The 57,671-nt window shown below is 49.7% G+C and carries 53 protein-coding genes and 1 riboswitch (2 of these 54 only partly in view); of the genes, 24 read left to right on the forward strand and 29 right to left on the reverse strand.

Going from position 1 to position 57,671, the window contains the following annotated elements:
- Nucleotides 1–575: the 5' end (the start) of a phenylalanine--tRNA ligase subunit beta gene (gene pheT / locus LI114_RS00295; RefSeq protein WP_227218386.1), read on the reverse strand. It extends 1,840 nt beyond the left edge of the window; 575 of the gene's 2,415 nt are visible here — the first part of the coding sequence; it begins with the start codon at nucleotides 573–575; its stop codon lies beyond the left edge, outside the window.
- Between the two features lie 24 nt (nucleotides 576–599).
- Nucleotides 600–1,619, reverse strand: a complete 1,020-nt coding sequence (gene pheS / locus LI114_RS00300; RefSeq protein WP_227218388.1) for a phenylalanine--tRNA ligase subunit alpha — start codon at nucleotides 1,617–1,619, stop codon at nucleotides 600–602.
- A gap of 445 nt (nucleotides 1,620–2,064) precedes the next feature.
- On the opposite strand from pheS, the gene LI114_RS00305 reads away from it, so the two are divergent.
- Nucleotides 2,065–3,060: an aldo/keto reductase gene (locus LI114_RS00305; protein ID WP_227218391.1), complete on the forward strand. Its 996-nt coding sequence runs from the start codon at nucleotides 2,065–2,067 to the stop codon at nucleotides 3,058–3,060.
- Between the two features lie 47 nt (nucleotides 3,061–3,107).
- On the opposite strand, the gene LI114_RS00310 is transcribed toward LI114_RS00305, so the two are convergent.
- The 7 genes from LI114_RS00310 to LI114_RS00340 form a co-directional block, all read right to left on the reverse strand.
- A complete protein-coding gene (locus LI114_RS00310) occupies nucleotides 3,108–3,716 on the reverse strand; it encodes a folate family ECF transporter S component (protein ID WP_227218393.1) in 609 nt (202 codons plus the stop codon).
- 75 nt (nucleotides 3,717–3,791) lie between these two features.
- Nucleotides 3,792–3,893: riboswitch (THF riboswitch) on the reverse strand.
- A 42-nt stretch (nucleotides 3,894–3,935) separates the two neighbouring features.
- A complete protein-coding gene (gene pfkA / locus LI114_RS00315; RefSeq protein ID WP_227218395.1) occupies nucleotides 3,936–4,904 on the reverse strand; it encodes a 6-phosphofructokinase in 969 nt (322 codons plus the stop codon).
- A 144-nt stretch (nucleotides 4,905–5,048) separates the two neighbouring features.
- Nucleotides 5,049–6,881, reverse strand: coding sequence for a protein kinase domain-containing protein (locus LI114_RS00320; protein WP_227218397.1), 1,833 nt, complete (start codon nucleotides 6,879–6,881; stop codon nucleotides 5,049–5,051).
- 195 nt (nucleotides 6,882–7,076) lie between these two features.
- Nucleotides 7,077–7,901 carry a hypothetical protein gene (locus tag LI114_RS00325; RefSeq protein ID WP_227218398.1) on the reverse strand — a complete coding sequence of 275 codons (825 nt, stop codon included), beginning with the start codon at nucleotides 7,899–7,901 and terminating at the stop codon, nucleotides 7,077–7,079.
- 93 nt (nucleotides 7,902–7,994) lie between these two features.
- Nucleotides 7,995–10,232 (reverse strand): DNA topoisomerase (ATP-hydrolyzing) subunit A, encoded by a 2,238-nt coding sequence (locus tag LI114_RS00330; protein WP_227218400.1) that lies wholly within the window; start codon nucleotides 10,230–10,232, stop codon nucleotides 7,995–7,997.
- 25 nt (nucleotides 10,233–10,257) lie between these two features.
- Nucleotides 10,258–10,470: a hypothetical protein gene (locus tag LI114_RS00335; RefSeq protein WP_227218402.1), complete on the reverse strand. Its 213-nt coding sequence runs from the start codon at nucleotides 10,468–10,470 to the stop codon at nucleotides 10,258–10,260.
- Between the two features lie 15 nt (nucleotides 10,471–10,485).
- Nucleotides 10,486–12,489 carry a toprim domain-containing protein gene (locus LI114_RS00340; protein WP_022126994.1) on the reverse strand — a complete coding sequence of 668 codons (2,004 nt, stop codon included), beginning with the start codon at nucleotides 12,487–12,489 and terminating at the stop codon, nucleotides 10,486–10,488.
- A 233-nt stretch (nucleotides 12,490–12,722) separates the two neighbouring features.
- Here LI114_RS00340 and LI114_RS00345 point away from each other — a divergent pair, with 233 nt between their 5' ends.
- Both LI114_RS00345 and spoIVA read left to right on the forward strand, forming a co-directional pair.
- Entirely contained in the window at nucleotides 12,723–14,246 is a 1,524-nt protein-coding gene (locus LI114_RS00345) for a DUF3794 domain-containing protein (RefSeq protein ID WP_227218404.1), read from the forward strand.
- 16 nt (nucleotides 14,247–14,262) lie between these two features.
- Nucleotides 14,263–15,732, forward strand: a complete 1,470-nt coding sequence (spoIVA, locus tag LI114_RS00350; RefSeq protein ID WP_227218406.1) for a stage IV sporulation protein A — start codon at nucleotides 14,263–14,265, stop codon at nucleotides 15,730–15,732.
- A 71-nt stretch (nucleotides 15,733–15,803) separates the two neighbouring features.
- Here spoIVA and LI114_RS00355 read toward each other — a convergent pair whose 3' ends face one another.
- The 3 genes from LI114_RS00355 to LI114_RS00365 all read right to left on the reverse strand — a co-directional run bounded on the left by LI114_RS00355 (nucleotide 15,804) and on the right by LI114_RS00365 (nucleotide 19,217).
- A complete protein-coding gene (locus LI114_RS00355; RefSeq protein ID WP_227218408.1) occupies nucleotides 15,804–16,145 on the reverse strand; it encodes a P-II family nitrogen regulator in 342 nt (113 codons plus the stop codon).
- A 41-nt stretch (nucleotides 16,146–16,186) separates the two neighbouring features.
- The gene (gene prmA / locus LI114_RS00360; RefSeq protein WP_227218410.1) at nucleotides 16,187–17,155 is read right to left on the reverse strand and encodes a 50S ribosomal protein L11 methyltransferase; all 969 of its coding nucleotides are present in this window, start codon (nucleotides 17,153–17,155) and stop codon (nucleotides 16,187–16,189) included.
- A 172-nt stretch (nucleotides 17,156–17,327) separates the two neighbouring features.
- Complete coding sequence (locus tag LI114_RS00365; protein ID WP_227218412.1) at nucleotides 17,328–19,217, reverse strand: diguanylate cyclase; 1,890 nt, start codon at nucleotides 19,215–19,217, stop codon at nucleotides 17,328–17,330.
- Between the two features lie 310 nt (nucleotides 19,218–19,527).
- Between LI114_RS00365 and LI114_RS00370 the strand changes: the two genes are divergently transcribed.
- The 17 genes from LI114_RS00370 (at nucleotide 19,528) to LI114_RS00450 (ending at nucleotide 33,647) form a co-directional block, all read left to right on the forward strand.
- Nucleotides 19,528–20,940, forward strand: a complete 1,413-nt coding sequence (locus tag LI114_RS00370; protein WP_227218414.1) for an ABC transporter substrate-binding protein — start codon at nucleotides 19,528–19,530, stop codon at nucleotides 20,938–20,940.
- Nucleotides 20,941–21,084: 144 nt separating this feature from the next.
- The gene (locus LI114_RS00375) at nucleotides 21,085–21,912 is read left to right on the forward strand and encodes a sigma-E processing peptidase SpoIIGA (RefSeq protein ID WP_227218416.1); all 828 of its coding nucleotides are present in this window, start codon (nucleotides 21,085–21,087) and stop codon (nucleotides 21,910–21,912) included.
- A 16-nt stretch (nucleotides 21,913–21,928) separates the two neighbouring features.
- Nucleotides 21,929–22,645: an RNA polymerase sporulation sigma factor SigK gene (sigK, locus tag LI114_RS00380; protein WP_227218418.1), complete on the forward strand. Its 717-nt coding sequence runs from the start codon at nucleotides 21,929–21,931 to the stop codon at nucleotides 22,643–22,645.
- 173 nt (nucleotides 22,646–22,818) lie between these two features.
- Nucleotides 22,819–23,130 carry a 50S ribosomal protein L21 gene (gene rplU / locus LI114_RS00385; RefSeq protein ID WP_022128514.1) on the forward strand — a complete coding sequence of 104 codons (312 nt, stop codon included), beginning with the start codon at nucleotides 22,819–22,821 and terminating at the stop codon, nucleotides 23,128–23,130.
- Complete coding sequence (locus LI114_RS00390; RefSeq protein ID WP_022128513.1) at nucleotides 23,130–23,450, forward strand: ribosomal-processing cysteine protease Prp; 321 nt, start codon at nucleotides 23,130–23,132, stop codon at nucleotides 23,448–23,450. Before rplU ends, LI114_RS00390 begins: the two co-directional genes overlap by 1 nt.
- Before the next feature lie 34 nt (nucleotides 23,451–23,484).
- Nucleotides 23,485–23,766, forward strand: coding sequence for a 50S ribosomal protein L27 (rpmA, locus tag LI114_RS00395; RefSeq protein WP_022128512.1), 282 nt, complete (start codon nucleotides 23,485–23,487; stop codon nucleotides 23,764–23,766).
- 134 nt (nucleotides 23,767–23,900) lie between these two features.
- A complete protein-coding gene (locus tag LI114_RS00400; RefSeq protein ID WP_227218420.1) occupies nucleotides 23,901–24,653 on the forward strand; it encodes a hypothetical protein in 753 nt (250 codons plus the stop codon).
- A gap of 31 nt (nucleotides 24,654–24,684) precedes the next feature.
- Nucleotides 24,685–25,962: a GTPase ObgE gene (obgE, locus tag LI114_RS00405; protein ID WP_227218422.1), complete on the forward strand. Its 1,278-nt coding sequence runs from the start codon at nucleotides 24,685–24,687 to the stop codon at nucleotides 25,960–25,962.
- 18 nt (nucleotides 25,963–25,980) lie between these two features.
- The gene (locus tag LI114_RS00410; RefSeq protein WP_227218424.1) at nucleotides 25,981–26,391 is read left to right on the forward strand and encodes a Mini-ribonuclease 3; all 411 of its coding nucleotides are present in this window, start codon (nucleotides 25,981–25,983) and stop codon (nucleotides 26,389–26,391) included.
- A 6-nt stretch (nucleotides 26,392–26,397) separates the two neighbouring features.
- Nucleotides 26,398–27,141 (forward strand): YebC/PmpR family DNA-binding transcriptional regulator, encoded by a 744-nt coding sequence (locus LI114_RS00415; RefSeq protein WP_022128508.1) that lies wholly within the window; start codon nucleotides 26,398–26,400, stop codon nucleotides 27,139–27,141.
- Nucleotides 27,142–27,389: 248 nt separating this feature from the next.
- Entirely contained in the window at nucleotides 27,390–28,550 is a 1,161-nt protein-coding gene (locus tag LI114_RS00420; protein WP_022128507.1) for an ABC transporter substrate-binding protein, read from the forward strand.
- Nucleotides 28,551–28,723: 173 nt separating this feature from the next.
- On the forward strand, nucleotides 28,724–29,605 hold the full coding sequence (locus LI114_RS00425) for a branched-chain amino acid ABC transporter permease (RefSeq protein ID WP_227218426.1): 882 nt from the start codon (nucleotides 28,724–28,726) through the stop codon (nucleotides 29,603–29,605).
- 21 nt (nucleotides 29,606–29,626) lie between these two features.
- Entirely contained in the window at nucleotides 29,627–30,727 is a 1,101-nt protein-coding gene (locus tag LI114_RS00430) for a branched-chain amino acid ABC transporter permease (RefSeq protein ID WP_413770886.1), read from the forward strand.
- Nucleotides 30,728–30,729: 2 nt separating this feature from the next.
- Nucleotides 30,730–31,488, forward strand: coding sequence for an ABC transporter ATP-binding protein (locus LI114_RS00435; RefSeq protein WP_227218428.1), 759 nt, complete (start codon nucleotides 30,730–30,732; stop codon nucleotides 31,486–31,488).
- Nucleotides 31,489–31,502: 14 nt separating this feature from the next.
- Complete coding sequence (locus LI114_RS00440; RefSeq protein WP_227218430.1) at nucleotides 31,503–32,213, forward strand: ABC transporter ATP-binding protein; 711 nt, start codon at nucleotides 31,503–31,505, stop codon at nucleotides 32,211–32,213.
- A 13-nt stretch (nucleotides 32,214–32,226) separates the two neighbouring features.
- Nucleotides 32,227–32,841, forward strand: coding sequence for an AAA family ATPase (locus LI114_RS00445; protein ID WP_227218432.1), 615 nt, complete (start codon nucleotides 32,227–32,229; stop codon nucleotides 32,839–32,841).
- A 110-nt stretch (nucleotides 32,842–32,951) separates the two neighbouring features.
- Entirely contained in the window at nucleotides 32,952–33,647 is a 696-nt protein-coding gene (locus LI114_RS00450) for a TetR/AcrR family transcriptional regulator (protein WP_227218434.1), read from the forward strand.
- A gap of 103 nt (nucleotides 33,648–33,750) precedes the next feature.
- Here the strand turns inward: LI114_RS00450 and LI114_RS00455 are convergent, their stop codons facing one another.
- Entirely contained in the window at nucleotides 33,751–35,529 is a 1,779-nt protein-coding gene (locus LI114_RS00455; RefSeq protein WP_227218436.1) for an InlB B-repeat-containing protein, read from the reverse strand.
- A gap of 328 nt (nucleotides 35,530–35,857) precedes the next feature.
- Between LI114_RS00455 and LI114_RS00460 the strand changes: the two genes are divergently transcribed.
- The 3 genes from LI114_RS00460 (at nucleotide 35,858) to LI114_RS00470 (ending at nucleotide 40,245) form a co-directional block, all read left to right on the forward strand.
- Entirely contained in the window at nucleotides 35,858–36,244 is a 387-nt protein-coding gene (locus LI114_RS00460; protein WP_022128499.1) for a metal-dependent transcriptional regulator, read from the forward strand.
- Nucleotides 36,245–36,578: 334 nt separating this feature from the next.
- Nucleotides 36,579–37,874 (forward strand): phosphopyruvate hydratase, encoded by a 1,296-nt coding sequence (eno, locus tag LI114_RS00465; RefSeq protein WP_227218438.1) that lies wholly within the window; start codon nucleotides 36,579–36,581, stop codon nucleotides 37,872–37,874.
- 196 nt (nucleotides 37,875–38,070) lie between these two features.
- Nucleotides 38,071–40,245: a cell wall-binding protein gene (locus LI114_RS00470; protein ID WP_227218440.1), complete on the forward strand. Its 2,175-nt coding sequence runs from the start codon at nucleotides 38,071–38,073 to the stop codon at nucleotides 40,243–40,245.
- A 66-nt stretch (nucleotides 40,246–40,311) separates the two neighbouring features.
- On the opposite strand, the gene mgtE is transcribed toward LI114_RS00470, so the two are convergent.
- From mgtE to LI114_RS00535, 13 genes are all read right to left on the reverse strand, one after another.
- The gene (mgtE, locus tag LI114_RS00475) at nucleotides 40,312–41,685 is read right to left on the reverse strand and encodes a magnesium transporter (RefSeq protein WP_022128496.1); all 1,374 of its coding nucleotides are present in this window, start codon (nucleotides 41,683–41,685) and stop codon (nucleotides 40,312–40,314) included.
- Nucleotides 41,686–41,721: 36 nt separating this feature from the next.
- Nucleotides 41,722–42,198, reverse strand: a complete 477-nt coding sequence (gene ybaK / locus LI114_RS00480) for a Cys-tRNA(Pro) deacylase (protein WP_022128495.1) — start codon at nucleotides 42,196–42,198, stop codon at nucleotides 41,722–41,724.
- Between the two features lie 5 nt (nucleotides 42,199–42,203).
- Nucleotides 42,204–43,325, reverse strand: coding sequence for a DUF4317 domain-containing protein (locus LI114_RS00485; protein WP_227218442.1), 1,122 nt, complete (start codon nucleotides 43,323–43,325; stop codon nucleotides 42,204–42,206).
- 180 nt (nucleotides 43,326–43,505) lie between these two features.
- On the reverse strand, nucleotides 43,506–44,903 hold the full coding sequence (locus LI114_RS00490) for an oxaloacetate decarboxylase subunit alpha (protein ID WP_227218444.1): 1,398 nt from the start codon (nucleotides 44,901–44,903) through the stop codon (nucleotides 43,506–43,508).
- A 45-nt stretch (nucleotides 44,904–44,948) separates the two neighbouring features.
- Nucleotides 44,949–45,311 carry an acetyl-CoA carboxylase biotin carboxyl carrier protein subunit gene (locus LI114_RS00495; protein WP_227218445.1) on the reverse strand — a complete coding sequence of 121 codons (363 nt, stop codon included), beginning with the start codon at nucleotides 45,309–45,311 and terminating at the stop codon, nucleotides 44,949–44,951.
- 39 nt (nucleotides 45,312–45,350) lie between these two features.
- Nucleotides 45,351–46,733, reverse strand: coding sequence for a carboxyl transferase domain-containing protein (locus LI114_RS00500; RefSeq protein WP_227218447.1), 1,383 nt, complete (start codon nucleotides 46,731–46,733; stop codon nucleotides 45,351–45,353).
- A 217-nt stretch (nucleotides 46,734–46,950) separates the two neighbouring features.
- Entirely contained in the window at nucleotides 46,951–47,682 is a 732-nt protein-coding gene (locus LI114_RS00505) for a pseudouridine synthase (RefSeq protein ID WP_227218449.1), read from the reverse strand.
- A gap of 64 nt (nucleotides 47,683–47,746) precedes the next feature.
- Complete coding sequence (locus LI114_RS00510; RefSeq protein WP_227218451.1) at nucleotides 47,747–48,895, reverse strand: D-alanyl-D-alanine carboxypeptidase family protein; 1,149 nt, start codon at nucleotides 48,893–48,895, stop codon at nucleotides 47,747–47,749.
- Between the two features lie 78 nt (nucleotides 48,896–48,973).
- On the reverse strand, nucleotides 48,974–49,360 hold the full coding sequence (locus LI114_RS00515; protein WP_227218453.1) for a GerW family sporulation protein: 387 nt from the start codon (nucleotides 49,358–49,360) through the stop codon (nucleotides 48,974–48,976).
- 20 nt (nucleotides 49,361–49,380) lie between these two features.
- Nucleotides 49,381–50,241 (reverse strand): DUF2953 domain-containing protein, encoded by an 861-nt coding sequence (locus LI114_RS00520; RefSeq protein WP_227218455.1) that lies wholly within the window; start codon nucleotides 50,239–50,241, stop codon nucleotides 49,381–49,383.
- 25 nt (nucleotides 50,242–50,266) lie between these two features.
- Complete coding sequence (gene scpB, locus LI114_RS00525) at nucleotides 50,267–50,830, reverse strand: SMC-Scp complex subunit ScpB (RefSeq protein ID WP_227218457.1); 564 nt, start codon at nucleotides 50,828–50,830, stop codon at nucleotides 50,267–50,269.
- Nucleotides 50,830–52,053, reverse strand: coding sequence for a segregation/condensation protein A (locus tag LI114_RS00530; RefSeq protein WP_227218765.1), 1,224 nt, complete (start codon nucleotides 52,051–52,053; stop codon nucleotides 50,830–50,832). Before LI114_RS00530 ends, scpB begins: the two co-directional genes overlap by 1 nt.
- Nucleotides 52,054–52,058: 5 nt before the next feature.
- Nucleotides 52,059–52,751, reverse strand: a complete 693-nt coding sequence (locus LI114_RS00535) for a site-2 protease family protein (protein ID WP_227218459.1) — start codon at nucleotides 52,749–52,751, stop codon at nucleotides 52,059–52,061.
- A gap of 307 nt (nucleotides 52,752–53,058) precedes the next feature.
- Here LI114_RS00535 and rpmB point away from each other — a divergent pair, with 307 nt between their 5' ends.
- A complete protein-coding gene (gene rpmB, locus LI114_RS00540; protein ID WP_022128483.1) occupies nucleotides 53,059–53,244 on the forward strand; it encodes a 50S ribosomal protein L28 in 186 nt (61 codons plus the stop codon).
- Nucleotides 53,245–53,362: 118 nt separating this feature from the next.
- Here rpmB and LI114_RS00545 read toward each other — a convergent pair whose 3' ends face one another.
- The 3 genes from LI114_RS00545 to gatA all read right to left on the reverse strand — a co-directional run.
- Nucleotides 53,363–55,888: an LTA synthase family protein gene (locus tag LI114_RS00545; protein WP_227218461.1), complete on the reverse strand. Its 2,526-nt coding sequence runs from the start codon at nucleotides 55,886–55,888 to the stop codon at nucleotides 53,363–53,365.
- Between the two features lie 239 nt (nucleotides 55,889–56,127).
- Nucleotides 56,128–57,570 (reverse strand): Asp-tRNA(Asn)/Glu-tRNA(Gln) amidotransferase subunit GatB, encoded by a 1,443-nt coding sequence (gene gatB / locus LI114_RS00550; protein ID WP_022128481.1) that lies wholly within the window; start codon nucleotides 57,568–57,570, stop codon nucleotides 56,128–56,130.
- 30 nt (nucleotides 57,571–57,600) lie between these two features.
- Nucleotides 57,601–57,671 carry the end of an Asp-tRNA(Asn)/Glu-tRNA(Gln) amidotransferase subunit GatA gene (gene gatA, locus LI114_RS00555; protein ID WP_227218463.1) on the reverse strand. Its footprint extends 1,387 nt past the window's final position, so 71 of the gene's 1,458 nt are visible here — the last part of the coding sequence; the start codon falls outside the window, past its right edge — the gene reads right to left on this strand; its stop codon occupies nucleotides 57,601–57,603.

The raw sequence follows: 57,671 nt of genomic DNA on the forward strand, positions 1-57,671 counted from the left end.
GCAGCAGCTTCTCTCGCCAGACCGATAACAGAAAGGCAGTCGGGGCGGTTAGAGGTTATCTCAAACTCTACTTTCTTATCGTTGAAGCCGATAGCTTCTCTTATATCCATGCCGACGGTCTTGTCGCAGTCGTCGCCGAGGATAAAAATGCCGTCCTCTATCGCGTAAGGGAAATCATGCAGGGTAAGCCCCAGTTCGTCGAGCGAGCAAAGCATACCGTTAGAAGCCACGCCGCGCAGCTTGCCCTTAGTTATCTTCACCTTTTTGCCCTCGTGAAGCACGGTGGACTTATGCTTAGCGGTAGGCACATAGTCGCCTACGTTTACGTTCTGCGCGCCTGTAACTATCTGGATAGGCTCAGCCTCGCCAACGTCTATCTGCGTGATGAACATATGGTCAGAATCGGGGTGGCGCTCAGTAGAAAGCACCTTGCCTACTACTACGTTAGAGAGAAAATCTCCTTCTTCGCCCCAGCACTCTACCTTAGAGCCTGAAAGGGTAATCTCATCGCAGAATTTCTTTATATCGCACTTGCAGTCAACATAATCCGCAAGCCATCTCATTGAAAGATCCATTTATATTAACCTCCGTTCGATTTATCAAAACTGCTCCAAAAATCTCATATCGTTTTCGTACAGCAGACGCATATCGTTGATATTGTATCTGCCCATCGTGATTCTTTCAAGACCGATGCCGAAAGCGAAACCGCTGTAAACTTCGGGGTCGATGCCGCAGCCCTCGAGTACCTTTGGGTGTACCATTCCCGAGCCGAGCAACTCTACATAGCCCTCCTGCTTGCACATCGAGCAGCCCTTGCCGTGGCAGTTAAAGCACATGAGATCTACCTCTGCGGAAGGCTCAGTGTATGGGAAGTGGTGCGGACGGAAGCGAAGCTGAGTGTCCTCGCCGTAAAGGCGCTTGAGCAGCATTTCAAGCGTGCCCTTGAGGTCAGCCATTGTGATGCCCTTATCTATAACAAGACCCTCTATCTGATGGAAGAGCGGCGAATGAGTAGCGTCAACTGCGTCGGAGCGATAAACTCTGCCGGGCGAGATTATGCGTATCGGCGGCTTCATCTTCTCCATAGTGCGAATCTGAACGCCGGAGGTCTGTGTTCTCAGCAGTACGTTTTCGTTGATGTAGAAAGTATCCTGCGTATCGCGCGCGGGGTGATGCTTAGGCATATTCAGCGCCTCAAAACAATAGTGGTCGGTTTCTACCTCAGGGCCTTCAACTATATCGAAGCCCATGCCGAGGAAAACTTCCTCTACCTCTGCAAGAGTAGCATTGAGGGGGTGAGCGTTGCCGAGCTTAGGGGCTTTTCCCGGCAGGGTAACGTCGAGCCTTTCTGCCTCTAGCTTCACAGCCGCAGCCTTGCTCTTTATAGCGTTCTGCGCCGATGTAACTGCCTGCTCAATGTCGGCGCGCACCTTATTGGCAAGCTGACCGATAACGGGCCTTTCTTCAGGCGAAAGCTTTCCCATCTGTTTCAGGATAGCCGTGATCTCGCCCTTTTTGCCGAGAAAACGTACTCTTATATCGTCGAGCGATTTCAGATCGGCAGCGTGCGAAAGTTCTTCTTTAGCTTTGAGTTCTATCTCTTTAAGCTGTTCTGTCATTTTCTTTTCCTCCGATTCAAATAATTTGCAAATAAAAAAAGCCTTTATCCCGCCGCAACGGGACAAGGCTTAGTAAAAGCTTGTTTATTACCACCCATATCAGCAAAAGGAAGCTGTTACTCCCCGACCCTTAACGCAGGTATACGTTTTCGCCTACTCAGATTTCAGCAAAACCGCTCGCAAGTGAAACTTCGTGCTTTTGCGCAGTTTGGACGTGCTTACAGACTATGGCACATTCTCTCTGGAAAACCGCAGCTGCAAAAGCCTACTCTTCTTGGTCACAGCGTTTTATACAAATACATTATAGCACACCGTGCGCCATTTTTCAAGCGGTTCACAGAAATTTTACACATATGCGCCGCCATTTGCCGCCGTTTCTGGCATTGAAAATCTGCGGGATATGTGCTATAATATACACAAACTTATCTGAGGAGGTATCTTATTTATGTACACACCTGACGAACATCGCTATGAAAAAATGGTATACAACCGCTGCGGAAATAGCGGATTAAAGCTGCCCGCCGTTTCGCTAGGCTTTTGGAAGAATTTTGGCCACGAGGGTTGCTACGCCAATATGCTCGAGATGGCACACACCGCTTTCGACCTCGGCATTACGCACTTCGACCTTGCCAACAATTACGGCAATCCTTTCAACGGAAGCGCTGAGGAAAACCTCGGTCGCATACTGAAAGACGGCATGATGGCTTACCGCAACGAGCTTGTTATCTCGACAAAAGCGGGTTACGAGATGTGGGACGGGCCTTACGGCGGCAGAGGCGGTTCGCGCAAATATCTTACCGCTTCGCTCGATGCCAGTTTGAAACGCATGGGACTAGATTACGTTGACATCTACTACCACCATCTTCCTGACCACGAAACGCCTGTTGAAGAAACCGCGCTTGCGCTGGACAACGCCGTGAAGCAGGGCAAGGCGCTGTATGTCGGCATATCGAACTACAATTCGGCGCAGGCGGCTGAGATAACGGCGATCTTCCGCGAGCTGAAAACGCCTTTCATCATAAACCAGCCCTCCTATTCCATGCTCAACCGCTGGATAGAATCGGACGGTCTGGACAAATGGGCGCTTGAAAACGGTGTCGGCATTTCAGTCTACTCACCGCTTTATCAGGGTCTGCTGACGGACAAGTACATCATGGGCGTTCCCGCAGATTCGCGCATCGGCAAGGGCGATACATGGATAGGCGGCGAGCTTGACGAAAAAATGCACGCCAAGTTGAAAGCCCTCGGCGAGATCGCAACAGCGCGCGCCCAAAAGCTTTCGCAGATGGCGCTTTCGTGGGTGCTGAGCAACAAAGCCGTCACCACCGTGCTGATAGGCGCGAGCCGACCATCGCAAATAATCGAAAACGCGGCGTGCGTTGAAAAGCTGACTTTTACAGACAAAGAGCGCGCGGCTATTGAGGAAATACTTAGCAGATAAAAAAACCGCACATGGTGCAAAAGCGCGCCGTGTGCGGATCTTTTTATTTACGCTGTCCGTGTCTTGAAAACGCGGGTATACGCCTGACGAATAACGGGGAGCATTATCGACGACATTACAAGCTCGATGGGGAGCATTAGCACGTTTTTGATAAGACGAGGGGTCATCCAGATCTTGAAAGCTGTCCATTCTGAACCGCTCATGAACGGAAAATTGCGGTTTGTGTACGAATAATACAGCACCGAAGAAGTCAGTACCAGCTGGCAGATCACCACCACGAGCACTCGCGAAATGACAATACCCGTGATGAGCTGCTTGCCGGTCGCCTTTTTGTAAAGTATCACGCCGTAGATCATTGCCGCGATAAGCTTTACAACGAGCAGTCCGAAATTGTAATCGCGCGCCTTAAAGCCGTCGAGGAAATAGCCCATTACGTCGATACCGGTTGTCGCGATCATCGTTACAACAGGGCCGTAAAGCATCGCTACCGCCATAATTCCTAAAAACGCGAATGTGATACGCAGGTCAGCACTGATATTAATTGCGAGGTTTCGCAGCACTATCGAAAGCGCCATAAGCATACCCGTTACCGTAATGGTAGTTACCTTTTTCAGTTCGCCTGCCGAATCTGAAAACAAAGAAAAAAAGCTCTTCATAATATACCTCCTTTTATGCGAGCCAAAACAGCTTCGTGCATAATTCAAGGCTTATAAAGAGCTTTAAATTATACATTCAGCGGGATGCAAGATCTGCACCGCAAGGGTTTTACCCTTTTCGTCTGAACGACAACTCCCCGTTCGTTCAGCACTTAACGCGCAGACCTCTACTCTGTAATGATATAATCAGGCGGAACGCTTGCCGCCGTATATCCAAGATCAATATGCGGTATCGTAGAAAATATCGTACCTCTGATCGATGAAAGGCTTCTTCATTGCAAGACCTTCCTGAAGATCAATATCGTATACCTTACCGTCTTTAAGACCAATTATTCTGTTGCCGATGCCCTGCTCAAGCAGCTCTACCGCGTGGTAACCCATTTCGGTAGCGATAACTCTGTCGCGAAGTGTAGGCGAACCGCCGCGCTGAACGTGACCCAGTACGGTAACTCTCGACTCTATTCCGGTCATTTCCTGAAGAGTTCTCGAAATATTCTCGGTCTGGCCAACGCCCTCAGCTACAACGATGATGAAGTGGTGCTTGCCGCCCTTTTCGTTCTTGGTCTTCACCATCTTAGCTGCGATAGCGTCGAGGTCGTAAGGACGCTCGAGGGTGATAACAGCCTCTGCGCCAACTGCAATGGCAACGTTTACTGCTATAAAGCCGGCCTTTCTTCCCATTACTTCTACTACCGAGCAGCGGTCGTGCGACTGGGTAGTGTCGCGCAGCTTGTCGATCATCTCTACCGCAGTGTTCATAGCGGTATCGTAACCGATAGTATATTCTGTGCACTGAATATCGTTATCAATAGTGCCGGGGATGCCTACGCAGGGGATCCCTACGGAAGAAAGATCTCCCGCGCCTCTGAACGAACCGTCGCCGCCGATAACGACGAGTCCCTCAAGACCCAGTTCTTCGCAGGCAGCTTTGCCCTTAAGTACGCCGTCCATATTTCTGAATTCGGGACAGCGGGCTGTATACAGGCAGGTACCGCCTCTCTGGATAATTCCCGAAACGCTTCTTGCAGTCATTTCTTCAAATTCACGATTCAGAAGTCCTACATATCCTCTCTGGATACCAACAACTTCCATGCCCTTAGAAAGTGCTGCGCGAGTTACTGCTCTTACCGCGGCGTTCATTCCAGGAGCGTCGCCTCCGCTGGTCAATACACCGATCTTCTTAGCCATATCTGTTCCTCCAAATCAATATTGCCTTATAAACATAAATATCTCAGCAAAGAAATACTTTATTACTATAATACCACAAACAAATGTTAGTGTCAAGCGTTTTAATAAAAATTTCAAACGTTTTCGACACACTTGTGTCAGCTTTTACCAAGTATATTCATCCGAATAGCTTTCGTCGGTATACGAGCTGTCATCGTCGGTATACGACCAGTCTGAATAGCTGTTATCGTCCTCAGAATCTACCGAAGAGAGATCCTGCAGCCCGCTGGATATGTAAACGGTAAGCACCTGACCGTCCTTGACGTTGATATTGTAGCCGGGATCGATGCTGGTGCGTATTACCATGCCGACGGTAACATATGCCGAACTTTCCTCTACCGTTTCGTACTTTATGTTCATTTCGCTGAGTATGTCGAGATACTGCTTTTTGGTATATCCCGCAAACTCGGGCACAGCCACAGTTTCAGGACCTAAGCAGACTTTCAGCACCAGCTTGTTCTTTCTCGCCGGGTCGTATTCCGTACCTGCGGGAATGCTTTGCTCGGTGATTATGCCTTTATCCTCTTCATCAGAGTAGAAAGTTTTGGTGCGTATGGTGAAATCATCGCCAAGCTCACGCTCTACGGTATCAATACGCATACCTTTCAGTTCGGGCATGATAGCGCCAGTGCCGTATTCCGACTCTTCCTTAGACTCGTCCTGCGCAATGGTTACAGCCTGCGACTCGGCAATAAGTATCTCGCTGTCGTCATCATCAGCAACGGTCATCACTGCTGAATTTTTGTTATCAGACGAATCGTCCTGCGGCGAGAACACCTGATACAGCAGAACCAGACCCACTATAAGGATCATTCCGAGCAGCACGAAGCCTGCAACAGCCACCGCAGTAGACGTTTTGCGCTTCTTTTCAGCCTCTTCCGCTTCCCTTTCCTGACGGCGCAGATCTTCCTGTGGTCTGCGCTGCGGTTTTATAACGGGTATAGTCTGTGTCGCGCCTTTAACGTGCGATGAGGATTGCTGTACGTTCTCAAAAAGCTCGCTCACAAGGTCAGTAATGGTCTGTATCCTGTCCGCTCCCCTTACCGCCATAGCGTGCGAAAGCACGTTTGATACATGGCGCGGTATGTGCGGATTTATTCTCGAAGCGGGGATCATCGTATCATTGTGCATACGGTTATTAGCGTCAGGCGGTACATAGCCCGTGAGTATGCGGTAAATAACAGCCGCTATCGAGTAAACGTCGGTCCATGTGCCCTGCCACTCCAACGAAGTATACTGCTCGGGCGCGGTGTATCCCGAGTAAAATTCGGGCGAGAGCGCGCTGTTTGAAGTGCGTATCGAGCTTATGGAAAAGCCCGTGAGCTTCAGCCTGCCGTCAGTAGTGACGATTATATTTTCGGGCGATATGCCGCGGTGGATTATTCCGGCGTTGTGGATAATGCTGAGCGTAGTAAAAAGCGGTACAAAGAGCTTTTTCACCTGCTGCCACTGCAAATATCCGCGGTTCGACTGCAAAAACTTTTTCAGCGAAACGCCCTCTACATACTCGAGTATAACATAGCAGGTATTGTTTTCAGAAAACATATCCTTAGCTGTGCAAATGCTCGCTAAGTTTCTCATACGGGTGAGAGTACGATTCATATCCTGAAATTCCGACATATAAGTCTTGTACTTGGCAAGGCAGTCGGTATTTATTATTATGTTGTTGCTTCTCATCTCGCGCTCGCAGAGGGTGTCGGGCATATATTCCCTAACCACCGCTTTGGTCTTTGCCACCATATCGTAGCATATATATGAAGCGCCCTCGCCATTGTACGTGAGCATTTTACCTACTATATATCTGTCGTTAAGAACAGTATGCGGAGCAAGATAAGACTGTAAATGAGGAATATCGTCAGTATAGGTGCAGTAATGGCAGACGCCGTCGCTGTCAAGCTCGTTCATGCAGCCCATACAAAGCTTTGCGCTAGGTTCCATCTTTATCCTCCTTAGTTGATTTTGCAAAAGCGCCGCACAGCAAAAACACACAGCACTCCACTTTTTATGATACCAATTTGGCGCAGTAAAGTCAACACTTTATCAAAAATTGTAGAAAAAGAGCAACTATTTGTATTATTTCTGTAATACAAAAAGCAAATATTAGAATTGTTCCGAGCCTTCTGCGCATGCGTTTTACATATTATCCGGATATACAAGCTCGGTAGTCGAATACTTGAACTTGCCATCTTCGTTAAAAACTACGCGCAGCACAGCCGCCTGTTCGTCGCCGTTATCAAGCTTGTAATAATACTTGTAAGTGTACGTCACTCTGCCTGACTGTGAATAGCATATGCTGTAAGGATCTATATCTATATAATTCATGACCTTAGCCTGCTTAGCGTTTTCGTCGAACGAATCAAGAACTATAAGCTCTTTATGCTTCACGCCGCGAATGTCCTTATGCACCACGCTGAAATCAGTATAGGTAACATCGGTAACGAAATCAGCTGAGCTCATTTTTAGGAATACAGCCCATTCTGGGTACTCCACGCCCCACACGCTTGTAGATTTATCGCTTTCAAGCACATAATCAAAGGCCACAGCGCTGTTCACGCCGCTGTATTTCGATTCGTCGAGGAAGTGCATATCCGTCTTGCTCTCTATGGTAGAAAGCCCGCTTCCGATATACTCTGCGGCGCTCTCGGCATACTTTTCGCCTTTAGAGCCCGCCAGCGAAACAGCCACCGCCACGATAATAATGACGATAAGCACTCCACAAATAATCAGCGCCGCTATTTTAAGCCCGCTTCCGCTCTTTTTTCTTTCAGCGTCGGGCGGAGGCGGCATGGGCGGCTTTTTTCTCATGAAAAATCCGCGCTTGACTTTCTCTCCGCTGTCGGCGGCTTTAGCGCGCACCTTTTTAGGCTTCTTCTCGGGGCGCTGCTTTATCTTCACCCCGCAGTAGGGGCATTCGTAATCATATTCTGAAACAGTTTTTCTGCATTTTGGGCATTCCATAATGTTAATACCTCCGCTGCGCTGTTAACTCTTTGCGCATTTTCGATATAATTATATCACACTATACGCTATTTGTCAAATTCTGCTGTTGTATCAGAGCGAAAGCTGGTCGGGGTCGGGCAGGTCTTTCGCAAGACCGCCGGTCGCGGGGATAGATTTGCAGCGGTATTTTTTCAGAGCCTCTGCCGTTTCGGGCGTAAGTATCTGCGCTTTTTCTACTACCGCTTTTGCCTTTAGCGTCATTACTGAAACGCCTACCGTAGTCTTTGATACCTTTGGCAGCAGCAGCGCAGTATCAAATATTACAGCGCGGTTATTTGAAGAGCGCAGCATCATTTCTTTGTTATCGTCTATAAAGATCGCTGCGACTATCTTGTCTTTCAGACTGAAAGCGCCTGTCAGCTTTTTGCGGTTAGTCTTGGTTTCATAAGCGTTCAGCGGAACTTTCGCCACCTTGCCGTTTTCGTAGACAAAAAGCATATAGCCGCTGTAATCTATGGTATTTACCATAGTTACTATATCCTCGCCCTCGTCGAAAGAGAGCTTAGCAGGGATATAGTCGCCCATAGCGCTGGCTTTAGTTTCGGTAAAAGCACTTACCTTAGTTTTATAACAATTGGCTGAAGTGGTGAAGAAAAGCAGCTCTGAGCGGTTGTTTACATCTATCTGCTGAGAGATAAAGTCGCCCTCTTTTACTTTCTGCTCGCTCGCCATACGCAGCGAATTGGGAAGTATCTTCTTGAAATAGCCGCTGTCTGAAAGGAAAACTGTGCAGCTAAAATCGGGTATATCGTCCTCTACGTCAGCTTCCACGATGTCGGTCTTATAGTAGAAGCCGGTTCTGCGTGGCTGACCGTATTTTTTTATCACGTTTTTCAGCTCGGAAGATATTATAGACTTTATCTTCTTTTCGCTGTTAGCTGTTTCTTTAAGGTCGGCTATCTCGCTTTTCAGCTCTTCTATATCTTTAGTGCGCTTTAAGATATACTCGCGGTTCAGATGGCGCAGTTTTATCTCGGCAACGTACTCCGCCTGAATTTCGTCTATCGAGAAGCCTACCATAAGGTTGGGCACTACGTCGCTTTCCTCTTCCGTTTCGCGGACTATGCGGACAGCTTTGTCTATATCGAGCAGTATCTTTTCCAGACCCTCTAACAGGTGCAGCTTTTCGCTTTTCTTGTTGAGGTCGAAAACAGTTCTGCGGCGCACGCACTCGGTACGGAACTTTATCCACTCGTTCAGTATCTCGTAAACTCCCATTACCTTCGGGTAGCCGTGCACGAGTATATTGAAGTTGCAGGAATAGGTATCTTCCAGCGGGGTCATGCGGTAAAGCTTCTGCATGGTCTTATCAGGGTCTGTGCCCTTTTTGAGGTCTATCGTTATGGTAAGGCCATCGAGGTCGGTATCGTCGCGAACGTAAGAAACTTCGCGGAGCTTGCCCGCCTTTACCTGCGCGATTATCTTTTCTATTATAGCCTCTACCGTAGTGGTAGCGGGTATCTGCTTTACTATAAGGCTGTTCGCCTTTTTATCGTACTCATATGGTGCGCGAAGTTTTATAGAACCTCTGCCCGTGCGGTAGACCTGCTCCAGCGTTTCTTCATCGTAAAGCATAAGCGCACCGCCCGAGAAGTCGGGGCCTTTAAGGGTATCGAGAGCGTTATGCTCGGGATCTTTCATCAGCGCTATGGTAGTTTCGCATATCTCGGCAAGGTTGAAAGAGCAGACCGACGACGCCATAGATACGCCTATACCAACATTTGCATTTACGAGTATAGACGGGAAAGTTGCGGGGAGCAGTGTAGGCTCTAACATCTCGTTATCGTAGTTCGGCACAAAATCTACCGTGTCTTTATCTATATCAGAAAAAAGCTCGGCGCAGATGAGCGCAAGCTTAGCTTCGGTATAACGCGAAGCCGCGCAGGACATATCGCGCGAATAGGCTTTACCGAAGTTGCCCTTTGAATCAACATAGGGGTGGAGCAGCGTTTCATTTCCGCGTGCAAGGCGCACCATCGTATCATAAATAGCCGCGTCGCCGTGAGGGTTGAGCTTCATTGTCTGGCCTACTATATTAGCCGACTTTGTACGCGAGCCTGTGAGCAGACCCATCTTGTACATAGTATACAGCAGTTTGCGGTGAGAGGGCTTGAAGCCGTCGATCTCGGGGAAAGCGCGCGAAACTATAACGCTCATAGCGTATGGCATATAGTTTTTCTCCAGCGTATCGGTTATCTTTTCCTCTACGACCGTGCCTGCGCCTGCTATATATGCGTCGGGTATCTTTCTTATCTTTTTATTTTCCTGCGGCTTTGATCTCTTAGCCATTTTGTCAAATACACTTCCTTTAAAATTAACCTGTTATAAGCTTTACAGCGGCGGCGGCAGTAATCAGCAGCACCGTAAGCACATACGAAACTATCATTTTATTTCTATATTTTACCATCATAGCCTTAGGGTCTTTATCGTCCGCAGTATCGGAAAAGCAACGGAATATAGCTACGGTAAGGTACACCGAGTAGATAAGTCCTATCGCCGCCAGTATCAGCAGAATGTATACAGCCATATTTTTGCACGCTCCTTATGAAATATCAGCCATATCGAGGTAATCATGGCCGTACTGCGAGATATGCTCTTTTCTTCCCTGAAGATTATCGCCCAGCAGCATATCAAAAACGTAAGCCGTCTGCTCAATATCGGTAGGATTTACCTTGATAAGGCGGCGGGTCGCGGGATTCATGGTGGTAAGGCTCATCATATCCGGCTCGTTTTCGCCAAGTCCTTTTGAGCGCTGGAGGGTATATTTATTATCGCCAATCATTTTGAGTATCTCGGTCTTTTCGTTTTCGTCGTAAGCGAAGTAGGTCTTTTCCTTGCCTTTTTCCTTAGCCGTGATCTCAAAAAGCGGAGATTCGGCTATATAGACGTAGCCCTCGTTGATAAGAGTAGGGGTGAGTCGGTAAAGCATGGTAAGGACTAGGGTGCGTATCTGGAAGCCGTCGTAATCGGCATCGGTACAGATGATTATTTTATTCCACCGCAGACCGTTTATATTGAAATTCGAGATCTCTTTATTCGACTTCGAGCTTACCTCTACGCCGCAGCCGAGAACTTTTATCAGGTCGGTGATTATCTCGTTTTTAAAGATCTTAGCGTAATCGGCTTTAAGGCAATTGAGTATCTTACCGCGAATAGGTATAACTGCCTGGAACTCAGAGTCGCGCGCCTGCTTTACCGAACCCAGCGCCGAGTCGCCCTCCACTATATACAGCTCGCGGATACTTACGTCCTTAGAGCGGCAGTCATTGAACTTCTGCACCTGATTTGAAAGATCGATATTGGCGGTGAGAGTCTTTTTCAGATTTAGGCGGGATACCTCTGCCTTTTCGCGGCTGCGTTTATTTATGAGCACCTGCTCGCATATTTTAGCGGCTTCGTCGGGCTTTTCCATAAAGTATATCTCCAGCTGCTGCTTTAGGAACTCATTCATGCAGTCTTTGATGAACTTATTGGTGATAGCCTTTTTGGTCTGATTAGCGTAAGAAGTGACGGTAGAGAAGGAGCTGGAAACCAGCACTAAACATTCTTCTACATCGGCAAAGCTTATCGGCTTTTCGTTTTTGTTATACTTATTATTTGATTTTAGATAATTATTTATTGAATAGGTGAAAGCCAGCTTTACAGCCTCTTCGGGCGAGCCGCCGTGCTCAAGAAAGCTGGAGTTATGGAAATACTCGGTAAGCTTCACGAGATTGGAGAATGTGAAAGCTACCGAAAGCTTTACCTTGTAATCTTCTTTATCGGCGCGGTCGCGGCCAACGCGTTCGCCCGAGAAATACTGAACTGAGGTAAGGGCTTTATCCTCAGAGATCTCGGCGACGTAATCGGATATGCCGTTTACATAGAGAAAACTCTGCTCGGCAAAATCGCCGTCTGACTGCTGAACGCGGAAGATGAACTCTACGTTAGGGTTTACCACCGCCTGCTTTTTCAGCATATCTACAAAGAACTCGTTTTCTATCTTAGTTTCGGTAAAAACGTCGAGGTCGGGCTTCCAGCGCTGGATAGTGCCTGTGCGCTTGCCCTTATACGGCTTTTTCTTCAAGCCGCCGATATTTTCGCCCTTTTCAAAATGGAGCTGATACTCAAAGCCGTCGCGGTAAACGGTAACGTCCATATATTCGCTGGCGTACTGAGTAGCGCAAGCGCCAAGGCCGTTCAGACCGAGTGAAAACTCATAATTATCGCCGCTGTTATTATTATACTTGCCGCCGGCATAAAGCTCGCAGTAAACAAGCTCCCAGTTATAGCGCTGCTGAGCTTGATTAAAATCTACGGGACAGCCTCTGCCGAAGTCCTCTACCTGATAGCTGTTGTCATTAAATTTCGTCAGGATAATTTTATTGCCGTTGCCGTCGCGCGCTTCGTCTATCGAGTTTGAAAGTATCTCAAAGACCGAGTGTTTGCAGCCCTCAAGCCCATCAGAGCCGAAGATAACGGCGGGGCGCTTTCTTACTCTGTCAGCGCCCTCGAGCAGCTCTATCGACTCGTTATTATATTCTTTCTTGCCTGTATTCTTTGGCATTTCGTTCACTCTTTCTTTATTTGTTATAAGTCAGTTTTTTAAACAATTACTTTTATTATAACATATCACGATACGATTTGTAAATACCCGAATTCTTAAATTTTTTATCAACTGATATGCAAAGCCGCTGAGATACGCGTATATTTGTACAAGCGAGCGCATATATTCTCAACAAGGCAATACGCCGAAAGGCGCTGTACAAATAATACGAGAAAAAATGGAGGAATCGACCTATGGACTTCAAGCTGAACAGAGAAGAGCTGACCTGCTCTGTACCCGTGATAAAGACTGAGGTAACGCAGGCGGCTGAGCAGGACTTTATACTTCCCGACTACTGCCCCGATATTTTCCGAGTGCTGAAATGCTGCATAATACCGGGCGTGACGTCAGCGGGCATAAACGGAGGAAAGCTGACATTCGAGCTTTCCGTAACGATAAGAGTGATATACCGCACGGCGGAGGGCGGCGGGGTGCACTGCGTGGAGGAATGCCGCGATTTTTCAAAGACGGTAGACCTGCCCGCAGACGCCGTGAACCCCTCTGTGAAGATAGAGCCTGCGGTGGAATACGTCAACTGCCGCGTAGTAAGCCAGCGCAGGCTGGACGTTCGCGGAAGCGTTATCTGCCGCGTATGCGTAACGGGCGAGAAGAAATTCGAGGCGGTATGCGGCGCTTACGGCGGCGGGGTACAGACGAAAAAAGTATCAGCAGTATTCCCCGCAAGGCGGCTGACATCGGCTAAGCGGATAACCGTTATCGAAGAGATGGAGCTGCCCGCGGGCAAGCCGCCTTTCGGCAGCGTGGTGCGGTGCGACGTGAACGTCAAAAAGGGCGAGCAGAAGATGATACCCGGCAAGCTGATAACAAAAGGCGAAGCGGAAGTGAGTCTGCTGTATCTGCCAAGGGACGGCGGCGGCAAACCTCCCGAAGCCATGAGATTCAGCATACCTTTCAGCCAGATAATCGACATAGAGGGGCTGGACGAGAGCTTTACCGCAGATGTAGATATGACCGCGCCGAAATGCGTTATAATGCCGAAAGCGGAAGACCCCGCCGCGCTGGAGTGCGAGCTGATAATGCTTGTAAACATATCCGCGACGAGGTACGAGAGCAGCGAATTTGCTACCGACGCGTACTCGACTATGTACGAGTGCGAATGTGAGCCGCTGGAGATCTTGCCGCCCGCCGAGAGCGAGAAGATAAGCGCGGGTGTAGAGCTGAACTGCACGCTTGCCTGCTCTGAGGGCGAGATAGCGCAGGTATACGATATGTGGTGCGAGAACGCGGCGGCGGCTGTACGGCGCGACGAAGATAAAGGCTGCTCGGTGCTTTACGGCAAGGCGCTGTTTTGTATACTGGGAAAACTGAGCGACGGCAGCGCGGCTTACGCCGAGAAAGAGTGCGCATTCGAGCAGGACATAGACATCAGCGGCGAAGCGGGAGCGGTAACGATAAAGACAGAGAGCAGCTCGTACACGATAAGCAACGAGGGGGTAGAGGCGAAAGCGGCGCTGAAAGCGGAGATAACTGCGCAGCGCGGCGGAGAACTGAGGCTGCTGAAAAGCATAACTCTGCTGACCGACAAACCGAAAGCGCGCGACAAAAACTGCGCTGTGAAGATATGCTACGCCGACCCCGAGGGCGACCTTTGGGAGATAGCGAAAAAATACTCCACCAGCGCGGAAGCGATAGCGGAGGAAAACAGCGCAGAGCCTGCCGACGGGCGCAGGATACTGATAATACCAATGAAAAACTGACGGAGGAGCAGACTATATGAACGATATTTACAACGACATCGCTGTGCGCACGGGCGGAAGCATATACATAGGCGTGGTAGGCCCTGTGCGGACGGGAAAATCGACATTCATCAAGCACTTTATGGAGCGGCTGGTGATACCGAACATCGAGAGCGACTACCGCCGCGAGAGGGCGAGCGACGAACTGCCGCAGTCCTCGGGCGGGCGCACTATAATGACCACCGAGCCGAAATTCATACCCGAAGAAGCAGTGCGCGTGAACCTCGGCACGGCAAGCTTTGACCTGCGCATGATAGACTGCGTGGGGTACGTTATACCCAGCGCGCAGGGATATTTTGAAGACGAAGCGCCGCGAATGGTGATGACGCCGTGGTTCGACGCTGAAGTGCCTTTCAACATGGCGGCGGAGGTCGGAACGCGAAAAGTCATCGCCGAGCACTCTACCATCGGGATAGTAGTGACCACGGACGGCAGCATTACCGATCTGCCGAGAGATGAGTACGAAGAGTGCGAAGAGCGCGTAATATCGGAACTGCGCGAGGCAGGAAAACCATTCGTAGTGCTCTACAACTGCCTGAACCCTATATCACCCGAGGCTAAGACGGCGGCGGCTAAGCTTTCAGAAAAGTACAAAGCCTGCGTTATACCGCTGAGCTGCGAGCAGCTGGACGACGATATGATAGAGCGGATACTTACGGAAGTGCTGTACGCATTCCCGATACAGGAGATAAGTGTGGAAGCGCCCAGCTGGCTCAATTCGCTCGACAAAGGGCACTGGCTGCGCAGCGAGATATACAGCGCTATACGCGGTGCGGCGGGCGCGGTGCACACGCTGAAAGACGCGGAAGCCTTTGCGAAAGAGCTTGCAAAGTGCGAATACATCAGCGCGGCGGCGGTGCGCGAAACAGACCTTTCATGCGGCAAAGCGGCTGTTGCGGCGACTATCTCAGGCGACCTATTCATCAAGATAATCGGCGAAGCGGCGGGCATACCGCTGGAGAACGAGGGCGAGCTGATACCGAAAATAACCGAGTTGGTGCGTATACGCGAGAAATATTCGCGGCTGGCGGGCGCGCTGGAGGAAGCGGAGCGCACGGGCTACGGCGTAGTGATGCCGACGATGGCAGACCTTACACTGGAAGAGCCGGAGATAATCAAACAGGGCGGCAAGTACGGCATACGTCTGCGGGCGGCGGCTTCTTCGATACACCTGATGAAGACGCAGATAAAGACGGAAGTCGCGCCGATAGTAGGCTCTGAGAAGCAGTCGGAAGAGCTGGTGATGTCGCTGATGGCGGATTTCGACAGCTCGCCCGAAAAAATATGGGAATCGAACATATTCGGAAAATCGCTGCACGAACTGGTGAGCGAGGGGCTGAACGCAAAGCTTGCGAAACTGCCGGCGGACGCGCGCATGAAGCTCTGCGAAACGCTTTCGCGCATGATAAACGAAGGCTGCTCTGGGCTTATCTGCCTTATACTCTGATAAATACGGCAAACAAAAAACGTCTGCGGCGAAAAATTCGCTCACAGGCGTTTTGCTTTTTTATGTAGTGGTCAAGAAATACCGTCTACGAACGAAACGGGCAGACCGAACATGATACCTGCGTTAGGCTTTGAGAGGTCGCCTGTAACGCCGGTGATAGCCTTTCTGACATCATCTACCTGCTCGTCTTTTACGATAACGAAGATAGTTTTTGATTTATGAGAATCGTCATCGCCCGAGAGTATGCCGCGGAGTAGCTGCACCATTGCGAGATTATTGCTCATACGCGTGATGGAGCTTGCCATACCTACCGAGTCGATAGCCGTACCGCCGCGAATGCCCGCTTCGGCAAGGGCGCTCATTATGCTGTCTACCAGCTCTGTTTGTTTGATAACTAAGAAAATTGCCTGCATAGTATCTTTCCTTTCTGTATAAAATATTTTAATAATGCACGTTATTTACGGACAAAGTAAGCCGCGTTCCAGTCCTCACTGTTGGCGGATTTTACAAGCTCGAAGCCGCAGGAAGATATAGTGCTGAGCACCTCTTCGCGGCGGGCGTCGATTATGCCCGAAACTATCAGCTTGCCTTTAGCCTTTAAGAAGCCTGCGAAAAAGCCGCTCATGGCTATGAGCACATCGGCGACGATATTAGCGCAGACTATATCGTACCCGCCGCCTATCTTTTCGCGCAGCTTTTCATCAGAAGTTATATCGCCGCAGAAAGCCGTATAGCGCTCGGGAGAGATGCCGTTTTTCTGAGCGTTTTCGGCGGCAATGCGAACGCTGTTGTCGTCTATATCTACAGCGCAGGCGGACTCTGCGCCGAGCAGCAGCGCGCCTATCGAGAGAATACCGCTGCCGCAGCCGAGGTCAAGCAGTTTTTCGCCCTGCGCGAGGTTTTCTTCTATAAGCTCTAAACAAAGGCGGGTGGTATTATGCTGACCCGTACCGAAAGAAGAAGCCGGGTCGATCTCTAAGATCCTGCGCTTTTCAGCCGGGTCTGCCGCCTCCCACGAAGGCTTTATCAGCAGCTTTTCGCCGATAGTGATAGGCTTGAAATACTGCTTCCAGTTATTAGCCCAATCTTCCTCGCGGATATTAGACATATCGTACTCCAGCCTGCCGTAAGCGCCGTCGGTATCGCGCGATTTGAGAGCAGCCAGCGCGGACTTCACCGCCGCGAAAAGCTCTGCGCCCTCGGCATCGCTGCGGATATATACCGTAACGGTAGTTTCGCAGTTTTTAAGACCCATAAGGTCATCGTCGATATAATCCCAATTGCCGGTCTTATTTTCGAGGAAGTCCTCAAAATCCTGAGCGTCTTTGATAACGAAGCCGGTAATGCCGAGATCCATAAGTATACCTGTAACGCTGTCGATACCCGCAGTAGTCGTATATATGTTTATTTCAGCCCATTCCATAGTTTGTCATTCCTTTTTTGTATGGTTATTTATCTATTATAGCACATTTTTAATGATTTGTAAAGTATATTTCACAAAGATTTCACCAAAATACCTAAATCGTCGCAAAACAAAAAAAACCGCACACCTTGCGAAATGCGAAAGTGTGCGGTAAACAGCGATAAAAAATGCGTTATCCCTCAGCGAATCTAAAGCCTTTGATAAGCTTATTTTTCTTCTTATGCTTATACATTTTAGAGTCAGCACGTTTTACTACTTCTTTGAAAGTGTTTACGATCTCTTCGGGGGCCGACTCCTCTACACCAACGCTGGCGTTTATGTGGTAAGGCTTATTGGCGGCGTAGCTGGCTTCGTTTATCTTATCTGAAAAACGTTTTTCAAGCTCAGCAGGGGTGATATCTGCAACTAGCAGAGCCATAAATTCATCGCCGCCGAAACGTGCGCAAACGCCCATATCACTGACTGTATCTTCAAGCACATACGCCACAGTATAGATAGCAAAATCGCCCTCGTTATGACCGAAAGAATCGTTTATGAACTTCAGCCCATCGAGGTCGGCGGAGAGAAGCAGAAGCTTTTTATTTTCTTTTTCTGCGCGCATTATGACCGCGGGTATCTCTCGATCAAAGCCGCGGCGATTGAGCAGGTTTGTGAGCGGGTCGCGGATATACATATCATTCAGCGCTTTAACTACCTCGTTGAGCTTAGCGGCGTTTTCTATACTGGAAAGCAGCATATTCAGGTGCACCACGAAATCCGCAAGGCGGTCGAAAGCGAGGAAGCTGAGCGTAAGGCGGCTTATCATGACATAACCGTAAACTCTGTCCTGACAATGCAGGGGCACAAAAACGAAATTCGAGCAGTTTTTGAAAATGCTGACGGGGTAGATCTCTTGGCTGTCTACCTCGGCGAAAGGCGTGAAATACTCAAGGTTTTCGGGGTCAAGGTACGCCGCGAGAACGCGACCGGGGTAATCTTTTTTGCTGTAACCGAAAAATTCGGGATAGATATAGATAGCGACACCGCAGTAGAGTATAGACTTTACATATTTTCCTATACCGGGAAGAACAGCTTGAAGCTCATCGCCGGTATTATTATAAAGCAACATGTGATCCATGCTCGTCTTGAACTCTTCACGCTGACCTATCATATCATAAAGCTGCAATGTGATCTTACCGGAAATCCTGGCAGAGTTATCTATACAGCCGCAGGACTGACCGAGCACTATATCGAAGCCGAATATCTTATCGCAGGGCTGCGGTACAGAGCCTTCAAGCCGTATTATCTCATCTATCATATACTCAGCCGATTTTTCAAAATCATACTTAGCGGTAAGTATAGACGGACAGTTTTTTACTGCGCGTTCGATGCCATCGAAGCCGCTTACGATAATATCCTCCGGTACAGCAACGCCGTTTTCCTCAAGCGCGGTGCAGGCAGCTATCGCCATAGAGTCATTTGCGCAGACTATCGCATCGGGCAAAACGCCGCCGCAGTCTTTAAGAATATCCTTCACAGCCTGCATGGCGGGAGAATCCCAAAACTCGCCGTAGTATATTTTATTTTGATCGAAAGCTATGCCGTGCTTTTCGAGCGAGCGGCGGTAAGCATCTTCGCGGTCCTGCGAAAAACTGTTATTGCGCTGGCCGCTTATCATGTAAACATTTTTAGCGCCGTGCTGCTCGACTATATGATCGGTTATCTTTTCAAATGCCGTATCGTAATCAAAGCCGATATAGTAAGCGCCCTTCACCTTTTTATCTATCGCAAAGGCAGGTATGCCGTGAGCGTCGGCGAAATCAACAAGGTCTTTTACAAGCGCTTCGTCTTTGATAAGCTCGCTGTAAATTATCATAGCGCAGAGGTCAGCCTCATACGACAGGTGGAAAATGCTTTTTTCGCCCTCATCGTAGCTGTTGCCGTTATACAGGTCGGTATAGGAACTGAAGCACATAGTATCATAGCCGTTTTCCGCAGCTCTTACGCTTATGCTGTTAAGATGATTATGATAGCCTACTTTATGGATATTTGGTATAAAAATGCCTATGCGCTTTTTCAACATCTGCCGCCTCCCTTTTATATCGAAATTCTAATTCTATATTATTAAATTGGTCAAGTCGCCATTTTCAAATACATATACAGTATAGCATACAGAAAATAAAAAATCAATGATTTTCAAGAATCAAAAAATATTTTTGTGAAAAAAACATAAAAACCTTGGCACGATTTATACAACTTAGATATTTAAATTGTGTATAATGTAAAAAAATATAGCAAATTTTTATTTAATGTTATGATTGACAATCGGCGTGCAGACATGATAGAATTAAGATATATCAGCATATTCAAATATCTAATATGGAGGAGAAAATATGATACAGGCACGCAAGCTTGCCGCGCTTTCAGCCGCGGTGATGTTAACGTTTACAGCCGCAGGCTGCGGCGGCGGAAAAAGCGACAGCTCTTCAAAGTATGAGGACAAGGTAAAGGTAGCGGAGACCGCGACCGACGGCATATCCGACATACCCGATGAGGCTGACAAGGAGCTGGAGTGGCTCTCTTACTTCGACATAAACCCGACCTCTGCGGCGCAGGAGAAGCGCGTAGACCTGACGCTTTTTGAGCGCAAGGGCGGCAAGATAAAATATTCGCAGTGCGCATCTACCACGAAGTACGACCAGCTTGCGAACCGACTTCTCTCAAACGACCCGCCCGACATCTTCTGGTTTGAGCAGAAGATGACTTTTCCCTGCTACTGCGTAAAGGGAATGTTCCAGCCGGTAGACAGCATAGTTGACTTTGATGACGATATGTGGAAGGACATGAAGGGGCTTGCCGACCAGTTTACGCTGAAAGACGAGCACTACGTTGCGCCGATAAACCTCAACGTGCTTTCATCTATGGTATATGACAAGGACGTTATGGAGGCCAACACGCTGGACGACCCTTACGAGCTTTACATGGACGGCAGCTGGACATGGGATACTTGGTACGACATGATGGACGAATACTGCTCAAACGCCGAGGGCGACGAGATACGCTACGGCATAAACGGCTGGTTCGCGCCATTCATATTTCAGTCTACGGGCAAGACGCTGATAACATACGACAGCGAGAAGGACGAATATGTATCGAATATAACCGACCCCGACTTCGACCGCGCCTCTTCCCTGCTGTACGAGGTACAGAAAAACGGTTTCTACAACGCCGACTGGTACGGCTCGGCAAACGACGCTTTCAAGAAAAACGTACTCTTCTACGCTATGGGCAACTGGGCTATAAACCCGAGAGAGGGCGACAACTGGGGCGTAGTGCCCATGCCGCGCGACCCTAACAGCGACACTTACTACACCACCATCGGCATAACGGCGTATATGTGGGTAAAAGGCTCGACAAAGAGCGACGCTGTGAAGTGCTGGTACGAATGTGCGCGCTACGCGAACACCGACCCAGACGCTATGGAAGCAGGCAAAGAAAAATTCTTCGTGACCTCGCCGTACTGGACGGAAGAGATGTACGAAATGGCGAACGAAGAGCCGTTGAGCGACAAGTACGTCAAGGTGGTAGACCCCGGCTACGGAATATCCACACTGCTCTCTAACGACGACGCGGCTACCAACGCCACAAAGGAAGCTGTAATACCGTATATGTACACATCGGTAATGAAAACGGACGACGACGGAGTACAGTTCACATGGACAAAGCTGCGCGAAACATATTCGGGAACGATAGATTCCGAGCTGAAAGACTTTAATAAAGAGTACCATAAATTCATATCAAAGTAAGAAGACATACCTTTATATAATATATGCGAAATGAAAGAGCTGAGCGATAAAAACTCGGCTCTTTTTTATTATGCGGAAGCGTTCGCTTTCGACCTATTGCGCCGCGGGAGGGGGGTATAATTAAAGCAGAAAGGCGGTGCGGGAATGAAGATATACATAGACGTGCTTGTGATAACGAACGCGCTCATCAGTCTGATATATTTGCAGTGCATAAGCAGGATAGTGCACCAGAAGATACCTGCGCTGCGGGAAGCCGCCGCCTGCGCTTTCGGCGGGGCGGGGTCGCTCATCGCGATGATACATACAAACAGCTTCGGCGGGGCGCTGGGGGTGACGCTCGGGAAGCTTGCGGTTATCTCGGCGGTGATAATAGCGGCTTACCTGCCCGAAAACTTTTCGGCGTTTATAAAGCGGCTGTTTTTATACGGGCTTATGGAGGTGATATTCGGCGGGTGCTGCTTTATGCTGATAAACCTAACGCACAGCAGGATAATGTATATGAGAAATTACGTCATGTACTTCGACATATCGCTGCTGGACATAGGGATATGCTCGGCTATGCTGTACGTTATGATAGTGATATACGAAACAGTACAGCGGCGGAAAGCGGCGGCGCACAAAAAATACCGCGCGCGGTACACACTCGGCAGATACGAGATAACGCTGCCCGCCATCGCGGACACGGGCAACTGCCTGAGCGACAGCTTTACGGGGCAGCCGGTAGTGATATTCCGCTCAGACGATATGTACAGGCAGTACGAGCTTGACATACCCGAAAGAATGAGCTTTTACGGCTTTCACCCTATACCGTACAATACAGTCGGCGGCGAGGGACTGGTATACGTCACGAGCAAGGGCGAGGTCACTATAAGCTGCGGAAAAAGCATGAAGCGGGTGCTCTGCTGCGTAGGGATAATCGCGAGCGGCGAGCGCAGCCAATGCGCTGTATTCAACCCATGTTTACTTACCTGAAAGGAGAAGAGCGAGAATGACTAAACTCACAAAAAAGCTGGCGGCGCTGATAGCGAAGATATTCCGCGATGAGGGCGTGCGCGAGGAGGTGCTATACATCGGCGGAGCGGAACAGCTGCCGCCGCCGCTGACGCGCGAGGAGGAGCAGGCGACTTTTGAGCTGATGAAAACGAACGAAACGGAGGCGCGGGAGAAACTGATAGTGCACAATCTGCGGCTGGTAGTATACATATCGAAAAAATTCGAGTCGCCGTCAGCGGGGCTGGAAGACCTTATATCTATCGGAACGATCGGGCTGATAAAGGCGGTAAGGACTTTCTGTCCCGAGAAAAACATAAAGCTGGCGACGTACGCTTCGCGGTGCATAGAGAACGAGATACTGATGTACCTGCGAAAAGCTTCGCAGCAGCGCAACGAGATCTCGATAGACGAGCCGCTGAACACCGACTGGGACGGCAACGAGCTGCTGCTGTCAGACATAATAAGCTCAGACGAGGAATCGGCGGCGGACAAGCTGAAACAGCGGTGCGAACGTGAGGCGCTGATGGCGGAGATAGAGAAGCTTTCAGACCGCGAGCGGCAGATAATGGAGCTGCGTTTCGGGCTGAAAAACGGCAAGGAGCTGACGCAGAAAGAGGTGGCGGACAGGATAGGCATATCGCAGTCATACATATCTCGGCTGGAAAAGAAGATAATCAAGAACATAAAGAAAAATCTGGAAGCGTACTGCTGAGGACAAATGTTAAAAAAGTGTAAAATTTATTTGCGTAAAAGCAGCACGCTTGACAACGGGTGATGGGTGTGCTATAATATATAAGCCGCATGTTTTCGGTAACGGATAAGCTATGCCTATTTGAGCATACACCGAACGCAGCGAGTTTTGTATAAAGGCAGGTGTACTTAAAGATGTACGCAGTAATTGAAACAGGCGGAAAGCAGTATCAGGTAAAGGCAGGCGACGAGATCTTCATCGAAAAGCTCGACGTAAACGCTGATGATACCATCACTTTCGACAAGGTTCTCGCAGTAGGCGGAGATAACGGCATAAAGGCCGGCGCTCCTTACGTTGACGGCGCTACCGTTACCGCAAAGGTAATTAAAAACGGCAAGGCTAAGAAGATCACCGTATTCACCTACAAGCCCAAGAAGAGCTGCAAGAGAAAGCTCGGTCACAGACAGCCCTACACCAAGGTCGCTATCGAAGCTATCAACGCATAATGATAACGGCTGAGTTTTATCGCACAAGCGATAACAAACTTATCGGCTTCAGCGTATCAGGACACGCGGGCATGGCAGATTTCGGGCAGGATATAGCCTGCGCATCTGTAAGCTCGGCTGTGATGCTGACAGCCAACACGATAACCGAGGCATTCGGCATAAAAGCCGCTGCCGAGGCTTACGAAAACGAAATTTTACTAAAGCTGAAGGAAGACCCCCGCGGCGAGGGCGACAAGCTGATACTCGGCTTGCTGACGCACCTGTATATGCTCAAAGAGGAATTCCCAAAAGCCATCAACGTAAAGATCACTGAGAAGTGACATTTGCGTATCACACTTTTTGGAGGTGTAATAAATGATCAGAGTTTCTATGCAGTTTTTCGCTCATAAGAAAGGTATGGGTTCTACCAAGAACGGCCGTGATTCTGAGTCCAAAAGACTTGGCGTGAAGAGAGCTGACGGTCAGTTCGTACTCGCAGGCAACATCCTTGTTCGTCAGAGAGGAACTCACATCCATCCGGGTGAAAACGTTGGAAGAGGTTCCGACGATACGCTGTTTGCAAAGGCTGACGGCGTTGTTAAATTTGAGAGAGTTGGCAAGGACCGCAAAAAGGTTTCTGTTTATCCTCAGGCATAAGGCAGCACCGCTCGGCGGCTGCACCCGCTGCGCGATATTGACTTAATACAAATTATACCCCGAGCCAACAAAGCTTGGGGTTTTTTTGCAGAAAAAAGACTTACAAAAGCAGATATAGACAAAAATAAAAAATTATGAAACACTTACACAATTTATGCCAATACTTTGTTAAAGACAGCGGCGCGCATTTCACATACAATATCGGAGTAGGATTTATGCGCGCGGGGCTGATAATGCTGGCGATAACGATAGTTCTGGGGCTTTTCGCGGTGGTACAGCCAAACAGAACGCTAGACTACGTTGACTCGGTAAAAGCCGAAGTGACAGACGCGAACGTCAGCGAACACACGACCCACACACGCGGACACCGCAGAACGTACCTAGTATACACGGTATCTTTCAGCGGCAGTTTTTCAAACGGCGACAAGTTCACGCACAAGCAGTATGCTGACAAAGAGCTTTACAAAATGTACAGCAGACTGGTCAAACGCGGCGAAAAGAGCTACACGCTTTACAAGTCGCGCTCGGGCGGCGGGTACTACATCACCGAAAAGAAGGGGTACGCGGCGGCTAAGGAATACCGAAAAGCCGTACCCGGCGTTACGGAGGGGCTTTCATCCATGGCGGCGGTCGGCGCGCTGATAGTAACTACGGTGCTTTTTTCCATCGGCATGAGAGAGATAAAGATCGCGATGAAATATCCGCGAACTGACGTGCCTTACGACACCACCGATCTGACGGTGAAAGACGACACCGACGAGCTGCTGAACGAATTTGACGAAGCGTACAAAGTATTCATGGAGCGCAAGAAGATGGGGCTGGACGCGAGCGCGCCGGCTGCGCCCCGACTGGCAAAGAACGACAGCAATAAGCAGAACGGCAATTGATATTACTACGAGATGAAAGGATAAATGATAAATGTTTGTAGATTCGGCAAAAATTTATATTAAAGCAGGCGACGGAGGAGATGGCTGCGTTTCCTTTCACCGCGAAAAATACGTTGCGGCGGGCGGCCCCGACGGCGGCGACGGCGGCAAGGGCGGCGACATAGTTTTCAAAGCCGACGACAACCTTTCGAACCTGATAGATTTCAGATACAAGCGCAAATTCGTTGCGGAGAGGGGCAAGGACGGCAGCGCTAAGAACTGCACGGGCAGGAACGCGCCCGACCTAGTTATAAAAGTGCCGCGCGGAACGGTCATCAAAGAAGCCGAAACGGGCAGGATACTGGCGGACATTTCGGGCGACGAACCCGTAGTGATCTGCAAAGGCGGCAAAGGCGGCAGAGGAAACTCACACTTCGCGACCTCGACAAGGCAGATACCGCGCTTTGCGAAGCCGGGCTTTCGCGGCGACGAGTACGAAGTACAGCTTGAGCTTAAACTGATAGCGGACGTAGGACTTGTCGGCTTCCCGAACGTAGGAAAATCAACGCTTATCTCGGTAGTATCGGCGGCGAAGCCTAAGATAGCGAACTACCACTTCACTACCCTGACGCCTGTACTGGGCGTGGTAAGGCTGGACGAAAACAGCAGCTTTGTAATGGCTGACATACCCGGACTTATCGAGGGCGCAAGCGAAGGCGTTGGACTGGGACACGAATTTCTCAGACACGTTGAGCGGTGCAGGCTGATAGTGCACGTTGTAGACGTTTCGGGCTGCGAGGGCAGAGATCCGATAGAGGACTTTGAAGCTATAAACCGCGAACTGGAGAATTTCTCAGAAGAGCTGGCGGAAGCGCCGCAGATAGTCGCGGCGAACAAGTGCGACATGGCGACCCCCGAGCAGATAGAGCGCTTTAAGCAATACGTCACCGAAAAGGGATACAAATTCTTCGAGATCTCGGCGGCGACGACAAAGGGCACACAGGAACTTGTGAAAGCCGTATACGAAGACCTTGTGAAGCTGCCGCCCGTGAAGCAGTTTGAGGCTCAGCCGCTGACGCAGGAAGAGTTGGACGACAAGCTGCTCTCGAAAAAAGATTTCAGCGTGACGGTTGAGGACGGCGTTTACTATGTGGAAGCCGACTGGCTTTGGGACGTGCTGCGCTCCTGCAATATGGAGGACTACTCTTCCCTGCAATATTTCCAGAGAGTACTTCGCTCGACGGGAATAATCGACAAGCTGGAAGAAATGGGCATAAACGAGGGCGACACGGTAAACATCTTCGACTTCGAGTTTGATTTTGTAGAGTAAAAACGGGAGATGAAAGCATTGACGGAACTGAACAAGACGCTTTCACACGCTGAGGCTGTACAGTATTCGCCGCTGACGCTTGCATTTTTCGGCGACAGCGTATACGAAGAGCTGGTACGCAGCGAGCTGATACTTACGGCGAATATGCCAGCGAGAAAGCTGCACACGCACGCGGTAAAGCTGGTGTGCGCCTCATATCAGGCAAGGGCGGCGCACTACCTCTGCGAAAATGCCTTTGACGAACAGGAGGAGTACATCTACAAGCGCGGGCGCAACGCGAACGGCATCAACGCGCCAAAAAGCTCTACGAACGCCGACTACCGCGCCGCCACGGGGCTGGAAGCGGTATTCGGATATTTAGCGCTCACAGGCAGGCGGCAGCGCTGCGGCGAGCTTTATGAGATCATAAGAAATAACATCAAGGAGTGAAAATAAATGTCAGGACATTCAAAATGGGCAAACATCAAGAGAAAGAAAGAGGCTAACGACGCCGTAAAGGGCAAGATCTTTACCAAGATAGGCAGAGAGATCTCGGTAGTAGTAAAGCAGGGCGGACCCGACCCCGCTAACAACGCGAAGCTCGCGAACCTCATCGCTAAGGCTAAGTCGAACAACATACCCAACGACAACATCGACAGAATAATCAAGAAGGCTGCGGGCGACGGCGACAAGAACAACTACGAAGAGATGGTATACGAGGGCTACGGCCCCGGCGGAGTAGCTGTAATAGTAGAATGCCTTACCGACAACAAGAACCGCACCGCGGGCGATGTGCGCCACTATTTCGACAAGTTCGGCGGAAACATGGGCACCAGCGGCTGCGTATCGTTCATGTTCACCAAAAAGGGCACTGTGCTGCTGGAGAACAACGGCGCGGACGAGGACAAGGTGATGGAAGACTGCTTTGAGGCAGGCGCGGACGACTTTAACGTAGAGGAAGAGATCATAGAAGTAAGCTGCCAGCCGAACGACGTTACTGCGGTAAGCGAAGCGCTGAAAGGCATGGGCTACAGCATAATGTCTGCCGAGAGCGAAATGGTACCCTCTACCTACACCACTCTTACCGACGAAAAGCAGCTCAAGATGATGGGTCTGCTGCTGGACAACCTCGAGGAAAACGACGACGTACAGAACGTTTACCACAACTGGAATATGCCCGAGGAGGAAGAAGAGGACTAATATATCCGGCACTTATAAAGCTGAAATACGGAGCACTCCCCTAATGAAATGCTCCGTTTTTTAGTATTTGCGGCGCTTTGATGTTACAGAAATATGAATTAACATTGGAAAATGCTGATTCCAACAACAAATTTGTAATAAAGGCTGACGAATTTGTGAAAAATATCGTTGACAAGAGCGCTGAAAAAGTGGTATGATATAGTTCAAATAAGAAAAACGCCAAAGGCGGTCAAAAAGGAGTAATTTATATGAAAAGCATCAAGAAAATACTTGCGCTGACGGTAGCTGCGGCGCTTTCGGTATCCTGCTTTGCGGGCTGCGGAAAGAAAGCTAAAGGCGACACGATAGTAATAGGCAGCAGCGGCCCTCTTACAGGCGACAACGCGCAGTACGGCGTGGCTGTAAAGAACGCGGCTGAGCTGGCAGTAAAAAAAGTAAACGATGACGGCGGAATAAACGGCATAAAGCTTTCGCTGGTATTCGAGGACGACGAAGCTGACCCGGGCGACAAGGCGGTAAACGCTTACAACGCGCTGAAAGACAACGGTATGCAGGTAATGATGGGCACTGTAACTACAGGCTCTTGCCTTGCGGTAATTGAAAAGACCAAGCAGGACGGAATTTTCCAGATGACGCCTTCCGCTTCGGCGCAGGACGTTATCAAAAACGACAACTGCTTCCAGGTATGCTTTACCGACCCCAACCAGGGTAAAGGTTCGGCGGACTACATCGCGGACAACAATATCGCTAAGAAGATAGCGGTAATATACGACAGCTCCGACGCTTACTCTTCGGGCATATACAATATGTTCAAGAAAGAGGCTGAAGCTAAGGGACTTGATATAGTAGCCGAGCAGTCTTTCACCAAGGACAGCAAGACCGACTTCTCCGCGCAGATAAACGCTGCCAAGAGCGCGGGCGCTGAGCTTATGTTCCTGCCGATATACTACCAGCAGGCATCGCTGATACTGACCCAGAGCAAATCTTTAGGCTTCAGCCCGAAATTCTTCGGCTGCGACGGACTTGACGGACTGCTGAACATCAAGAACTTCGACACCTCGCTGGCTGAGGGGGTAATGCTGCTGACACCTTTCGCTGCAGATGCGCAGGATCAGGAAACTCAGGACTTTGTAAAGGCTTACAAAGACGCTTACGGCGAGATACCGAACCAGTTCGCTGCCGACACCTACGACGGAATCATGGTGCTGGCAGAGCTTATGAAGAAAGAAAAGATAACCAACGAGATGGAAGCTTCTGAGATATGCGAGAAGCTGAAAAAAGCCATAACCGACCCCGACTTCTCTTACAACGGACTTACCGGCTCAAACATGAAGTGGAGCGAGGACGGCGCTGTATCGAAAGACCCGAAAGCTGTAATAATCAAGGACGGCGCTTATTCGGCACTCTAATATTATGAGTTAAAAAAATGGAACCGACAAAACAAAAAATGTCGGTTCTTTTTTTATTTTATTCATCAAATTTTGTTGCAAAAGTGAAAGAATTATGATATAATTAAGATTATAATTACTCTAGGCGGGACTGCAAAAAAACTGACCGCCTGCGGAAAGGACTGTTTTTCTAAATGGGATTTCTAAATAACCTCATAAACGGCATAAGCTTAGGAAGCATATACGCCGTTATAGCGCTGGGGTACACGCTGGTTTACGGCATAGCAAAAATGCTGAACTTCGCGCACGGCGACGTTATCATGGTGGGCGGCTACGTTATATTCATAGCTATGACGTCATTCGGGCTGAACTCATGGATCTCGATACTGCTGGCGGTCATCGCCTGCACGCTGCTGGGAATCGTGATCGAGAAGGTAGCTTACAAGCCGCTGAGGCAGGCGACCTCGCTGGCGGTACTTATCACGGCTATCGGCGTAAGCTATTTCTTACAAAACATGGCGCTGCTTATATTCGGCGAAAAGCCTGTGAACTTCACCTCGGTAGTAAATGTGCCGAGCCTAAAGCTTTTTGACGGAAAGATAGTAATATCGGGCGAAACATCGACAGCAATCGTAATTTCGATACTGATAGTAGTAGGACTTTCGCTTTTCATAAACAAGACAAAGAGCGGACGAGCGATGCTTGCGGTATCAGAAGACCGCGGCGCGGCGGAGCTTATGGGCGTAAACATAAACCGCACCATCTCGCTGACATTTGCGATAGGCTCGGGACTGGCGGCGATAGCGGGCGCACTGCTCTGCTCGGCGTACCCGACCCTGCAAAACACCACCGGCGCGATGCCCGGCATAAAGGCATTCGTAGCGGCGGTATTCGGCGGAATAGGCTCGATACCGGGCGCTATGATCGGCGGCATACTGATAGGCATTATAGAGATACTGGGCAGAGCCTACATCTCGCCGCAGCTTGCGGACGCGATAGTTTTCGCTGTACTGATACTGGTGCTCATCATCAAGCCGACGGGCATACTTGGCAAGAAGATAAACGAAAAAGTATAAATCTGAAAGGATAGATATTTTGTGAAAAACGAAAATAAAGCCGCAAAAAAGAAGCTTGCTCCACTGACAAAAAAGAGCTTCATCACATACGCTATGGTGTTGATCGCTTTTGCGGTAATGCAGATACTCTCTTCAGGCGGATACATCTCCAGTATGCTTACGGGTCTGCTGGTGCCGCTCTGCGTTTACTCGATACTGGCAGTTTCGCTCAACCTCACGGTAGGCATACTGGGCGAGCTTAGCTTAGGTCAGGCGGGATTTATGTGCGTAGGCGCTTACACGAGCGCGGTTTTCTCGCAGCTGACTTCCGAGACCATAACCCAGCCGCTGATACGCTTCCCGCTCGCTATAATCATCGGCGGAATATTCGCGGCTATATTCGGCATACTTATAGGCATACCTGTACTTCGACTCAACGGCGACTACCTTGCGATAGTTACGCTGGCGTTCGGCGAGATAATCAAGAACGTATTTGCGGCTATGTACGTCGGCTACGACTCAAAGGGCGTGCACATATCGCTGAAAAGCCTAAGCAATCTGAACCTTGAGAACGACGGCACGCTGCTGCTGAACGGCCCGCAGGGCATAAGCGGCACGCCGAACGACTCGACATTCCTCATCGGCGCGATAATGCTGATGCTGACGCTCATCATCGCCTACAACTTCATCAACTCGCGCACGGGCAGAGCTGTAATGTCGATAAGAGATAACGTGATAGCGGCGCAGTCGGTAGGACTGAACATCACTAAGTACAAGCTGATAACCTTTGCGCTGACGGCATTTATTGCGGGAACGGCAGGTGCGCTGTATTCGCACAACTTCTACACGCTTCAGGCTTCAAAATTCGACTACAACCTTTCGATACTGATACTGGTATTCGTGGTACTGGGCGGCATAGGCAACATACGCGGAAGCGTTATCGCGGCGGTGGTACTGGTACTGCTGCCCGAGATGCTGAGAGGCATAAGCAGCTACCGTATGCTGATCTACGCGGTGATACTGATAGTAATGATGATAATAACCTCGAACGAAAAATCGAAAGCATTTATAGAGGCGAACACACAGAAATTCAAAGCGCTGTTTAAGCGCGGCAAAACTGCGGAAGCAAAGGAGGCTGAGTGAAAATGGCTTTACTGGAAGTAAAAAACTTAGGCATATCATTCGGCGGACTGCGCGCAGTTGACGAATTCAACATCACGATAGAAAAGGGGCAGCTTTACGGGCTGATAGGTCCTAACGGCGCGGGCAAGACCACGGTATTCAATATGCTGACGGGCGTTTACAAGCCTACGGATGGAACTATACTGCTGGACGGCGAAAACATCACGGGCAAGAGCACGATAGAGATCAACCGCGCGGGCATAGCGAGAACTTTCCAGAACATACGACTTTTCAAAGACATGACGGTACTGGACAACGTAAAGGTGGCTCTGCACAACCATTACAAGTACAGCGTTTTGACGGGAATACTGAGGCTGCCGAAATATTTCAAGACGGAAAAGCTGATGAACGAAAAGGCTATGGAGATGCTGAAAGTTTTCGAGCTGGAGGACAAGGCGGAGCTTACCGCTTCTGGACTGCCCTACGGCGAACAGCGCAGGCTCGAGATGGCGCGTGCGCTGGCTACCGAGCCTAAGCTGCTGCTGCTGGACGAGCCTGCGGCGGGCATGAACCCGAACGAAACTGCCGAGCTTATGGACATGATACGGCTGGTAAGAGATAAATTCGGCATGACAGTACTGCTGATAGAGCACGACATGAGCCTTGTTTCGGGAATATGCGAGAAGCTGACGGTGCTGAATTTCGGTCAGATGCTCTGCGAGGGCAAGACTGAAAACGTACTGAGCGACCCCGACGTTATCAAAGCATATCTCGGCGATTAAAGGAGGCGGCAGACATGGCAATGTTAGAAGTAAAAGACCTTTATGTGAGCTACGGCATGATCGCCGCGCTGAAAGGAATATCATTTGAAGTAAACGAGGGCGAAGTAATAGCGCTCATCGGCGCGAACGGCGCGGGCAAGACCACGACGCTGCACACGCTGACGGGTCTGCTGCACGCGAAGTCAGGCTCGATAACCTTTGACGGAAAAGAGCTTACGAAAACGCCCGCGCACAAGATAGTAGAGATGGGCATAGCGCACGTTCCCGAGGGACGGCGAATTTTCCAGAACCTCACGGTGCTCGACAACCTAAAGCTAGGCGCATTCACGCGCAAGGACAAGGCGGGCATAGCGAAAGACATCGAGGAAGTATACGAGCTTTTCCCCAGACTGGCAGAGCGCAAGACGCAGATAGCGGGAACGCTTTCAGGCGGCGAGCAGCAGATGCTGGCTATGGGCAGAGCGCTGATGTCGAAGCCGAAGATAGTGGTGATGGACGAGCCCTCAATGGGACTATCGCCGCTGCTGGTATCGAAGATATTTGAGATAATCGAGATGATAAGAGAGCGCGGAACTACGGTACTGCTGGTAGAGCAGAACGCGAAAAAAGCCCTCGCGATCTCAGACCGCGCGTATGTACTGGAAACGGGCAAGATAGTGCTTTCGGGCGACGCGCACGAGCTTATGAACGACGATTCGGTAAAAAAGGCATATTTAGGGGAATAAGGAGTGAGCTAACATGGCACAGATCATTACCATTGCAAGAGAAATGGGCAGCGGCGGAAGGACCATCGGCAAAATGCTCTCAGAAGACCTCGGCATAAAATACTACGACAAAGATCTGATAAAGCTGGCGAGCGAAGACAGCGGCATAAACGAGCGCTTTTTCGGACTGGTAGACGAGAAGCTGAAAGGCTCGTTTTTGCGCAAGGGCGGCGTTTACAAAGGCGAGCTTCTCTCGCCCGACCACCGCGACTTTACCTCAGACCAAAACCTCTTTAACTTTCAGGCGAAGATAATCAAGCAGCTTGCGGACAAAGAGCCAGCAGTTATCGTCGGCAGGTGCGCGGACTTTATACTGAGCGGCAGGCGCGACGTTGTAAAAGTATTCGTGTATTCCAACATGGAAACGGCTGTGAAGAACGTGGTGGATATGTACGGCGTGAGCGAGAAGGAAGCGCAGAAGATAATCGAGCGCACCGACAAGGAGCGCAGCGAGTATTACAGGCACTACACGGGCAGGGACTGGACGAACGCCAAGAACTACAACATCTGCCTGGACACAAGCAACATGGACTATACCAAATGCATAGAGATAATAAAGAGCTACCTCAAACTGCTTGAAAAAGAGTAAAAAAAGCTTGATTTTTTAAAAAGATTGACTAAATTTGATAGATACACTTGCAAAAAAGAAAAAATCGTGATATAATATAAATGCAGTATGATTTACAAAGGGGTAGGACAATGGCAAGACGTTACAACAGCGCAGATTCTAAGAGGAGGATACTCTCAGCTTGCGTACAGCTCTTCATAAAGCAGGGTTACCACGACACTACCGTTGCTGAGATATTGAAGCAGGCTGACGTTTCGAGCAGCACTTTTCAGAACATCTTCCACGCCAAAGAGGGCGTACTGATGGATCTGCTGGAGTTTATGTATAAAAACCAATTTGATTCGGCAAAAATGATCTCGGGAGCGGGGGATTCACCGCTAAAGATATATGCGCTGGAAACGGCGATACAGCTGACGATAACCGAGCTGAATGAGAACATCCGCGACATCTATGTAGAGATATACTCGAAGCCGGACACGGCGGAGTACGTTTACCAGCACACGGCGGACGAGCTTTACAAGATATTCGGCAAGTATATGCCAGAAAACACGGTAAGCGATTTCTACGAACTGGACATAGGCTCGGCGGGAATAATGCGCGCCTACATGGCACGTCCCTGCGACAAGTATTTCACGCTGGAGAAAAAGCTGCGCAGGTTCATCACCATGAGCCTGAACGCTTACGACGTGCCGGACGAAGAGATCGCCGAAACGATAAGCTACATCGAGTCACTGGACATTCAGGCGATAGCGACGAATGTTATGAAGGAGCTTTTTCGCTCGCTGGCGATGAAATTTGATTTCACACCAGAGATCAAAACAAACTAAAAATGGCAAGATCTCGCCGAGCATTCTCAGCGGGATCTTTTTTTGCGCAAAAAGACCGACTGTGCGGCAGGCGTACAGTCGGTCGTAATTATATTTATAGGAATTATTCAGCTGCGGAGCTGGAGTCGAGATCAGTAACAGCCTCTTCTTCTGCATCGGCGTCATCAGCAGGAGTTTCATTAGGTGTGAACTCCTCACCATCATTCTCTACGATAAGCGTACCATCGGCGTCAACATAGCCCTCGGCGGTGTACTCGCTGCCCTCGCCGCTAACGGTAACGGAGTAGGAGTCGCCTGCCATTGCGCTGATCTTGACATCGGGATCGCCGTTTACGCTGAGCTTGACAACGGAAGCGAGCGACTTAACGGTGCAGGTAGACTCATCGAGGTGGAGCGAAGCGGAAAGCTCGCTGTCGTCCTTATTGACAAGAACGTAATCGCCCTCGGGGAGGTAGATAAGCTTGGAAGCAAGATCCATGTCGATAGTCTTAGCCTCAAAGATCTCATCGGTATAAGACTCGAAAACGCCGTCCTTTACAGCCGCGCAGACCACGCCGTTAGAATTATAGATCTCGGCATTCTGAGCATCGAGCGAGAGGGTGGAGTACTTCGACTTATGAGCGCGGTTCTTCCAAACTTTATAGAAGCTGCTCTGAGTAACGTAAGTCAGCTGACCGCCGTCAGAAGAACGGAGCACGCCGTAATCGCCCCATGAAGGAATACCGGAATTAAAGCTGAAGCCTGTGAAATGACCGTTGCGCGAATAGATGTCGATATAGCTCTTATCATCAGGCCAGTTGCAGTCGTAGCAGTAAACTCTGTAAGTAGTGCCTATCTTCTTAACGTCATAAGCGACGATAGCGTGACCGCTTCCGTCCTGGAAAAGGCACATTACGGTAGGCTTGCCCTTGCCGTTCTTGCAGTTTCTTACATTCTTGATGATATCAGCGTACTTGTTGATATGCTTATTAAATGTATTCTGAATACCGTTATCAAGCTGAGATATTTGCATAAGCTCGATAAACTCGCGAAGAGTCATGCCATAGGTTTTGCTGTAATCATTTATACTGAGGTCTTTCGGGAAAAGCTTCTTTTTATTAAAGCTCTGGATCTTAAAGGTAGAGGTATTGAACATGGTAGAAGTGGTGGACATACCGTAGCAGTTGCCGCCCCAGTCCTGACCATAATAGTACCAAATCCAGAAACCGTCAGTATCGCCGAACATATATTTGTAAGCGCCGACAGGAATGGTGTAATCATAGCTGTAATCAAAGCCCTCGTAAGTGTTATCGAACTTATATTTCAGCGTAGACTGAGTAGGCACGCTCCAGTGAGCGTATAAAGTGCGGTTTTTAACGGTGCTGAGAACGGTGCTGTAACCAACTCTTGTACCGCCCTTCTTCTTAGTATACCAGCCCTTGAAAACATAGCCGCTCTTCTTGGCGGTAGGCATAGAGCCTATTATCTTGCCTGCTGTGTAAGTCTTAGACTTATACGAAACGTTGCCGCCGTTGCCATTGAATTTAAGGGTGCATTTAGTAGCCTTTTTCTGCCACTTAGCGGTAAGAGTGTGCGAAACGCCGTTAGTGCATACAGTATCAGCGGTGACCTTTTTGCCGCTTGCGTTATACCAGCCGAGGAAGCTGTATCCCGAACGAGTGGCGGAAGGCAGAGTGCCGTATTTCTGACCATATGTAACTATTTTTGAGCCTGTGGAACAGTTGCCTCCGTTAGCGTCGAAGGTAACTGTTAGGCGGGTAGCGCCCATAACTATCGCGGTATTGTTGTCTGTCTGAACTGCGCCTGCGGGGAGTGCTGCTGCCGACATAGAAGCGGACATTATAATTGCAGCGGAGATCGCGGCGATCCTTTTTCTTAACATAGTTTTTCCTCCAATCAAATATGTTATCATAATTATAACACACTGTTATCACTTTGTCAAGTAAAAATTTAATGACAATTCATATTTAGGGTGCGTAAAATGCAGCTATTGCAAAAAAATGTAGAAGCATTCCGACGTGAGTATTCCGGCGTTAAAATATTCAAAAATGTGACTTAAAATATCTAAAATCAAGAAAATAACCTTTTTTACGCAAAAAACACTTGACAAATCGGGTTAGCCATGTTAAACTTATATAGAGAGTTAGTAATGCCTAACTCATAAAAAGCATAGGTTAGGAAATGCTAACTTTTATACGGAGGGAACAGAAATGCCGCTGACACAATCGCAGAAAAGATATTTATACGCAATATACACGCTGGGAATAAGCAGCACGCCGATAAAGACCACCGAGGTATCGCGCCTGCTGGGGGTAACGAAAGCCAGCACAGTAAAAATGACACAGCGACTCATCGACGAAGGGTACATCAAGAAAGCGCCCTACCGCGAGATAGAACTGACAGAATCGGGCATAAAGGCGGCGAACGAGCTTTACACGCCGAGCATCATAATCGAGAACTTTTTGCGCAGCAATCTGAAAGTTTCGGACGAGAATGCAGCGGGCGACACGGCGGCGCTGATCTCACAGCTAAGCGAAGAAACTATGGACAAATTTGTAAAATTCATACTCGATATGCAGGGTAAGCAGCAGGCGTGAACGAGCGCTTCCCTGCCCTGCGAGAAACTCCCGATTGGTAAAACGGTCGAGAGTTTTCGTTAATTGTGTATATTTTTAATGCATTTGGAAATCATAAATTGTGCAGATGTATAAAATAAGTTATCCTATACTAACTAGGATTGACAACGGCAAAAAAGCGTGATATAATGGGTATAAAGTCAGTTAGCATATGCTAACCTTAACTTGATAAGAATAAACCATTTGCACATCAGCAAATCTACACAAGACATCTGCGGCGGGAGAATGAGCCCTTTCGCCGAGCCGAAACTGAGCCCTTCGGCAAAAATGTCAGCAGAAAAGGAGTTTTGTAAACATGGATCATCAGGAAATCGTAAAAGTTATTGGAAGAGAGATACTTGACTCGCGCGGAAATCCGACGGTAGAGGCGGAAGTTACCCTCGCGGACGGAACTATCGGCAGAGGCACTGCGCCCAGTGGAGCATCTACTGGCGAATTTGAAGCGCTTGAGCTGCGCGACGGCGACAAGGCAAGATACTGCGGCAAGGGCGTAAGCAAGGCAGTTGAAAACATCAACACCGCTATCAGCGCGGCTATCTGCGGCATGGACGCTTCGGACATCTACGCGGTAGACAAGGCTATGATCGACGCGGACGGAACTAAGGACAAGTCGAACCTCGGCGCGAACGCTATACTCGCGGTATCCATCGCCTGCGCAAGAGCGGCCGCTATCTCGCAGGACGTGCCCCTTTACAGATTCCTCGGCGGAATTTCGGGCAACAGACTTCCCGTTCCTATGATGAACATTCTCAACGGCGGCGCGCACGCTGCGAACACCGTTGACGTACAGGAATTCATGATAATGCCCGTAGGCGCGCCCAGCTTTAAGGAAGCGCTGCGCTGGTGTGCAGAAGTTTTCCACGCGCTGGCTTCTCTGCTGAAATCTAAGGGACTGGCTACATCTGTCGGCGACGAGGGCGGCTTTGCACCCGACCTGGCGAGCGACGAAGAAGCTATACAGTACATCCTCGAGGCTGTAAAGAATGCGGGATACGAGCCGGGCAAGGACTTTATGATAGCTATGGACGCAGCTTCCAGCGAATGGAAGGGTGAGAAGAAGGGCGAATATGTACTGCCCAAGGCAGGCACGAAGTTCACCTCTGCCGAGCTTATCGAGCACTGGAAAAAGCTTGTTGAAAAGTACCCCATCATCTCGATCGAGGACGCTCTCGACGAAGAAGACTGGGAGGGCTGGCAGCTTCTTACTAAGGAGCTGGACGGCAAGGTACAGCTCGTTGGCGACGACCTATTTGTCACCAACACCGAGCGTCTTTCTAAGGGCATTGAGCTTGGCTGCGGCAACTCGATACTGATAAAGCTGAACCAGATCGGCTCGGTATCCGAAACGCTGGAAGCTATCAAGATGGCGCACAAGGCGGGCTACACCGCTATATCCTCACACCGCTCAGGCGAAACTGCTGACACCACCATCGCAGACCTCGCGGTAGCGCTCAACACCTGTCAGATCAAGACTGGCGCACCCAGCCGCTCTGAGAGAGTTGCAAAGTACAACCAACTCCTCAGGATCGAAGAGCAGCTTGGCGCAAGCGCGGTTTATCCCGGCATGGCAGCTTTCAACGTAAAGAGATAATAAGGCAATGCCGCGCGATATGATCTTTGCGGCACGGCGTAAACTTTAGTCAACTTCAACAAAAATTTATCATTCGGAGGAAGGTGAAATTTCAGCGAAATTTCGCCTTTTTCTCTTGCATTGGCGGGCGGATTATGATATAATATAAGATGTATAATCATAGGCAAATGCGACTAAAATGAAAGAAAGTTGATATATGAGCATTAACGGAAGTCAGAAAAAAAGACTGCTTACTCTGCGCACCGGCAAGAGCAGATTCAACGCCGCGTTTTCATCGGCGGTATGCTCGGCGGTAATAGGCGCGGGATTTGCGGGCTATTTTTACTACAACTCTACATACTCGCCCGGCTGGCACACTAAGCCCGAGGGAACGTACTACATAGTACAGTCCACAAAAGAGCGCGCCGTAGGGCTAAAGCTTATCGACAACTCCTCATACCTCTTTGACGAGAACGGCTACATACTCACGGGCTGGCAGGAGTACGACGGCAACAGGTATTACTTCGACAAATCGGGCGTAATGCAGAAAGGCATCGTGAAGATAAAAGGCGAGGAATACTACCTATCAGACGAATCCGGTATATTCAAGACGGGGCTTTGCGACTTTAACGGCGAGGAATATTACTTCAACGACCACGGTTTCCCAGACACGGGCTTCAACAACGACGGTCAGTACTACTACGACGCATCCGGCAAGCGCATAAGCGGCTGGGCTGAGATAAACGGCATACAGTACTACTTCTTCGAGTCGGGCGAAAATCAGGGACAGATAGCCAAGGGATTTACCGAGATAGACGGCAGCACCTACTACTTCGCCTCAGACGGGCACATGGTAACGGGCGTGACCACCATCGACGGAAACACATACAATTTCCAAGAGAACGGCAGCCTTTTCAAGGGCTGGGGCAACGATGGAAAATACTACATCTACGCCGACCCGCAGACGGGCGCTTACGCGGAGGGTTTCACCGAGATAGAGGGCAACACCTACTTCTTTGACGAAGACCACCACATGGTAAAGGGCTGGAAGACCATCGACGGCGAGAGGTATCACTTTACCGACCAGGGACAGATGATACGCGGCTGGTTCACGGACAACGGGCACAAATTCTACTTTACCAAAGACGGCTCGGCGGCGAGGGGCTTTATACACGTTGACGGCGAGTACTACTACTTCAACGAAAAGAACAGGCTGACATACGGCTGGAACGAGATCGGCGGAGAGCTTTACTACTTCAATGACGACGGAAAGGTACAGCAGGGCTTCCTTAACTGGAACGGCAGCTACTATTTCTTCGACCCGAAAACGCACAAGGCGGCTACGGGGCTGACGAAAACGCTCGCCTACTCCGACACATACCGCTCGGAGATAAAGCAGTTCAAGAGCGACTACGAGCTGATACAGAAGATAAATTCCGGCGCGAAAAAGCTTACTAAGAAAGAGGAAAAGCGCGCAAAGGCGCTTGAGGAAACATATCTGAAAGAAGATACCTACGAGCATTTCTTCCTCGAAGCTTACGGCAAGGTAGGCAAGAACGTATTTTACCAGCACTATTTCGACAGCGACCATTTGGTGCAGACTGGCTGGGTAACGATAGCGGGATACAAATTCTACTTCGACCCATCTTCGGGCGAAAAGGTAGTCGGTTGGCACGACATAGAGGGCAAGCGCTACTACTTCGGTCAGTTCGGCGTATGCGCTACGGGCACTATGAAAGTCAACGGCGACGAATACGAATTCGGCAGCGACGGCGCAGTACCAAGCGGCTTGACGAAAACGGCTGACGGGCTGAGATACGCCGAGGGCGAGAAGTGGGTAAAGAACGACTTCCGCACCGAGAAAAACAAGACCTACTACTTCGACGGTTCGGGCTATGCGGTAACGGGCTGGCACAACATCGACGACACGATGTGCTATTTCGGCAGCGATTCTGCACTCACAAAGGGCATACAGAAGCGCGACGACGCGATATACTACATGGGTCAAAACGGCGCGGTAAAGCGCAAGTGGGTAAACGTTCCCGACGGCACATACTACTTCAAGGACAACGGCGAAGCGGCTAAAGGCTGGAACGAGATCGACGGAATAAACTACTACTTTGGCAGCGACGGCAAGCTGAAACGCGGCTGGACGGAGATAGACGGCAACAAATACTACCTCGACAACGGCGCGCAGCTTCGCGGGCCTTTCACCGACGGCGGAACATACTACGTTATCGGCGACGTGGGCTACGTTACCGAGGGCTGGGCGACATGGAACAGCCAGCGCTACTACACCGACGCCGACGGCGTACCGCTGACGGACACTATGCAGACCATCGACGGAGTAAATTACAGCTTCGACGACAAGGGCGTTGCTACGGCGCACTAAAAAGATGTAAACAAAAACGGACGTATCTGAGAAAGACACGTCCGTTAATTTTTTGCATTTAGCGCGCTACAATGATATGTGGAAAACGAGCAGCGCGATATTGAAGAACACAAGCGTGGTGGAAGCGTCCACTATCGTGGAGATGAGCGGGGCTGCCATCAGCGCGGGGTCTAGGTGAACGGCTTTCGCCGCCATAGGGAGTATACAGCCGATAAGCTTCGACATGACTACCGCAGCGACTATCGCCAAACTTACGCAGAGCGCAAGGCGAAAAGAATCTGCCGAGGGGTCGTTGTAATACTGGATGTAGATTCGCACAAAGTTTACCGAGGCGAGTATGGCGCTAACGATAAGCGAGATGCGGAACTCTTTGAACACTACTTTAAAGAAATCGCGAAGCTGTATCTCGCCCAGGCTCATGCCGCGGATTATCATGGTAGAGGTCTGCGAGCCGCAGTTACCGCCTGTGCCCGTGAGGGTGGGTATAGAAGCGACGAGCAGCGGGATAGCCGCGAAAGCCGCTTCGTAATGATTGATTATAACGCTGGAGATAGTCGAGGAAAGCATCAGCACGAGCAGCCAGACTATACGGTTTTTCGCGTGGGTGAAAACGGAAGTCTTGAAATAGCTCTCTTCACTGGGCTGGATAGCCGCCATGTGCGCGAAGTCCTCGGTAGCCTCTTCCTGAACAACGTCCATAGCGTCATCAAACGTAACGATACCGACTATGCGGTGCTCGTTATCGACAACTGGGAGGGCTACGAAGTCGTACTTGGCGAACTTATTTGCAACGTCCTCCTGATCCTCGGTGGTTTCTACCGTGATGACATTGGTATCCATAATATCGCCGACAAGCTCGTCATCATCCGCCGTGAGGAGGTCAAGAATAGAGAGAACGCCTATCAGCTTGCGGTGCATAGAAGTTACATAAATGGTATAAACAGTTTCCTTAGCCATACCCAGACTGCGTATCTTATCCAGCGTTTCTTTCACCGTGCTGTCTTTTTTCATATAGATATACTCGGTGGTCATTATCGAGCCGGCGCTATCTTCGGGGTATTTCAAGATCATGTTTATCATGCGGCGCGATTGAGGGTCGGAGGCGCGGAGTATACGCGCAACGGCGTTCGCGGGCATTTCTTCGATAAGGTCAACTGTATCGTCGATAAAGAGATTGTCGATAACTTCCTGAAGCTCGGTATCGGTGAAAGAGTTTATCAGCAGCTCTTTCATATCGGAATCCATATAGGTGAAAACCTCAGCCGCCATATCCTTCGGCAGCAATCGGAAAAGCAGCGAAATATCGCGCGCATCGACTTCCTGATTATCGTGAAAGCCCTGAATGAGGTCGGCAATATCCGCCTCATTCAGCTGCGTGAAAAGCTCTTTTACCTTTTTAAAATCGCGGTTTTCGACTGCTTCACGAACGGTTTCGTACACAGTTTTCGACCCCCTTTCACGAGATAAGCGGCTGCGTTAGACTATAATATCGCAGTCGGAAATGGGTATCAGCGAGAAAAGGTCTTTCGGGGCGACTTCGACCTGAAAGCCTACCTTTCCGCCGCTGAAAAATATAGTATCAAAGTTCGCCGCCGTACTGTGGATAACGGTCGGGAACTGTTTTTTCATGCCGATGGGCGAGCATCCGCCGTGGATATAGCCTGTGAGCGGAAGCAGGTCTTTAGCTTTCAGCATAGAAACTGCCTTTTCGCCGACCGCTTTTGCCGCCTTTTTGAGGTCAAGCTCTTCAGCAACGGGTATCATAAAAACGTAGTGCGCACCGGACTTTGCGACGGTAACGAGCGTTTTGAAAACGCGTTCCTGCGGCTGGCCGAGCAGCGCGGCGACCTCTGTGCCTACGGTGCAGGTGTCGTCGTAGGTGTACTCGTTATAGTTTATCTTTGCGGCGTCGAGCACGCGCATGACGTTAGTTTTAACTTGCTTTTTTGCCATAAATATCAAACTCCTGCAGGCATACCGTTTACGCTGACGTCGCCGTCGAGCGCGATAACTAGGCATTTTCTGCCGCCGATGTTCTGGGTCTGCACCTTATCTACGCTGTCTTTGCCGATGTTGACGGTAATGCCCTCAAACTCGACAGTAGTCTTGCGGTCAATAAGATTTACGGCGGTAAGCGGCTTATTATCGGTAGCCGATTCAAAAACTTTCGGGATATTCTCAAGCTTATCCTGCGAAACGCCAGCTTCCCACATTATGGAAGAGAGCTTATTGGCGTCCACCTGCGCAGGCTCAGTTTCGTGGGTGTACGAATCGACGAACTCGCAGATCTTATCGTTCACGGCGGTTATCAGCGAGTAATCAAGCTCATCGCCCGCGACGTTTTCAAGTATGCGCTGGAACATCTCCTTTTCGGAATTCGCCGTCATAAGGAATTCACAGCCGAGAAAGCTTTCAATGAACGAAATATTTGGCTTTTTGAACGTTTTGGTGTAGTACATCACCGAGTTTATATCGGGCGCGCGGTCGGAAAATACGGGGTAGAGGAAGCCGTCAGTCGGCATACCAACTATGCGGTCGCTGGTCGGCTTTTTCTCTATCTTCTGATTTTCGTCGCTGAATATCAGTCCGTCGATGCGAATATCCACGGGGCAGACGGCGGTTATCAGAAAGTTATAATCCAGCTCGGCGTCGTCCTCGAGATCGTCGTTGCGGTTCTTTTTGAGCACCGAATATGTACAATGCGCCGTGAAAACAGCGAACGTAGAAATATACTCTACCTTTTCGGCGATACGGCGGATAAACTGCTCGTTCAGCTCATCGTCAAGCAGCTTACTGTCCAATAATTTGTACAGAAAAGTCTGCGCGCCGTCCTCTGCGTACTGGTCTTTAGGAAAAGCATACTCGCGAAGATTTTTGCCCAGAGTGCCCGACAGCGTTTTTTTGAGATTTATCATTATCAGCTCGGCTTCGTCGGAAGGCATTATATTATAAAGTTGGGCATCTTTGTAAACAATATTTTTTTCAGCGTCGATATAAGCGGTAAGCACCTTGCCTACCGTAAAAAAGCCGCAGTCGTCAGAAAAGTTCTTTTTTATTTCAGCAATTTCCTTTTTATTCATTTAAACGGCTCACCTCTTGTATATTATACGCGGGGCGCATGGATCTGCGCCTACACTCTACATTCTATTATATCACTTTTTCATATTTTTTTCAAGTGAAATATAAAATTTTTCGTTTAATTTACAAGGAGTATAAAAAAGCGGACCGCCTTTTAGAGCGATCCGCAGGATAATATGCTGTTATACGGGGTGAACCTTGTTCTCCGCGTCGGCATGAGCGCCGTCTACGCCGTACTTTTTGTTGCGGCGCTGCTCGAAGAACTTGGGAGCTACCTTCGGGAACATTGCGTAAGTGAGCACATCCTCTTCCTGCTCAGTCCACTCTGCGCACTCCTGCTTGAGTTTATCAAGCTCAGGCTCGAGAAGGTCGGCGGGGCGGCAGGTTATAGGCTCTTCGCCCTTGAGTATCATCTTCTGGAATTCGGGGTCGATAGGCTCGGGGGTCTTGCCGTACTCGCCCTTTACGATACCCTTAAATTCCTTGGTAACAGTCTTGTATCTTTCGCCTGTGATGACGTTGAAAACAGCCTGTGTGCCAACGATCTGCGAAGAAGGTGTAACCAGCGGGGGCGAACCTGCGTCTGCACGAACGCGCGGAACTTCTGCCAGAACCTCGTTGAGCTGGTCTTCCTTGCCTGCCTGCTTGAGCTGCGAGAGCAGGTTTGAAAGCATTCCGCCGGGAACCTGATAGATCAGTGCATTCGCGTCGGTAGCGAGCATCTTGGGGTCGAGCAGACCGTTATCAATGTATTTTTTACGCAGCTTCATGAAATACTCTCTGATCTCGCCGAGTTTCACGAGGTCAAGACCGGTATCGTACTCGGTGCCCCGGAAAGCGGCAACTACCGACTCGGTAGGAGCGTGAGAAGTACCCAGAGCAAGGGGCGACATTGCGGTATCTACCACGTCAACGCCTGCCTCGGCAGCCTTCATGATGCACATGGAAGCCAGACCTGTGGTGTAGTGAGTGTGAAGCTGTATCGGGATCTTGACTGCCTTTTTCAGCTCGGAAACGAGAGCGCCCGCCTCGTAAGGAGTGAGCAGCGCAGCCATATCCTTTATACAGATGGAGTCAGCGCCGAGCGACTCGATCTGCTTAGCATAATTTACATAATATTCGTGAGTAAAAACATCGCCGGTGGTGTATGACATAGCGATCTGGGCGTGGCCGCCCTCTTTCTTAGCCGCCTTAACAGCAGTTTCGAGATTGCGAATATCGTTCAGCGCGTCGAAGATACGGATAATGTCGATACCGTTCGCGATAGATTTCTGTACGAAATACTCAACGCAGTCGTCAGCATAGTGGCGGTAGCCGAGCATATTCTGACCGCGGAAGAGCATCTGAAGCTTAGTATTCGGCATTTCGCGTCTGATAACTCTCAGGCGCTCCCAAGGGTCTTCGTTAAGGAAGCGGATACAAGCGTCGAAAGTAGCGCCGCCCCAAACTTCTGCCGAGTAATAGCCGATCTTGTCCATTTCAGACATTATAGGGAGCATTTCGTCTAGCGACATTCTGGTAGCTATAAGCGACTGATGAGCGTCACGAAGGACGGTTTCTGTGATTTTAAGCTTTCCCATTTATATCAATCCTTTCAAGCAAAATAGTGTTTCAGCAGAGTTTTATCAGCCGATAACGCAGATAAGGGTGCCTGTTTCTACGGCTGCGCCCTTAGTGGTATTTACGCTGAGTACCTTGCCTGCGCAGGGGGAAGAAATATCGTTTTCCATCTTCATAGCCTCGAGAACTGCGAGAGCCTGTCCTGCTTCAACTGTATCGCCTACTGCGACCTTTACTTCAAGGATAGTGCCGGGCATAGGAGCGTTAACTTTGGTACCGTCTGCAACGGGAGCTACCGCGGGTGCGGGTGCAGGTGCTGCTGCGGGAGCGGGTGCTGCTGCAGCGGGCGCGGTTGCTGCGCCGCCGTCGAGCTCTTCAACTGCTACGTCGTATGCCTTGCCGTTTACTGTGATATTATATCTTTTCATTTTAAATTACCACCATTCTTTAATTTATGCCAGCGCAGATCAGAGCTGGATATTGCTGTGCTTCTTAGGCAGACGAGAAATTCTCTTGCCAGCGAGCACTTCTATCGAGTCGATAAGAACGTTTCTGAGAGCGTTTGCGGGAATAACTCCGTCAATGCAGCCCTTTGCGGCAGCCTTTACGGCGCTGCCCTCTTCGGTGCAGTACTTAGCGGCAAGCTCGGCTCTCTTAGCCTTTACGTCCTCAGCCCCCTTGAGCTCATCGTGATAGAAGAACTCGGCAGCGGTGAGAGGAGAAAGCGCTGTGATAACTGCGTCCTCGCAAGCGTAGCTGAGGTCGGCGTTAGCGCCCTTGCCTGCCAGCGCGATGAATGCGGGGCCGTAAGCCTTGCCTGTAACAACAGAGATCTTTATAGTAGTAGCCTCGGCGTAAGCGTGAACCAGCTTAGTCATAGACTTAACTGCGCCCGCAGCTTCGGTATCGGTATCGCCCGCGAAGCCTTCGGTATCAACGAGAGTGATAACGGGAACGGCGAACGAATCGCAGAATCTTACGAAGCGCGCGATTTTGGTGCAGTCGTCGGCGTTGATCTTATCTGCGGTCTTATTTACGGCAACTGCGCCAACGGTAGCGCCGCCGAGAGTAGCGAGAGCAGTGTAGGAAGCCTTGCCGAAATCAGCGTAAAGCTCCTTAACGCTGCCGCCGTCGAAAACAGCCTCAGCCTGCGCAGCGGCATCTTTGCCTGCCGCTGCGGTGGGCATATCAAATTCATACATAGGTACGGGCGAGATATTGTTCTGCGGAAGTCTTACGAGAAGCTCCTTAGCAGCCTCTACCGCGTCCTTATCGGTATCTGCAAGAATAGCAGCCGTGCCGTTTTTAACGGCGTTTTCGGAAGAAGACTTTACGCCTGCGTTAGGCGCACAGTAAAGTTCTGCGTCCTTAGCGATTATAGTAAAGTCAGCGGACTCAGCGAGCATTGCCGAAGTACCGGAACAAACGCCTGCAACTACCGCTACCTGGGGAACTACTCCCGAAAGATTGGACATCCACATGAGCAGCTCGCCGTAAGCCGCGAGAGCCTCGCAGCCATCGTTAAGATCTGCGCCGCAGGAATCATAGATACCTACCACGGGAACGCCCGTTTTTGCCGCAAGGTCATACACCTTTGCGATCTTATCAGCCTGCATTTTGTTGAGAGCGCCCTTATTTACGGAAACGTCCTGCGAAAATGCGTAGCATGGATTACCTTCAACATATCCGAATGCGGTCACTGCGCCGCAAAGTCCTTTGCCCGAAGCAGCGTATGCGTCAAGCTCGGTAAACTTCCCTTCGTCAAAAAGATATGTCAGCCTTGTTTTTGCAGCGCTGGCAGCGTTTGCGGCAGCCTTGAGCTCTGCAAGATTGGACATAGTTTCAGCCATACCATTTCCTCCTATCAAGAAAAAATAAGGCAGCTCCGCAAAGCCGCGCGGCGCGCGGACTGCCCTGCTGCACACCTCGGGAAAAGGCGCGCAGCTACATATATTTATTATAATATATTCCACCGATTTTATCAAGTGGAAAACGAAGATTACAAATATCTTTTACGTTTACATTCATGATTTTTAACATTTCATCTACATTTCAGCCCGCACGGACTTACTTTTTTGAGATGACGTTTCTCAGCGCGCGCAGCTCTTCGGGCTTGAGGTCGCGCCATGTGCCGGGCTTTAGCATACCGAGCTTTATCGGGCCTACGGCGGTGCGTTTAAGGCGGGCTACTTCAAGCCCTACCGCTTCGCACATCTTGCGTATCTGGCGGTTTCTGCCCTCGGAGATAGTCATTTGCAGCACTGTTCTGCCCGGCTGTTTATCGAGCACGAGCACGGTGCATGGCAGGGTCTTTCTGCCGTCGATAACTACGCCCTCAGAGAGCTTTACGAGCACCTCGTCGTCAACATCGGGGCGGACGGTAACGCGGTAGGTCTTTGTGACATGCTTCGAGGGGTGCATTATCTCGTTGGCGAAGTTGCCATCGTTTGTAAAAAGCAGCAGTCCCTCGGAATTTTTATCAAGTCTGCCGATAGGGTAAACGCGTGCGTCAACGCCGTCGAGCAGTTCGGTAACGCACTTGCGGTCAAGCTCGTCGCTCATGGTGGTAACGTAGCCGCGGGGCTTATTGAGCATTATGTAGCGGTAGGTCTTTTTGCGCTCGAAAACAACGCGCTCGCCGTCTATGCTCACGATGTCCTTGATCGGGTCAGCCTTATCACCGACCTTGCAGGGGCGGCCGTTGATCTTCACTCTGCCCTGCGCGATAAGCTCCTCAGCCTTCCTGCGCGAGCAAATGCCGCTGTCTGCGATTATTTTCTGCAATCTTACTTTTTCCAATTTACACACTTATCCTTTCGCAAGGCGCAAATATGTAACGGGCAAAGCCCGCCGCCTTGTCAGTTTAATCAAGCAGCTTTTCCAGCTCGCAAAAGAAGCCGTGCCAGCCGTTATCTTCTTTATCGCTCGGCGCTTGCGCAACGTCCTCGCCGGCGGTTATCGGCTCGCGCGCTATCTCACGGCCGCCGATGTAAAAGACCGCTTCGCCGACCTTTTCGCCGCATTTCACAGGCGCAAAGGCGAACTTTTTCACGCGGTATTCGCACCTGACTTTATCAGCCGCAGTATCGGGCAGAGCCATGCTTACTTGACGGCACGCCGCGGAAAATTCATCAGCCGTACCGCCCGCCGCCTTAACGGTGAAAAGCTTGCCCGAGCCTTTGAGCACGCAGGTCTGCATCTGCGCAAAAGCGGAATCGTACAGCGCGGAATGGTCGCGCCAATCATCAGGATCGTTGAGGGTAACGCAGATCAGCCGTGCGCCGTTGCGTTCACAGGCGGAAACAAAGCAACGCCGCGCCTTATCGGTAAAACCGGTCTTCACGCCGATAACGCCCTCGCATCTGCCGAGAAGCTTGTTTGAATTGGTGAGCCAGCGCAGTTCGGGCGGGTCGCCGAACTCGAGCTTGATGTATTTCTGCGAGCAGATAGCTGCGAAATCCTCATTTTCAAGCGCTGCAGCGGCAAGCTTCGCCATATCGCGCGCGGTAGAAAAATGCTCTTCGGTATCGTCGTCCAGACCCGAGGGAGTAACGAAATGCGTATCGCGCAAGCCCATCTGCTCGGCGCGGCGGTTCATCTCGTCCACGAAATTTTCGATACTGCCCATACAACGCACGGCGGCGGCGTTTGCGGCATCGTTACCGCTCGGCAGAAGCATACCGCAGACCAGCCCGCGCATGGTGACTTTATCGCCCTCGCGCAGACCCATCGAAGAACCCTCGGTCTTTATAGCCTCTGGGTCAACGGTGAACTGCTCGTCCAAATTGCCGCTTTCGAGCGCTATAAGAGCCGACATTATTTTAGTCGTGCTCGCCATCGGCAGGCGGGTATCGGCGTTTTTTTCGTAGAGAAATTCGCCGCTGACGGGGTCGTAGACCACCGCCGCCTTTGCCGAGCAGCCTCCTACCGCCCCAGCCGTGATCTGCTGCGCCGACATCACCGCCAACATACAGCTCATCACAAAAAAAACTATTCTGCGTAACATTTTCATTGCCCTGCACTTCCCTTTCGTTTTATGCGATTAGGGTATGCGGCGGCGCGAAAAAAATACGCGTTTTTGACTTGGAAATTATTCCTCGTCCTGCTTCGGCTCGGTCTTTTTGTCGATGAAGTCGATGATCTTATCCACAACTTCGGGCACGGTGTTTACGACCGCGTTTTGGTAAGGAGTGGTAGTCGTCATCTGGAGCAGCTTGGTTTCGCCGTTGCGCACGACGATAAAAGCCATCGGCGAGATAGTTACGCCCGCGCCCGAGCCGCCGCCGAAGCCTTTTTTATCGCTGCCGATGTCCGTACCGCCCGAAGCCAGACCGAACGATACCTTTGAAACTGGGATTATCGTTGTGCCGTCGGCGGTAACGATCTGCTTGCCGATTATGGTTTCAGCTTCAGAAAGCTCGCGCACTTTCTCCATAGCAGATTTGACCAGAGCTTCTAATTTTGTACTTTCGTTCATATTTATAACGTCCTTTCAAACTACTTTTGTTCGGGAACTTTTTTCTCATTATGCCTAATTTTAAGGAAATTTACGCCTGCGCAAACTGCGATCGCAATGAGCGCCGAGGGGCGCACGCGAACAGAAAAATCGCATTTTCCGCTGATGGTATTTTCGGTAAATGCACATTCGACATTGCAATTTTTCACGCTGAGGGTGAAAAACTCGGCGAGCGGGGTCAGCAGACCCGCGATAGCGCCCTGCACCGCGCCGTAGTAGATCGCGGCCTCGTGAGCGTCTTCCCTGCCGACGCGGACTTCGGCGCTGTCAATGCGTATGCGTATAGTTTTCAGCAGGCGGCGCACAGTGCTACACGCCAGCGGAATGTACGGCTTGTACTTTAAATATTTCGCTTTCAAATTTGCGAGTTTTGATGGGTGTCTTTCCTCTTTTTGCTTTTTCGACTTATCTTCTGCATGCTTATCTTTAGTCTTTTTATTATCTGCCGCCTTTTCGGGCTTTGTCGCTTCAAACTTGCGCTCAGGTTCGCTTTCGTCAAGATCATCCTCCGAAGAGGTTTTCTGCGGTTCGGCAGGGGCAAGATCTTTCTCGTCAAAATCGCCCGTCATAAGCATTTCGTCAGTTATCTCGCTGTCAAGATCGTCGCTGAAATCGTCCGCAGTCGGCGCGGTTTCAGACTTTTTCTTAGTTTTTGCCTTTTTTTGTTTTTTATTCCGCTTGCTTTTAGGCTCGCGCGGGTAGACCGTAAACCAAAAATACTTGACTTTTAGCGTTAAACCGTCCGCCGCGGCGTGAACGTAAATGCGAGCGGAAAAATGCAGGAGAATGACGATGAGCGCGATCAAACCCAGCAATATCCAAAGCACTATTATCGTCATCATCTCCCTTGCAATTTATGTAATAAAATTAATTTTCTGTATTTTGTGCCTGCTCCTCATCCTCAAACGAAAGCTGCTCGTTTTGTTTAGGCAGTTTTGGAAGTTCGGAAAGAGAATTCAGACTGAACGCGCGCAGGAAATTCTCGGTAGTCTTGTATGCAACAGGTCTTCCGGGCAGATTGAGCCTGCCGGTTTCGCAGAGCAGATCTTTCTCGACCAGCGAATTAACAACGCTCGAGGAATCGACGCCGCGGACGTGCTCGACAAAAGCCTTAGTTACAGGCTGATTGTACGCTGCAATGGTAAGTACTTCCATAGCCGCAGGCGAAAGCGCAGTACTCTTTTTGATCTCCAGCGCGGCTTTTACATCGTCAGAAAATTCCTTTTTGACCGCAAGCTGGTACGAATTTTCCAACCGCTGCAGCTCGATGCCGAAGTCGCGCTCCTTATATTTTTCGGTGAGATAAGCAAGTCCGTCCTCGGCGTCCTTCTTCGGAATAACCAGCGCCGCCATGAGTTTTTCAAGCGAAATCGGCTCGCCGCTCGCGAAAAGCACCGCCTCGATGTGGGCGGCAAGATCCTTAACGTCCATCACATTCTCTCCCTTCCGTATATCCAGCAATTGGCGGTATTTTCGGGATATGTCCACCGCCATTTTCCGCCGAAACGGTTGAGCTTTACGCCGCGTGTTATCTTGACATCTGCGGAGGGCAACTGCTCCTGCTCTTCCCTTTCGGGTCGGATAATATTCAAATTTTTATATTCAGTTTGTTCTTCGACCTTTGATTCGTCGGCAGATTCGATATGTATAACGGCGACCGGCACGGCTAATTTGTGCTGATCTCGGCGCGTTTCGGGAATACTGCATTCGCGGATCGGCGCTACGAAAACTTCTGTAATCTCCGTCGGCTCGTCGGGTGAAGAGTCTGAAACGTCAGCAATTTCGGGCGTTTCGTCAACACGCTCTTCGATCTGCTCGGGTTCGGATATCGGTTCGTCTGCCGCTATCTCTTCGGGTACGGGTTCTGAAATCTCCGGCTGAAGCTCATCTAACGGATCTGTCTGAGGTTCGGAAATTTCCGACGTAACAGCAGGTTCGTGATTATGTTTACGCTTCGATTCGCGGTTGAATTTTATTATAGAATTGTCGTCATTCAGAAAAATCCTGCCTGATTTTGTCAGCTCAAGAACAGCTAAGAAGGTCGCCACGCGCGCCGATTTGTCGGAAATGCCCTCGTAAAGCTCTGACATCGCGCACTCGCCCGAGCGGTAGAGCTTTTTTAGCACGAAAACGATCTTCGAGGTGACGGTGACGATGCGCGTTGCAACTATCGGCGAAAACTGCTCGGCGCGGACGGGTTTTATCGCGCGTGATTTTTCTGACATTCCCATGTACGCGTCTACCAATTTTTGCACGTCCAGCGTTCCTGTGAATGTCTTATTTATCGGCAATTTTTCGGGAGGTCGCACGAAAACCGCGCCGTAAACGCAGATCTCGCGCAGCTTTGCCGCCGCCTGTTTGCATGCCGAGTACTCTATCAAGTCGCCCTCAAGCTCTTTTTTCAGTTCCTCAGCCTCTTCGGCAGAGGGCAGCAGCGAGCAGGTCTTGATGTACACAAGGCGCGCCGCCATAGCGAGGAAGTCGCCAGCCGCGTCAAAATCCTGCTCGTCGATCGACTCAATGTACTCCAAATACTGGTCGAGCAGGAGCGATATCTCAATATCGCAGATATTAAGCTTGTGCTTTGTTATAAGATAAAGCAGCAGATCGAGCGGCCCTTCAAATGCGTCTAATTTAAACGATATAGTTTCCATGGCTGTCAAAAAATAGCTCTTGCGATAATATCAACAAAAAATGTCAGCTTATCTATCAAGAAATACGCGCCGTACTGGAGATAGCCGAGCGGCGTATCGAGCGCGCGCGAAACTATAAGCACGAGGAATGCTATGCTGATGACCTGCTGATACTGGTAAATGAAGCGGTTCCACTTTTCGCCGGCGAAGTACGCGACGATCTTTGAGCCGTCGAGCGGGGGGATCGGGATAAGGTTGAACACCGCGAGACCGAGGTTCACGAGCACAAAATAGTGGAGTATGAACGCGAGCCAGTAAAGCGCATCGCTCTCGTTGACGGCGTAGGCGGCGCTGATGAATTTATAGATTATCATTCCGCCCGTGCCCATTATGAGGTTTGAGAGCGGCCCTGCCGCCGCGCAGAGCATACTGCCCTTACGGTACTGGCGGAAGTTGAGCGGGTTTATCTGCACAGGTCTGCCCCAGCCGAAGCCGCCGAACAAAAGACACACCGCGCCGATAGGGTCGATATGGCGGAGCGGGTTGAGCGAGAGCCTGCCCTGATAGCGCGGGGTATCGTCGCCCAGCTTTACAGCCGCCCACGCGTGCGCGTATTCATGCACAGGCACTACGAGAAAAATTATCATAAAATTCACGCCGATCTGTACAAGCATCTGCGGCGACATACTCGCAAGCAGCGAAGCCATGATGTTATCCATAATACTTTCCTTTCGTTGCATTTTGATGCAAAATAATGTAAACTGATTTTCCTAACAATTATATATACATATTTATTATACACCATTTTGCTCATGATTTCAAGTATATTTAGCTTTTTTCATCTCATTTTCATGAATAATTATCCTGCAAGCGCAATTTACAAAAAAATAATATTTTTTTCTGAAAAACACTTGCATTTTCATTTTAAATGTGCTATAATATTATTTGTTGTAATGGTTTGTGCAGATGATTGCATTCCCATTATTCAGAAAACATCATGTGCACACAAGAAGGAGGTGCGTTGTAATGGCAAAGTGTCAGTATTGCGGCAAGCAGATCGCATACGGTATAAAGGTTTCCCACTCTCACAGAAGAACTAACAGAAGCTGGAAGCCCAACGTTAAGAGAGTAAAGGCAGTTGTCAACGGAACTCCCTGCCATGTTTATGCTTGTTCCAGATGCCTGCGTTCGGGCAAGGTCGAAAGAGCATAATTTATTTGCTTAATTGAAAATCAAGACTGCTTTTTTGGCAGTCTTATTTTTTTTGCCTTTTTGCCGATCATCCATATTATATGAAAAAGTCCTGACCGCTGCCGATCAGGACTTTATTTTATATTGCGTAAACTTTTCTTCTTACGACCTTATCAGGCGGCGAGAAAGGCTCTTCCGAAGCGGACGATGTGTTGTTATCTTCAGTATTCATATTACCGTTGAAGCCCTCTTGAACTTTATGGATAATATCATAATAAATGATAGAATTGGAAACATCTATGCGGTCTGCCGCATAATCGAACCTATCCTTGATATAGTTGTCGTCAACTACGCCGTCATTCTTGCGCGCTTGAGCATGCTCCGCCGAGTAATCGCTCTCCGCAAACTTGAACAAGCCCTCGTTGTCCTCGGAATACAGCGGTATGGGGTCGTTTTTGTAGACCTGATTGCAGGAAGCGTAATCCGCTACGTTCTTATAATCGGTGAGGTCGAAATACGTTTCTTTCTGACTATCATAATATACCGTATCTGTAATGAAGTTGCCGTTCGGGAAAATAACTATGTTTTCCTCCTCATCATCGAACGAGAAAATATCGTGACCGAGCGCGTACTCGTTAGTAAAGTTAAACATATTTCCCAGCGTGGGCTGCACGTCATACATACCCATAACCTTGGTTATCTCCTTAGGCTCGTAGCCGCCGTCCTTAGACCAAATGATGAAAGGCACTTTGCGGTTGAGATTGTAGTAAAATTCGTCAACGGGGATATAGCCGGCGTCGTCCTCGGTAAGGGTTTCGTTGGTAAAGGGGTTGTAGTTGTAGTAATACTCGTACTCCTCTTCCTTGACCTTAGCGTCATGGTCGCCGTAGATGACTACTACTGTGTTGTCAAGCAGGCCATTGCTGTCCAGATCTTCCATAAGCTGACCTATCGCCTGATCGGCATAGTGCACCGACTTGAAGTAATTGCCGAGCTTTCTGCCCTCGAGGAACGGACGCGAGATCTCCTCATACATACCCGTTTCCTCGTTGTACTGCTTGTACTTGAAGCTTACGTCGAAGTCGCTTACGCGGTTGATGTCTGAGAAAGGCGTATGGTTGGTGAGCATTATGAGCGTACCGTAGAAATTTTTGTTATTCTCGGCTATTTCTTTTATTTTTGGTACAGACTGGCGGAAGAATGATTTATCCGAAAGTCCCAGACCGATAGTTTCGTCTATATCGTAATCGGTAGTGTAGTTATAAAGGCGCTGATAGCCGAGCGACTGGTGCAGGTTCAGGCGGTTCCAGTATGAGCCGTTATTGCCGTGCATACTGAAAACATAGTAGCCCTTTTCGCCGAATTTCTTCTGCGTGGTGGCATAATCTCTGTCCCAATAATTTATCGCAACGGTGCCGCTGGAGGCGGGCATCAGCGAAGTCGCGAAAGTAAATTCGCTATCGGAACTTGTGCCAACGCTTTCCTGCGCGTAGAAATTCGAGAAATACAGACCCTCGCGCGCTATCTTATTAAGATTCGGGGTAAGCTCTTCGCCATTGATATAGGTATCGAGCGTGAACTGCTGAACGCTCTCGGCGTGGATAACGAGAACGTTTTTGCCCTCGAAAATGCCCGAGTATTCGTTTGCCTTATTCTTCTTTTCCTCATTTACAACGTGTACCTTAGAGTCGCTTTCTTCCTTAGAGTCGAAAAATTCATCGAACTTCTTCTTGCTCTCCTCATAGCCGAAAACCATGTTGAGCTTAGCGTGAATGGAAGATACCGTATCACTTATCTGATAAACGTACATTCCGAAACTGCCCATTACCGATTCTCTGTTCCACTGCTTCACAAGGCGCGAGCAGTCGGTGGGAGTGAGCATAGTCGAGAAGAATATTCCGCAGACCACCGCGACTATCGAAGCCGAGCCTGCATACCTTGCGAGCGCGGCGCGCGGCTGCTTCTGCTTTACATAGCCCGGCTCGTGGGTCTTTTTGATGAGTATGTAGACCGCGATCATCGCGAGGATAGGCCAGAGAAGTATGAAATCCTTAGCCTCCATGATGTTTTTTGTAACGGCGTCCATTACTCCGCCCAGCTGCGAAGCTGTCGAGAGCAGCGAAACTGAGAGGAATGATTTGTAATTCGTGTAGTAGATCGAATTGCCCATTCCCAGTATCGAGAAAACGACCGTCCATATCATCAGGTATTTAAATCTGCCGCTCTGCTTTCTAAACAGGAAGCCGAACAGACCTATTATGGTAACAGCTACCACGTCTGCCAGCATCGGCTTTACTATCGCCATGAAAACATCCGCGCCCGCCTTGCTCTCGCCGAATTTCACGGTAAAGGCGCGCAGTATCAGCGAGTTTACCACCAGCGAGATAACGAACGTTAAAAACAGCGCATTGTTCATGAAGAACCCGCACAGCGGCGTTATTATCGGTATGTTTTTCTTAGGCTTTTCAGCGGTTTCGGCAGCTTCATCGCGGGTATCGTTTTTTGCAGCCGCCGCTTTTTTCTTCTTTTTTTCAGGCTTTTTCTTTGTCTTTACAGCGGCTTCCGCCTGCGCGCCGCCCTGCTCTGCCTGCGCCGAATCTGAAACAGACTCTGAAGCTGCGAGCTTTTCATCTGCGTCTTTTTTATTATCGGTATTTAATTTCACAGTGCTATTCTCCTTTTATTTTCCACATTATCCATATATACTTATTCGTCTGCGATGTCCGGATCTAAGACTTTTTCACGCCCAAAGATTATTTTACTACAAAAAAAATAAATGTCAAGCGAAATCGGCTTTTTTTCAGACCTCTTTCACACAAATATCAAAAAATTTACAGAATAAAGCATATCGAACAAAAGTGAAACACCGCTATTTTGCAGCGGCGTATGCGCTTTTTTATGCGATCACATTTCAGAGAGCTTTTTGGTGATTATCTCTTTCATCATGCCGGGGTTCGCCTTACCCTTAGATGCCTTCATGCACTGACCTACCAAATAGCCGAGGGCGTTGGTCTTGCCGTTTTTGAAGTCGGCGACAGACTTTTCGTTGGCGGCGAGAACTTCGTCGGCTATCTTTTCCAGCGCGGCGGAGTCGGAAACCTGAGAAAGACCCAGCTCTGCGATTATATCCTTAACGGCCTTATCCTGCTCGAGAAGCACGGCGAATACCTTTTTGCCGCTGGCGTTCGAGATGGTCTTAGCGTTGATGACGTCTACAAGGTCGATGAGCTTATCGGCGGTGAGCTTAGTATCGGCAATGGTCTTTCCGGTATCGTTGAGATACTTCACAAGGTCGCCGACTATCCACGAAATGTAGGACTTCGGAGCAGCCTTGCCTTTTGCGGTGCACTCGTCAAAAAGTCCCGCAAGCTCTACCGACTCGGAAACGAAAGTAGCTTCCTTGAGGGTGATGCCGAAGTCATTTACATACCTCAGCAGCTTAGCGTTCGGCAGCTCAGGGATCTGCTTTTTCAGCTCGTCTACTCTTTCCTGCTCTACTACGATAGTCAGCAGGTCGGGCTCGGGGAAATAGCGGTAATCCTGAGCGTCCTCTTTAGAACGCATAGAGGTGGAAACGCCCTTTACGTCATCCCAGCGGCGGGTCTCCTGAGTTATCGTTCCGCCCGCTTCTAGTATCTCTATCTGGCGGTTGATCTCGTAATCAATACCTCTTACGGCGGCGGAGAAGCTGTTTACGTTCTTCATCTCGGTACGCGTGCCGAGCGGCTCGCCGGGCTTGTGTACAGATACGTTTACGTCGCAGCGGATAGAGCCTTCCTGCATCTTACAGTCGCAGATGTCGAGGTATTTGAGTATAGATTTCAGGGTTTCGAGGTAGATCTTCGCCTCAGCCGAGCTTTTCATATCAGGCTCGGAAACTATCTCGATAAGCGGCACGCCGCAGCGGTTGAGGTCTACGAGCGAAGAACCGTGGAATTTATCGGAGTGGAGCAGCTTGCCCGCGTCCTCTTCGATATGTATACGGGTAACGCCTATCCTGCGCACTTCGCCGTCTGAGAGAATATCCACATAGCCGTTTTCGCAAAGCGGAACGTCGGACTGCGAGATCTGATAAGCCTTAGGCAGGTCGGGGTAGAAATAGTTTTTTCTGTCCTGCTTGCACACGCGGTTGATGGTGCAGTTGAGCGCGTGGCCCATTTTTATAGCGTAATCTACTACCTTTTCATTAAGGGTAGGCAGCGTGCCGGGCATACCCATGCAGATGGGGCACACCTGCGAGTTTACCTCCAGACCAAACTGGTTTTTGCAGCTGCAGTATATTTTAGATTCAGTCGAAAGCTCGGCATGAGTTTCTAGGCCGATAACGACTTCATAGCCTTTTACCATTTTACGTCAATTCCTTTCAAATCAATTCGATCAAAGATTGGGCAGACGGAAGCCGCCTACTGCCTTTTCGTAAGCATACGCCGCGCCGAGAAGCTTATCCT

It is taken from the genome of Ruminococcus sp. 210702-SL.1.03, from assembly GCF_020559915.1.
In the GTDB taxonomy this organism is placed as follows: Bacteria; Bacillota; Clostridia; order Oscillospirales; family Ruminococcaceae; genus YE71.

Excerpts from the sequence above, each read along its gene's own strand:
- pheS (WP_227218388.1), bottom strand. The coding sequence starts at position 1,619 with ATGACAGAACAGCTTAAAGAGATAGAACTCAAAGCTAAAGAAGAACTT.
- LI114_RS00455 (WP_227218436.1), bottom strand. The coding sequence starts at position 35,529 with ATGTTAAGAAAAAGGATCGCCGCGATCTCCGCTGCAATTATAATGTCC.
- LI114_RS00460 (WP_022128499.1), top strand. The coding sequence starts at position 35,858 with ATGCCGCTGACACAATCGCAGAAAAGATATTTATACGCAATATACACG.
- prmA (WP_227218410.1), bottom strand. The coding sequence starts at position 17,155 with ATGGAATGGGCTGAAATAAACATATATACGACTACTGCGGGTATCGAC.
- LI114_RS00335 (WP_227218402.1), bottom strand. The coding sequence starts at position 10,470 with ATGGCTGTATACATTCTGCTGATACTGGCGGCGATAGGACTTATCTAC.
- rplU (WP_022128514.1), top strand. The coding sequence starts at position 22,819 with ATGTACGCAGTAATTGAAACAGGCGGAAAGCAGTATCAGGTAAAGGCA.
- LI114_RS00320 (WP_227218397.1), bottom strand. The coding sequence starts at position 6,881 with ATGGAACCTAGCGCAAAGCTTTGTATGGGCTGCATGAACGAGCTTGAC.
- LI114_RS00420 (WP_022128507.1), top strand. The coding sequence starts at position 27,390 with ATGAAAAGCATCAAGAAAATACTTGCGCTGACGGTAGCTGCGGCGCTT.
- LI114_RS00325 (WP_227218398.1), bottom strand. The coding sequence starts at position 7,901 with ATGGAATGCCCAAAATGCAGAAAAACTGTTTCAGAATATGATTACGAA.
- LI114_RS00440 (WP_227218430.1), top strand. The coding sequence starts at position 31,503 with ATGGCAATGTTAGAAGTAAAAGACCTTTATGTGAGCTACGGCATGATC.
- LI114_RS00400 (WP_227218420.1), top strand. The coding sequence starts at position 23,901 with ATGAAACACTTACACAATTTATGCCAATACTTTGTTAAAGACAGCGGC.
- LI114_RS00370 (WP_227218414.1), top strand. The coding sequence starts at position 19,528 with ATGATACAGGCACGCAAGCTTGCCGCGCTTTCAGCCGCGGTGATGTTA.
- LI114_RS00365 (WP_227218412.1), bottom strand. The coding sequence starts at position 19,217 with ATGTTGAAAAAGCGCATAGGCATTTTTATACCAAATATCCATAAAGTA.
- scpB (WP_227218457.1), bottom strand. The coding sequence starts at position 50,830 with ATGGACGTTAAGGATCTTGCCGCCCACATCGAGGCGGTGCTTTTCGCG.
- LI114_RS00515 (WP_227218453.1), bottom strand. The coding sequence starts at position 49,360 with ATGAACGAAAGTACAAAATTAGAAGCTCTGGTCAAATCTGCTATGGAG.
- LI114_RS00340 (WP_022126994.1), bottom strand. The coding sequence starts at position 12,489 with ATGCCAAAGAATACAGGCAAGAAAGAATATAATAACGAGTCGATAGAG.
- LI114_RS00330 (WP_227218400.1), bottom strand. The coding sequence starts at position 10,232 with ATGGCTAAGAGATCAAAGCCGCAGGAAAATAAAAAGATAAGAAAGATA.
- rpmB (WP_022128483.1), top strand. The coding sequence starts at position 53,059 with ATGGCAAAGTGTCAGTATTGCGGCAAGCAGATCGCATACGGTATAAAG.
- sigK (WP_227218418.1), top strand. The coding sequence starts at position 21,929 with ATGACTAAACTCACAAAAAAGCTGGCGGCGCTGATAGCGAAGATATTC.
- pfkA (WP_227218395.1), bottom strand. The coding sequence starts at position 4,904 with ATGGCTAAGAAGATCGGTGTATTGACCAGCGGAGGCGACGCTCCTGGA.
- LI114_RS00490 (WP_227218444.1), bottom strand. The coding sequence starts at position 44,903 with ATGGGAAAGCTTAAAATCACAGAAACCGTCCTTCGTGACGCTCATCAG.
- obgE (WP_227218422.1), top strand. The coding sequence starts at position 24,685 with ATGTTTGTAGATTCGGCAAAAATTTATATTAAAGCAGGCGACGGAGGA.
- LI114_RS00450 (WP_227218434.1), top strand. The coding sequence starts at position 32,952 with ATGGCAAGACGTTACAACAGCGCAGATTCTAAGAGGAGGATACTCTCA.
- LI114_RS00500 (WP_227218447.1), bottom strand. The coding sequence starts at position 46,733 with ATGGCTGAAACTATGTCCAATCTTGCAGAGCTCAAGGCTGCCGCAAAC.
- LI114_RS00530 (WP_227218765.1), bottom strand. The coding sequence starts at position 52,053 with ATGGAAACTATATCGTTTAAATTAGACGCATTTGAAGGGCCGCTCGAT.
- LI114_RS00510 (WP_227218451.1), bottom strand. The coding sequence starts at position 48,895 with ATGAAAATGTTACGCAGAATAGTTTTTTTTGTGATGAGCTGTATGTTG.
- LI114_RS00375 (WP_227218416.1), top strand. The coding sequence starts at position 21,085 with ATGAAGATATACATAGACGTGCTTGTGATAACGAACGCGCTCATCAGT.
- LI114_RS00435 (WP_227218428.1), top strand. The coding sequence starts at position 30,730 with ATGGCTTTACTGGAAGTAAAAAACTTAGGCATATCATTCGGCGGACTG.
- LI114_RS00520 (WP_227218455.1), bottom strand. The coding sequence starts at position 50,241 with ATGATGACGATAATAGTGCTTTGGATATTGCTGGGTTTGATCGCGCTC.
- LI114_RS00355 (WP_227218408.1), bottom strand. The coding sequence starts at position 16,145 with ATGCAGGCAATTTTCTTAGTTATCAAACAAACAGAGCTGGTAGACAGC.
- rpmA (WP_022128512.1), top strand. The coding sequence starts at position 23,485 with ATGATCAGAGTTTCTATGCAGTTTTTCGCTCATAAGAAAGGTATGGGT.
- ybaK (WP_022128495.1), bottom strand. The coding sequence starts at position 42,198 with ATGGCAAAAAAGCAAGTTAAAACTAACGTCATGCGCGTGCTCGACGCC.
- LI114_RS00445 (WP_227218432.1), top strand. The coding sequence starts at position 32,227 with ATGGCACAGATCATTACCATTGCAAGAGAAATGGGCAGCGGCGGAAGG.
- LI114_RS00345 (WP_227218404.1), top strand. The coding sequence starts at position 12,723 with ATGGACTTCAAGCTGAACAGAGAAGAGCTGACCTGCTCTGTACCCGTG.
- LI114_RS00305 (WP_227218391.1), top strand. The coding sequence starts at position 2,065 with ATGTACACACCTGACGAACATCGCTATGAAAAAATGGTATACAACCGC.
- LI114_RS00470 (WP_227218440.1), top strand. The coding sequence starts at position 38,071 with ATGAGCATTAACGGAAGTCAGAAAAAAAGACTGCTTACTCTGCGCACC.
- spoIVA (WP_227218406.1), top strand. The coding sequence starts at position 14,263 with ATGAACGATATTTACAACGACATCGCTGTGCGCACGGGCGGAAGCATA.
- eno (WP_227218438.1), top strand. The coding sequence starts at position 36,579 with ATGGATCATCAGGAAATCGTAAAAGTTATTGGAAGAGAGATACTTGAC.
- LI114_RS00485 (WP_227218442.1), bottom strand. The coding sequence starts at position 43,325 with ATGAATAAAAAGGAAATTGCTGAAATAAAAAAGAACTTTTCTGACGAC.
- LI114_RS00390 (WP_022128513.1), top strand. The coding sequence starts at position 23,130 with ATGATAACGGCTGAGTTTTATCGCACAAGCGATAACAAACTTATCGGC.
- LI114_RS00310 (WP_227218393.1), bottom strand. The coding sequence starts at position 3,716 with ATGAAGAGCTTTTTTTCTTTGTTTTCAGATTCGGCAGGCGAACTGAAA.
- LI114_RS00415 (WP_022128508.1), top strand. The coding sequence starts at position 26,398 with ATGTCAGGACATTCAAAATGGGCAAACATCAAGAGAAAGAAAGAGGCT.
- gatB (WP_022128481.1), bottom strand. The coding sequence starts at position 57,570 with ATGGTAAAAGGCTATGAAGTCGTTATCGGCCTAGAAACTCATGCCGAG.
- LI114_RS00495 (WP_227218445.1), bottom strand. The coding sequence starts at position 45,311 with ATGAAAAGATATAATATCACAGTAAACGGCAAGGCATACGACGTAGCA.
- LI114_RS00425 (WP_227218426.1), top strand. The coding sequence starts at position 28,724 with ATGGGATTTCTAAATAACCTCATAAACGGCATAAGCTTAGGAAGCATA.
- LI114_RS00535 (WP_227218459.1), bottom strand. The coding sequence starts at position 52,751 with ATGGATAACATCATGGCTTCGCTGCTTGCGAGTATGTCGCCGCAGATG.